Origin of the sequence: Cohnella hashimotonis (assembly GCF_030014955.1) — a bacterium.
Lineage (GTDB): Bacteria > Bacillota > Bacilli > Paenibacillales > Paenibacillaceae > Cohnella > Cohnella hashimotonis.
On record NZ_JAGRPV010000001.1, the window covers coordinates 8529560 to 8587230 of the forward strand.

The window sequence follows — 57671 nt, forward strand, 5'->3', positions numbered from 1 at the left end:
CTCAATAGATAAGGGTACAGCCGAAGCAGCAGGAGACCGCCGCCAAGGATGAACAAGGCCGGCACGATGAACTGGAGCGGATCGATGCGCAGATCGTCCGCGCCCAATCCCAGGCGCTGAAGGTCCTGCAGCCTTGAACGGAAGGTATACAATCCGTAGATGGCCAGCGCCAGCGCGACCAAGTCCAGGCACAGCTTGTGCCAGAGCGGCGTCTTGCCTTGGCGGGCCAATTGCTGCTTGTGGCCCACGATGTTCGCCCGCGTCGCAAGTCCCACGGATATCATCAGCATGAGGAAGGAGACGGCGGCCGCGCACGCGCCGTACCGGTATGCTTCGGCCGTCAGGCGGACGGGCAGGCTGGCGCGCTGCACGAAGGATAGAAATCCGCCGGAGGCGCCGAGCAGCTTCGTGAGCAGCAGGCCGATCGGCGGTCCGGCGGCGAGCGCCAGTCCGCTCAGCAGCAAGCTTTCGACGGCGAAGGAGAGCAGGATCTGCCAGCGGGACGCGCCCCGGCTGCGGAGCACCGCGATCTCGTTTTTCTGCCGTCCGGCGATCAGATTGGACACCATGAACATATAGAAGCCGAGCATGATCAACACGGGCATGTTCAGCGACCATACCAGCTTCTGAACCTGCTTCGCGCGCGCCTTGTAACGCTCGATCGTCTTCTCCGCGGGGAAGCTGAACTCGTTGCGGAATAACGCCACCCTGCTGTTGGCCGTCGACTGAATCTGCTTGGCTGCGGCTTGGAACCGCCCGATGCCGGACACCTCCAGCTTGGCGTAGTCCAGCGCGACGTACCAGCCGGCCGTAAATACCGGGACGACGCCCGCCTTCACGAATTCACGATCGAACAGCCGCTCGTCGACGATAAAGGACTGGGAGAGCGATTCGAACGAAGGATCGCGATAGTACGGATCGTCCTCGCGCAGCGGTTCGATGATGCCGACGGGCTTGATCAGAATTTTGCGGTTCAGCTTGGCGTCGCCGACTTCGAGCACGACGCCGAGCACGCTTCTGAAGTTGTTCAACGCCGCCTCGGTCACGAGCGCTTCATAGACGCCGTCTTTAACCTCCGGGGAAGGGAGGACGCCGTCTTTTAAGCGAATATGCTGCCCAAGCCCTTCCAGACTCGTGAATCGGCCGCTTCGGCTTGCGTTCTTGCGTTCTTTTTCAGGCAGTCCTTGCCGGTAGACGTTAAATCTCTCCGTATTCGATTCCCTGACGATATCGACGACCGGCAGGCCGAATGCGGGGGCGCCTTCCTTTTTTACGAAGGTGTCGAGCTCGGCTATGATCTGGCCGCGCTGCGCGGTCGTCTGCGCGTCGAACGATACGCGCGACCAGACGGCCCCCTGATAGACGCCGGACTTCTGCTGCGCGGTCTGCAGATCCTTGACCAACATCCGCGAGAGCGTCGCTTCCTTGTAGATCGGCATGCTGCCGACCAGCGCCACGGAGATGAGAATGCCGAGGAAAAGGCTGATCACCAGCCATAGGTTCTGCGCCATCTTGCGTAATATCATGACCAACAAAGCCATGGTGCGGTCCTCCCGGTGCCCGATTTCTACTGCAATACGACGCTGTCGCCTTCGGACAGACCGGTGACGATCTCGACTTCCGTCGGAGCGGAGATGCCGGGCTCGACGTCGACCTCCCGAAGCTTGCCGTCCTGCAGCACGCGCACGTAGTTGCGGCCCATTGTGGTACGCAGCCCGCTGCGGGGGATTTTGATGACGTCATCTTTGTGCTGGAGGATGATTCGGATGCTGACGCTTTGGCCGAGCTCGGCGCCTTCGGGCATTTTGGGAACGGTAAAATACAAGGTCGACGCATATTTCTCGGCCAGCTGCTTGTTCAGCGTTTGCGGCGCGCTCGCGGGGGTCTGCGACACCTTCGCCTCGAACTTGATCTCCTTGTTGTCCGCACCATTAAAAGTAACTTCGGCTTTGAAGCCGATCTCGGCTTTGCCGGCTTGTTCGGCGCTGGCCCCCGTCGTCACGAGCTGCATTTTCGTCAGATTCGCGACCTTCACGATCGTTTGGTAGGCATCTACGTAATCGCCGGGCTGCAGATCCTCCACGAAGACGACCTGGCCGTCGATCTTCGCATAAAGCAGCTTGCTGTCGAGCTGTTTGCGCAGGCGGTCGTATTTCATTTGCTCGATATCTCTTTGCAGCGTCGCCACGCGCAGCGCGGACTGGCTGTCCTCGTCCTGTTTATCCCCATACTGCTTGTCGGCCGACTTCAGTTCCGCTTTTGCCCGCAAGAGCGCGATTTCCTGCTCCTTCACGCGCAGATCGAGGTCGTCCAGCACGAGCTCGGCGAGCGGGTCGCCCTTTTTGACCATTTGTCCGGACGTGACGTCGATCTTGGAGATACGCCCGCCCGTACCGGTAAATTGGGCGACGTCGGAGATCAGGGACTCGAACGTCCCGCCCAGCTGAAGCGCGTTATCGATCGGCCCCTTGACCGCTTTGACCGTTTGGTAGTTTTCGGCGGCAGGCTTGACCAGCGGCGGCGCGAGCGCCGCCTCCTCGCGGGGGAGCAGCGAGCAGCCCGCCAGCGCGCCGCCGAGCACCAGGACCATGCCCGCAGCGGCCATGCGTCTATACCTGTGAGACAATTTGACCATCCTCCAGTTCGTAAATGTGGTCGACGATCTCCATGATGGCCGGGTCGTGCGTCGTCATCACGATCGACAAGCCGTGCTGCTCGACGAGGTCCCTGAACAGCTTGATGATATGGAGGCCGGTCTTCGAGTCCAGCTCGGCCGTCGGCTCGTCCGCGAGCAGCAATCGCGGCTTGTGCGCGATCGCCCTCGCGATCGCCGTACGCTGCTGCTCCCCGCCGGAGAGCTCGAAGGGCCGGTGATGCATTCTCGGCTTCAAGCCTACCTGTTCGAGCGCCTGGATCGCCGCAGCTTTCCGGTCCTCCTTGGCGCTCGCGCTGATCCGGAGCACGAACTCTACGTTCTCGTAGGCGGACATGAGCGGGAACAAGGCAAACGATTGGAAAACGAGTCCGATCTCTTGACGCCGCAGCTTGTCCCGCTCGCCGTCGCTCATCGCCGTGACATCCCGGCCCGCGAACGCGATCTTGCCCTCGGTAGGCCGGTCGAGCGCGCCCAGCAGGTTGATCAGCGTCGTCTTGCCCGAGCCCGAACGGCCTTTGAGCACGACAAGCTTGCCGGCGGGGATCGAGAGATCGATTCCCTTCAATACCTCGACGGTCCCCTGACCGCTGTTGAAGGCGCGTTTCAGACCGGAAACGCTTACAATGCTTGCATCTGTTGGCTGCAAGGAACGCTCCACACCTTTCGCAAAAAGCCGTCGCGCCGGACGAATAGAGGAAGGGATTCGATTCGACAAGTGTCGGCATCGCCGCCATCTAGTGTTGATGATGGCAATATTATACAATGGCGGATCGTCGTGCACTATAACCAATCTTCCTATCCTCAGGCGTTTTTTTATGGTTTATAGGCGGAGGGAGCGTTTTTCGCAAAATAAGCAGTGCGAAACCTAACGTTTTTTGACTATGGTCTGTTGTTTTTGGTCTAGGAAGCGTCCTGCGATTTTTTTAAAATTACAACTATCGGGAAATGAAAGCGCTTCAGAACGAGGAACCGTTAAAGGCAAGCCATCAGAACCTGCTCCTCCGCCTTTACAACAGGAAGGGAATGATGTCCATGGACGCAAGGGTCGACCGCAAGGGAAAGCGAACGCGCTGGCGCAAGCACGATACCGAGCTGACGCTGCTCGCGCTCCCCACCGCCATCTGGTACGTTCTGTTTTGTTTTTTGCCGATGTTCGGCGTCATTATCGCTTTCAAGGACTTCAGGATCCACGGTAATTTTGTCCACAATGTCTTTAACAGCGCGTGGGTAGGCTTCAAGAACTTCGAATTTCTTTTCAAATCGAACGACGCCTGGATCGTCATTCGCAACACGATCGGCTACAACATCATCTTTATTATTCTGGGCATCGCGGTCCCCGTCACGCTCGCGCTCATGGTCGGACAGCTGCATAGCCGCAAGGCGGCCAAGGTTTATCAGACGATGATGTTCCTGCCTTACTTCCTCTCCTGGGTCGTCGTATCCGCCGTCGTCTGGGCGTTCCTGAGCTACGACAAGGGCATCTTCAACCAATTTTTGTCCGACTTCGGCCGAAGTCCCAAGAACTGGTACATGGAAGCGTCCTACTGGCCCTATTTTCTCGTGTTCATGAATATGTGGAAAGGTCTCGGATACGGGATGGTCATCTATCTGGCGACGATCACGAGCATGGATTCGACCTATTACGAGGCGGCCGTCATCGACGGCGCGACCAAGTGGCAGCAGACCCGATATATTACGCTCCCCTTGATGAAGTTCGTCATCGTGCTGATGTTCATCCTCGCGGTCGGCCACATTTTTTCCACGGACTTCGGCCTCTTTTTCCAGGTGCCGCGAGATTCCAACTCTCTGTATAACGTGACGACGACGGTAGACGTGCTCGTATTCAAGCAGCTCAAGACCGCGACGGTCGGCATGGCTTCCGCCTCTTCCTTCCTGCAGTCGGTGCTGGGCTGCGCGATGATACTGACCGCGAACTGGGTCGTTCGCAGAGTCGATCCCGATAGCGCGATGATCTAGAGAGGAGGCAACCACATGTCCACGCAAACGAGCTACGATTCCGGTCTTGATAAATTCAATCGAATCGGCAGAGGAACGAACGTCATCTTTCACCTGATCTTTATTCTGTTGGCGCTGCTGTGCCTCATCCCCGTCGTGGTGGTGCTGTCCATCTCGCTGTCCGACGAGTCTTCCATTCGCGAGAGCGGTTACCATATCCTGCCGACGGTCCTGTCCGGGGATGCCTACAACTATATCGTGAAGCAGGGCTCGATGATGACGCGGGCGCTCGGCGTCTCCGTGCTCGTCACGGCAGCGGGCACGCTGATCGGCGTGCTGCTCACCACGTCGATGGGCTACGTGCTGTCGCGTCCGAACTACAAGCTGAACGGGCTGCTGACGTGGATCGTGTTTATCCCGATGATTTTTAACGGCGGCCTGGTGTCCAGCTATTACATCAATTCGTCGCTGCTGGGGCTTAAGAACACGATCTGGGCGCTCATTCTGCCGCTCGCGGTGTCTTCCTTTAATGTCATCATCTGCAGAACCTTTTTCAAATCGACGATTCCGGACGGCTTGATCGAATCGGCCGAGATCGACGGCGCCGGACAGTTCCGCATCTACTTCACGATCGTGCTGCCGATCTCTCTGCCCGTCCTGGCGACGATCGGACTATTCCTCTGCTTCTCGTACTGGAACGACTGGTTCCAGTCACTGCTCTATATCGACGACCAGAACCTGTATTCGCTGCAGGCGCTGCTGAACAGCCTGATGAGCAACGTCGACGCGTTGGCGAGGAACGCTTCGACGATGGGCGTCAGCTATGCGCAGCTCGTCGCCACGATGCCCAAGGAATCGGCGCGCATGGCGGTCGCGATCATCATCGTCCTGCCGGTCGCGCTGGCCTATCCGTTCTTTCAGAAATACTTCATATCCGGCCTGACGGTAGGCGCCGTCAAGGGATAAGCGCGAAATAAGCCCGGACGTCTCGGGTTTATCATATCAGCCATACAGGTACACGCTTAAATGACACGAGGGAGGAAATACGATGAAATCATTCATGAAATCCCCGCTCTTAATCGGCGCAGCCGCGCTGGCAATGACCGGCCTGGCCGGGTGCTCCAAATCGGACAACAACAATGGCGCGAACGGCGCGGCAGCCAGCTCGTCGGCGGCGTCCACGGCGTCTGCCTCATCCGCGGCGTCTAGCGCGCCCGCCACGAAGTCCGGCGATATCCCCACGCTCGTATGGTGGACGATCGGCGGGCAAATACCGGCCAACTACGACAAGGCCATCGAGAAGATCAACGATTATACGGCCGAGAAGATCGGCGTCAAGATCGATCTCCGCGTCGCCGGGTGGGGCGAATGGGATACCAAGATCAACACGATCGTCAACGCCGGCGAACCTTTTGACATCATGTTCACGAATAACGGCAAATACAACCAGCAGGTCAACATGGGCGCGTTCGCCGACATTACCGATCTCGTGCAGAGCGCGACCCCGGAATTGAACAGCCTGGTGCCGAAGATGGTGTGGGACGGAACCAGGATCGGCGGCAAAATCTATGCGGTGCCGACTTACAAGGATTCGTCCGCGACCCAGTACTGGGTATTCGACGATGCGCTCGTGAAGAAGTACAACATCGATCTCGCCGGAATCAAGACGATGCAGGACCTGGATAAACCGTTCCGCGACATTAAGGCCGGCGAAGGCAAGAGCTACTACCCGCTGTCCTTGACGCAAGGCGAGGGGTTCAACGGTTTCTTTAACGCCTACGACGATATGACGCTCGGGTTCGCGCCGATCGGCGTCAAGACCGACGATGCCTCGCGCAAGGTCGTCTCCGTGCTGGAGCAGCCGGATACGATGGCCAACCTGAAGCTGATGCACCAATGGTACCAGGACGGCATCATCAATCCGGACGCGCCGACCAAGATCGAAGCGGATCCGTACCGTCCGTTCTTCAGCGCGCAGGCATTCCCCGGCGCCGAAGTGAACTGGCAGATCAACGCGGGCATCGAGAAATACGACATGGTGCAAATAGCGGGCCCGATCTATACGACCAGCACGATCCAGGGCTCGATGAACGCGATCTCCGCCAACTCGAAGTACAAGGAAGAGGCGCTGAAGTATTTGCAGTTGGTCAACACCGACTCCAAGCTGCGCAACATGCTGGCCTTTGGCGAAGAGGGCGTCGACTTCGATTATGTCAGTGACAAGGTCGTCGAGCGGAAAACCGATACTTGGCCGCTGGCTGCGTATACGCAAGGCACGTTCTTCAACCTGGCCGTCACCAAGGGCGCGCCGGAAGATCAGTGGGATCAGGTGCGCAAGCTGAACGAAGCCGCGACCTCTTCCACGATTCTCGGATTTGCGCTTGACCTCACCGATCTGGCCACAGAAGTCGCCAACGTGAAGTCCGTCTGGAGCAAATACAGCTATGAGCTGGTGACCGGCGCTTCCGATCCGGAGAAGCAAGTGCCGAAAATCGCGGATGAGCTGCGGAAGGCCGGCATGGATAAGATCATTCAGTCCGCGCAGGCGCAAATCGACGCCTACTTCAAAGCCTAAGTCTAAAAACGGATAAAATGAGCCCGAACGCGCCTCTTTGGACGTTCGGGTTTTCCGGTCTTGCATCCGGCGGGCACGAGGATTGATTTATCCGAAGCATACGGTATATGGTTAGACTATGACTTCGTCAAAAGTCCGACAGCAAGGGAGCGCCGCATGTTTTCCTTTTTTCAAATCCAAATCTATCGCGGCAAGTTCATTGCGTTTGCGGTTTTTGCGTTTCTTATGGGGCTGGGCTTAAGCGCGCTGGCCACCTACGTGTTGTTGGAGCAATGGCTCGAGAATGCGAAAAGTCAGTCCGAAGACTCCTTTTACAGGGTGGAGAGCGCCCTTCAGAACGATTCCGAGCGGATCGACGCCTACCTGCAGCGGGTTTACTCCAACAGCGGCCTCGTGGCCGACGTTCGCTATTTTCTGGGCAACAGCGCGGAAGGCTATCTGACGGTCAGGCTCCAGAACAGCCGCTACGATCAGACGCTCGTCTCGTTTCCGGAGGATATGAAGGCTTTTCTGGGCAACGGCGGACAGAACCGCATCGTGCAGGTGAGCCTGCATACCGGGGAACAAGGCAACGTCGTGCGCTTCGGCAGCAGCGGCGGCACGAGCTTCAAGTTCAACGTGCCGAACACGGACGATCTGTTCCGGGAGACGATCCAACGCGGATTCGTCATTCGCAAGCAGCTGCTCGATCCGAACCAAATCTCGCGCCAGCTCGGCGAATTCCGGTTTCTCGTCAGCAGCGACGCGTTGTTCGCGGACGTGCAGAACAATCGGCGGGTCGCATCCGCCGCCGTCAGCAGTGCAGGCGACGTGTATCTCGCCGACGGCGGGGACCGCGCCGACGCGGATTTGTTCCGCAAGGCCGCGGCGAACCCAAGCAGCCATGGCTTCATTCGTCTGGGCGAATGGGGCCGCGCGTTTTACGTGACCTATCCGTCCAAGGCGTTCAACTATCAATTCGTCAGCATCGTAGACTTGTCCGCGCTCTTTCGGCAGAAGGCCGGCATCCTGCTCATCGTATTCCTGGTGGTGTGGGCGGCCATGGGCAGCATCCTCCTGCTCGCCGCGTACAATCTGCGCGAAGCCGCTGGCTTCCTGCGGCGGATCATCCATTCTATCGAACGGGTCAAATCCGCCAACTTCACGCCCGTCAGCCCCGCGCGCTACCGGAAAAACGAGTACGGCATGATCGCTGCGGAGCTCGACGATATGACACTGCAGCTCAACAAGCATATTCAGACGGAATACCTGCTCAAGCTGAAGCAGCAGCAAACGGAAATGAAGGCGCTTCAAAATCAGATTAATCCGCATTTTTTGTACAATACGCTGGAAATTATCCGCTCCTCCGCGCTGTCGGGCCGTTCGGACGATACGGCAGAAGCGATCGCGACGCTGGGCGCGCTGTACCGCGAGATCGTCAAAAACGAAAATATCATACCGCTGGGCGGCGAGCTGGCCTTGCTGCAAAAATATTTGAAGATCATGGAATTCAAATATCCCGACCGTTTTTTCTACCAGCTTAACGTGGACGAATCGCTGCTGTCCCTGCCCACCGTGAAGTTTTGGATGCAGCCGCTCGCGGAGAACTTTTTCGTCCACGGCTTCGATCCGGACCACGAGTTCAACCTGCTCGTCCTGAACGGCAACGAACGCGCGGACGCGTACGTGCTGGAGATGGTGGACAACGGCGCCTCGATCTCCAAGGAACGACTGGCCGAGATCCGCCGGCATCTGTCCCTGAACGAGGATTCGGCCACGGAGAGCATCGGCCTGCGAAACGTGTATACGCGGCTTCACTTTTTCCACGGCAAAGGCTTTGCGATGCAAATCGATAATAACGAGGAAGCCGGCGTCAAGATCACCTTGACCTTTGCGAAGGAGGCGTAAACCATGTATAAGCTTCTGCTCGTGGACGACGAGCCGCAGATTCTGGAGGGCGTCAAGCGAACGCTGGATTGGGAGAAGCTCGGCTTCGCGAGGATCGAGACCAGCGAGACGTACGAGGGCGCGATCGCCAAAGCCGTCGACTTCGGGCCGGACCTGGCCATCTTCGACGTCTGCATCGGCAAGGAGCGCGGATATAACGCCATCCGCAAGCTGAAAGAAATACGGCTTCCGGCTACCTATATTATGATGAGCGGCTACGAGGAATTCGAATACGCCATGCAGGCGATTCATTGCGGGGCCAAGGACTATCTGCTCAAGCCGATCGAGCGGGCCAAGCTGCAAGCGCTGGTACAGCGGATTATCGTCGAAGATCTGAACGGTACGCTGGCGGGGGCGGAACCGGACGAACGCGACGAGGACCCCATACTCGGCGTGCGATACGACAGCCTGTCCAAGCTGACGAACCGCATTCTGCAGATGGTCAAGGCGGAATACGGCCAAAATCTCAACCTCAAAACGGTGGCCGAACGCTTTCGCATGAACGGAACCTATCTCGGACAACTCTTTTTGAAAGAGACGCAGATGAAATTTTCGGAGTACCTCATGGCTTACCGGATGTTCCGGGCGCGCGAACGCATCCAGACGACGGACGAGAAAATAGCGACGATCGCCCAGTCCGTCGGCTACGCCAACCTGAACTACTTTTATACGCATTTTAGCGCGTACTTTCACAAATCGCCTTCGGACCTGCGGAGAAAGGATTAGTGCGGCTATGCGACATCGGCGAATCGGGGGACCGTTCTTCAAGACGGCCATGCTGGCCGCGCTGCTGGCGCTGCCGCTGTCGGGCTGCATGACCCGATCGGCCGGGGGCGATCAGCCGACGCGCGACAGCCGTGCCGTGAATTTGATCTACTATACGATCGGCAATCCCGATCCCGACCTGAAGCGGGTCAACGAGAAGATCAATGAAGTGACGTCCAAAAAAATCGGGGTCACGATTACTTATATCAAAGTAGGCTGGCAGGAATACAATGACCGGCTCCATACGCTGATCTCGACGGGCTCGCCGTTCGATATCGCGTTCGCCACCGATTATGCGGGCTTCGTGCAGCGGGGCGCCTGGCTCAAGCTGGATGAAGCGCTGGCCGGGCCCGGCCGGGAAATGTACGAAGCGATCGACCCCGTGCTGTGGGAGGGCGTCCGCATGGAGGACGGCGGGATCTACGGCGTGCCGACGAACAAGGAGCTCGCGGTCCGGATGCAGTGGATGTACCCGGAGTCGCTCGTGCGAAAGTACGGCATCGATATCGCCAAGTACGGTACGCTCGAGTCGCTGGCGCCGCTGCTCGAGATGATTAGCGACAAGGAGCCCGACTATCAGCCGATGGAGCTGGATAAGGATTCGCAAAATTTTTTCGCGCTGGACGGCTACGAGTACGTGACCGACAAGCCGCTGCCGCTCATGGTCCGATCGCTCGATCCGAAGGCGCCGGTGGTAGGCATATTCGAGACGGAGGAAGCCAGGCGCGTGCTGGACACGCTCCGTGCCTATTATCTCAAAGGCTACATTAACGAGGATGCGGCCTTGCGGGAGGGGCAGAACCTGAAGCGGGGAGAACGGGTATTCTGGAAGCCCGCGGGGGGGGCGGTCCGCTGGCTGAGAACAGCTGGAGCAAGGATCGCGGCTACGAGGTTGTCGCCCATCCCGTGTCGCCGCCCCTGATCACGACCGAATCTGTACGCGGCGGGATCATGGCGATCAACGCCAACGCCGCGCATCCAGCGGAGAGCGTCAAGTTCCTGAATCTGCTCAACACGGACCCCGAGCTGCGCAATCTGTTCAATTACGGCATCGAGGGCGTGCACTACACGCTGGACGCCAACGGGCAGGTGCTGCCGAAATCATCGGGGGATGGCGGCGAGCAGGGCGGGACGGTCGGCTACGAGGGGGTGCAGTACACCCAGGGCAACTGGTTTATCCTCAAGACGCTTGGCGGGGAGTATCCGGATCCCTTGGACAAATGGGACCAATTCCGGGCGGCCAACGCCGGCTACGTCAAATCCAGGCTTTTCGGCTTCACGCCGGATCTGGCCGGCATGTCCGTCCAGCTCGACAATATCAGAACGGTGTGGGAAAAGTACTACCCGGGCCTGATGACCGGCAGCGTGGACGTGGATGCCGTGCTGCCCAAGTTCAACGCGGAGCTGAGACAGGCAGGGCTGGACGCGGTGCGGGCGGAAGTGCAAAGGCAGCTGGATGCCTGGCGCGCACGACATTCGTAGCTTAACGACAAGGACCTATTCGTATGCCCGAATCGACCCGATCTCCGCGAGCAGCGGCCACAGCCGCTCCTCCCAAATCGCGCGCGGACTGTAGCGCTGCCTGGCGGCAGCCTTGGCGCGCAGCACGGGGTTGTCGGCGAGATGTCCGGCGATTCTCCGCGCATGCTCGAACAGGTACGCTTCCTCGGAAGGATTATAGGCTTCCGCCGTGTCGAAGCCGAAGTTGCGCGCGTCCCAACGCATCATATACGCGCCAAGCTGCCCTCCCAGCTCTGCGAGCGCAGGAACCGCTTCGTTCAGCACGAGCAGATTGCCGCGGCTGGCCGCTTCGAGCACGACAAGGCCGAACGATTCGGAGTAGGATGGACAGACGAATAGATTGGCAAGTCCGAACAAATCCATGACGCTGCGATGGGGATAGCCGTCGGGCCAGCCGAGATCCGACGTGAACGCCACTTCGGCACCTGCTGCCGGCGTCGTCTTGCCTGCAGGCGGACCGGATGTCATCCCGGAGGCGGACGCGTCGTTCTCTGGGGAGCAGTCGCTGTCGCCTGCCTCGCCGTCCGCCCCACGCTCCGTGCGCGACTCCTCGCGAAGAGCTGCGAAGACACGGTCCGCCGCCAAGCGAATTGTCTGCTTGTAGGCGGATGGTTCGGCGTCCATCGCCGGAAAGTCGCAGCAGACGAGCTTGACGCGCAGACCCGAGATCGCAGATAGCGCGCCGGCGAGCGCGGCCGCCTTGTCGAAGCGCTTGGCCGGCGTCAGCCTGCCCGGACAGACCATCAGCACGTCGGGGCTCAGCAGATCGGTGGCGGCGGCGAGCCGTTTCGTATCCGGCGATGCGTAGGCGAGCGGATCGAGCCCGTTGGGCATGACCCTGCAGTCCGATTCGGAGACGCCGTACTGACGGGCGAGCGCGGGGATGCCGGATGCCGTCGGATAGAGATGGAGGGTACGCGGCATCGGCTTGTAACGTGCGGAGAATGGCCAAGTCGCGCGGAGCGGCCGGGGAGCGGGAGCGGAGTGGACCATCGACAGAAACCGGACGTCCGGCAGCGCCAGCTGGGCTTTGCGAATGGCCACGTTGTGTACGAGATGCCATCCTTGATACAGGATGTCGTGCATGATGCAGACGTCCGCGCCTTCCAGCTTGCGGACGAAGTCGGCGGCGATCGTCTCCGTCTCGGCATCGAAGCGATCGTGCGTACGCCCGGTCGCCTGCGTATAATCCCGCCAGTGAATGACCGCGCCGTCATGCCGGTTCACGACCGGAACCCAGGCAAGTCGCTCGTCCAGATAGGCGCCGTACCGCTCGGAGCGGGGACAATCTTCGGAGACGAGCAGCCGCACGTCGATGCCCGCGTCCAGCAGCATACGAAGCTGAAGCTCCGCGACCTGGACGAGCGAGTAGGTCGGGGACAGGCCGTTGAACATCGTGAGCACGGCAACCTTCATCTTTCCGCCCTCCCCTTCTTCCGTATGTTTTTTCTTCTCTTATGTCAGCGACTCGCCGCGTATGCATACGGACAGGCGGAGCCGTCGTACAGATGGGAAGAGCGAAGGAGTGGAGGGATGAGATGGCTTGCGGCAATCTGGGAATCGCGAACGACTTTAACTTGTTTATTTTCGGCGATCACACGCAATCCAACGTCGACGCGGAGGGAAGAGTCGCCGTCGGCGGCAATGCGACGTACGTCAACTACGGCGTCGGCGATACGTTGCCGGTATCGACGACGAGGCCCGACCTGATCATACAGGGCAACGTAAATATTACGAACGGCACGAACTTTGCGGGGAACACGGTCATCTATCCTGACAGCACGGTATTGACGTATACGATGACCAACAACAACGGCGTGCCGGACCAGCCGCTGCGCGGGACGCCGATCGACTTCGCGTCGGCGGAGCGGGCGCTGACCGAGCTGTCGCTGAATCTGTCGGCGCTGACGCCGAACGGCACGGCGAGCAACAACTTCGGACAGATCGTCCTCGCGGGTACGGACCGGGCGCTGAACGTCTTCACGTTCGGCGGCAACAACGTAGACGGCAACGGCCTGCGCCTCGACACGGCGAACGGCATCAATCTGGCGATTCCGGCGGGAGCCACGGCCGTAATCAACGTCGGGGACAACGATGTGGGATTCGGCAGCTACCAGATTTTTATCAACGGCGTGGCTGCCAATCGGGGCAACGTCTGTCCCATCCTCTGGAATTTTTTTCAGGCATCTGTCGCCTTCAATCAAAATATCGCGATCGCGGGCTCCGTGCTGGCGCCGAACGCGAACTGGCAGGCGAGGGGGTTCGGCAACATCGACGGCACCATGGTGGCGGCCTCGCTTGCCAATGTCGGCGGCTCGATCGAAGCGCACAACGTTCCGTTCTGCGGCTGCCTGCCGGTCCTGCCGTCTGCGACGACGACCACCACGACGACAACGACAACGACGACCACCGCATCGACCGAGTCGCCTACCACAACGACGACCGCATCCACGACGGGGCTGCCGACGACAACCACGACGACGGCGGCTCCGCCGACTACGACGACCACGACCACGACCACGCCGGTTCCGCCGACCACGACGACATCCGTGCCGCCGACCACGACGACGATCGTGCCGCCGACGACGGCGAGCACCTCGACGAGTGCGGGCGGAGGCTCCGCGATCGCGCCGCCGGCGACGGGACCGATCCTCAAGGCCGTCAAGACGGCAAATGTCCAAACCGCGTCGCTGGGCGATATCATTCGCTTCACGCTTGCCGTGAGCAATGTGGGAACGGCGCCGGGCGAGGCGGTGCTGAACGACGATCTGCCGCAAGGATTGCTGTTCATCCCGGCCAGCGTCGTCATCAACGGCGTACCCGCAAGGGCGCAGGATCTGACGGAGTCGACGCTGCTCGGCGTTATTTTGCCCGGAGAGACGGTCATCGTCGAATTCGAAGCCATCGTGGCCACCTATCCGGCAAGCGGAAATATCGTGAACAGGGGCTCCGTCATCGCTTTGACGCCGGGAACCGCACCGCCGCGTTGCAGCCTGGGCGAGGCGGCGATCGACGCGCCGTCCGGGGTGCCGCCGATTCCGAATCAGATGCTCCCGGTCGTCCTCGTATTCAAGCCGGGGATTACGCCGCTGCCCGGTCAAGCGGGAATCGCGGGTCCGTTCGTAATGCCGAACGGGACGGTCGAATTCGCCGAGTCCGTGACCGCGCCGGGCATTACGCTGGCCCCCATTCGCGGCGTCACACTGGGAGACCCGCTGGGCGTGGCGTCGCCCATCGAGCAGGCGGCGCCGATCCCGGTCGCCTTGCCCGCCCTGAAGCCCGGTTCGAGCCTGATCGTGTTCCAGCGCGCGTTCAACAATGCCTTTTTCGTCGGTCAACGTATCACCTACAGCATCTTCGTAATCAACGACGGGAGTTTGCCGGTCGTCTCGGCCATATTGCGGGATACGCTGCCGCCCGAATCGCAATTTATCGACGGGACGGTACGCGTGAACGACCGGCTTATGATCCAGGAGGATCCGGGCAGGGGCATCCAGATCGGTCCGCTGTCGCCCGCCCAAGGCGCGGTCGTGCGCTACGACCTGCTGATTACGGGCAAACCGGGCAGCGCGTCGGTCGTTAATTCAAGCCAAGTGTCCGCGACCTTCCTTCGGGCGGACAACGGGATCGAATCAGGCCGGTTCGCTTCGCAGCCGATCTCCAATCCGTTGCTGCCGATCAGCCTGGAACCGTTCTTCAGCTTCGTGAAGCAGGCGTCCAAGGCCAACGTTACGGTCTGGGAAACTTATCGTTACGATTTTGTCATTCGCAATACGTCGAGGACCCTGGTCGCGGAGAACGTCACGTTGTTCGATACGTTGGCTTCGCCGCTCCAGTTCGTCTCGGGCAGCCTCAGGCTGGACGGCATCGCCCAGCTCGATCCGCAGGTAGGCTTCGACCTCGGCGGGCTGGCGCCCGGCGCGACGCGTCGCGTCTCGTTCGAAGTGCGCGTCATGTTCCACCCGAACGACAACAAAATCGTGAACCAGGCGGGTATGTTCTTCGAGTTCCGCTTCGAGGGAGTCTGCTATCGCGGGGGCATTCTGTCCAACGAATCCATCGTTTTCGTAGCGGAGGATGAGGAGGAGTAGGTGTAGGAGTAGGGAATACGATGTGAACGAATCAAAACCGCATGCAAAAGCCCGCCGGCAGCCGCCGACGGGCTTCAAATCGTTTAACCCTTCACCGCCCCGGCGACGACGCCCTTGACGATGTACTTTTGCAGGAACATGAACACGACGATCGACGGCAGGACGGCCATCACCATGGCGGTCATCGCGTACTGCCAGTCCGACGTGTACTGGCCGACGAACGTGTAGGCCGCGAGCGTCAGCGTCTTGGTCGTCGGCGAGCCGTTGACCATGAGGAGCGGGAGCAGGAAGTCGTTCCAGATCCACATGACGTCGATGATGACGATCGTCGCCGTGACGGACTTGAGCAGCGGGAAGATGATCCGGAAGAACAGCCCGAAGCCGGAAGCCCCGTCGATCATCGCGCTCTCGTCGAGCTCCTTCGGTATGCCTTTGACGAACCCGTGGTAGATGAAGACGGCCAGCGGAGCGCCGAAGCCCCAGTACAGCAGGCCGAGCCCCCAGGTGCTGTCGGACAGATGCAGGAACCGCGCGGTCTTGAGCACGGTGAGCATGATCGACTGGAACGGGATAAGCATCGGCATGATGCAGATGAAGTAGACGATGCCGCTCAGTCTCGACTTTGTGCGCGCCAGCTTGTAGGCGGCGATCGAAGAGACGAGGACGATGCCCGCAAGCCCCAGCACGGTGATGATCGTGTTGTTCAGGAACAAGCGCGGGTAGTTGATGAAGTTCCACACGTAAGTGTAGTTGTCGAACGTCCAGTGCTTCGGCAGCGCGATGACGTCGGACATGACCTCCTGGAAGCTCTTGAACGAGTTGAAGATCGCCAGGAAGAGCGGGTACAGGAACACGAGGGAAAGCAGCACCATGACGACCTCGCCGACCCAGCGTGCGGCTTTGTTCGTAGAGGACATTAGGCTTCAACCTCCCTGCGCTTGAAGATGGTGAGCTGGATGACGGTGATGATCAGGACGGCGACGAACAGAATGAGCGCCTTGGCGGTGCCGTAGCCGTACAGATTGTTCGTAAAGGTATCGCGGTAGATGTCGTAGGCGACGCTGTACGTCGTGCCGCCCGGTCCGCCCCCGGTAAGGGAAAGGATGACGTCGAACACCTTGATCGAGTTGGTCAGCGCCATGAAGACGGCGATCGTGATCGACGGCGCGAGCAGCGGCAGCGTGACGCTGAAGAAGCGGCGGACGGGTCCGGCGCCGTCCACGACGGCGGCTTCCTTCAGATCGCCCGGCACGGACTGCAAGCCGGCGATGTAGATGACTAAATAAAAGCCGATCGACTGCCAGATCGAGACGAACAGGACGGAGATGAAGGCGAGTCCCGGCTCCCCGAGCCAGCTCATTTTGAAAATATGCCAGCCCGTGCTGTTGCCGAGCGACTCGAAGCCTTGCATGAAGATGAACTTCCAGATGAAGCCGACGATGACGAGGCTGAGAATGTACGGGATGAAAAAGGCTGCCCGCAGCCAGGTCTTCGACTTGAGCTTCGCATCGAGGACGAGCGCCAGCAGGATGGCCAGCACGTTGATGAGCACGATATAGAGCACGGCGTATTTGACCGTGAACCAGGCCGCGTTCGTAAAGTTGGCGTCGCCGGTGAAGATCTGCTTGAAGTTGTCCAATCCGATGAACTTCGGATGCTTGGAAATGCCGTTCCACTTGGTCAGCGAGTAGCGGACGGTCATGACGAACGGAATGTAAAAGGCGACGGCCACGCAGATCAGAACGGGCAGCGTGAAGAGGCCGAATTCCATCTTGGAGCGCCATTTGCGGTAAAACGAGGCCATAGCGGCACCTCTTTTCTCTTGTGGTGTGACGGGTTTAGGCTATAATGCATTATAAAACGGCGCCGAATACGTCCTAAATGGATTTAAGTAATCACTTAAGGGTAATAAGGTGAACTGGAATTGGAGGCATGTATGCAGATCTTCGCGCAATGGCTGCGGCGGACGGGGCGCCGGCTGCGAGAGGCCCCTTCCCGCAGGCTGGTGAACAAGCTGATCCTGCTGTTCACCTCCATCATCATTCTGATCGTCTCGAGTCTCACGTTCATCGCGTACAAGATCATCGAGCGGGAATCCGTGGCGAACAGCATCGCGAGCAACCGGAGCAATCTGAAGCTGGTGAACCAGAACTACGCCAAGTACATGAGCGAGCTTGAGCAGCTGTCGCTGCCTCAGATCGACTACGATCCGCTCATGCGCGCCATCGAGCGCGAGGGCGAGGACTACGCCTCTCGGCTGTACCTGGAGGACTACTTGCGTTCGCTGTTCTACGCGAGGTCCGATCTGCAGAGCATCTACCTGTACCTGGTGGACGAACGCAAGTATCTGTACGTCACTCGCGAGCGATATAACGTGACAGTGCGCGCCGCGCTGGACGACGGCATCCCCAAGCAGGCGTGGTACAAGCGGGCGATGGCGGATCCGCACAACCGCAGCGCGCAGTCGCTCGTTCTCTCGCGCGAGACGGGATACGGCACGGCGCCGGAGGGCGTGTACATGGCTTATCACCGGGTGCTGCGTTCGCTCAAGGACCGGCAGGCGCGCGCCGTCCTCAGCTTTTACGTGAACGATTCGGCCAAAAACGCGATCATGGCGGACATACCCAAGACCGAGGGAGAGCACGCCATTTTGCTGGACGCGGACGACACGCCGTTTCACGTCGACGATCCCGAATTTTATTCGGCGGCAGCAGGCGACGAAGACTTCGTCCGCTCGCTCCATGCGGAGGAGGCGAAGGAGAGATTCAACTGGCAGGGACCGGACGGACGTTACTTGGTCGTCGAAAACGTCGACGCGCAGGACGGCTGGCGGCTCGTCAAGCCGATCCCGTTCAGCGAGATCTACCGGACGGCGGTGGAGGCGCGGCGCATCAGCCTCTGGATCGGCCTGGGGTTCCTCGCCGCGGCGGTGGGGCTCGTCATCTTAACCTCGAACGCGATCACCCGTCCGCTCAAGCGGCTGTCCAAGGAGATGAGCCGGTTCGGCGCGGGCGACTTCGAGACGGTGACCGAGGTGCGCGGGCGCGACGAGATCGCGTATTTGTCCAAGCACTTCAACCTCATGGCGCGGCGGACGAACGAGCTGATCAACGAGCGGTACAAGATGAAGCTCACGGAGCAGAACGCGATTCTGAAGGCGCTGGAGGCCGAGATCAATCCGCATTTTCTGTACAACGCGCTGCAGGCGATCTCGACGAAGGCGCTCAAAAGCGGCAACGATGACGTGGCGGACATGGTCGACGCGCTCGCCGGGACGCTTCGCTACTGCATCAGCGGCAAGGACATCGTCTATTTGAATGAGGAGCTGAAGCACGTGGAAAGGTACATGATGCTGCAAAAGGCGAGATTCGGCAGCCGCGTCGCCATGTCGTACGACATCGGGGACGAGCTTCTCCAGCTCTCGATCCCGAAGCTGTCGATCCAGTCGCTCGTGGAGAACGCGATCAAGCACGGGGTCGAAAAGGTGCAGCGTCCGGTAACGATCGCGGTATCCGTCTATATGCAGGAAGACCGGGCGGTCATCGCCGTGCGGGACGACGGACCCGGCATTCCGCCGGACCGGCTGCGGGAGGTGCTGGCCTCCTTTGAAGAAGCATGGGGGGACCGCAGCGACAGCGGCGAGCGAATCGGCCTGCGCAATCTGGACGCACGGCTCAAGCTGCTGTTCGGCGGGGAGGCGGGCCTCGAGATCGAAGCGCTCCAAAGCGGCGGTACGGAGCTTCGGATGAAGATCCCGGCGGGAGGAGGCGGACGGCTTGTATAAAGCGTTGATCATCGACGACGAGGAGCCGACGCGCGAGGCGATCCGAATCTTGGGCGATTGGCCGCGCCACGGCATCGGCGAGGTGCTGGAGGCCGCGGACGGCCAGGAAGGGCTGGCGCTGCTGGAGCGGGAGCGGCCGGACCTGGTGCTGGTCGACATGAAGATGCCGGTCATGGACGGGCTGGCGTTCCTGCAGGCCGTGGAGCAGGATTATCCCGACCTGTTCACGATCGTCATCAGCGGCTACAACGACTTCGACTATACGCGCCAGGCGATCCGCTCGCGGGTCGTCGACTACCTGCTGAAGCCGGTCAACCGCGGCGACCTCAACCAGGCGCTGGCGAAGGCGGCGGGCGTGCTGGAGGCGCGGCGAAGCAGCAAGCAGGGCCACATCGACAGAGATATCGCGCTGAATATGTCGCTTCCGAAGCTGAAGGAGAACATTTATCTGTCGCTGCTGACCCGCTCGTTCCGGGCCGGCAGCAGCGAAGCCTATCTGAGGCTCATCGGCGCCGACGATCCCGCGATGCGGTTCGGGGTGTCCGTGCTGCGCGTGTTGAACCTGGACGAGGTGGCGGCGGGTCGCTTTAAGGGCGAGACCGCATTGCTTCATTTCGCCGCGGCGAACGTGATCGGCGAGTTCGCCGAAGAAGGGTTCCACAGCTTCGGCTTGGCGAATCCGAAGCGGGAGCGGGAGCTGATCGTTATTCACGCCATGACGGGAGGCTATCCAGAGGACCTCGCGTTTCGGGCTGCGCACTTCTTGCGCAAGATCGCCCAGGGGCTGGCCGACCTGTTCGGCATCCGCACGTCGGCAGGGCTCAGCGGCCCCGGCGTGGTTGTCGGCGGGCTGGCGGACGCATACGACGCGGCGGTTGCGGCCGCCGACGGCGCGGATCTGTTCCGACCGGACGAGCTGCAGCCGGGGGAGCGCAGGGAAGCGGGCGCGATCTCGATCGCATCTCGCATGCCGCAGCTGCGCAACGCCATCGAAGCCGGGAGCGCCGCGCAGGCGCGCACGATCGCACAGCATTTCATGGCGGGCGTGCGCGAGCAGGGGCACATCAGCTTCAGGCAGGCGGATCGGCTGCTCGCGGAGCTGCTCTTCGTGCTGGGCGAGATCGCGCAGGATTTGGGACTGCCGGCTGCCGGGGACGAAGAGGGCGAAGGAGAAGGCGGCGGAACCGCCGGCGGCGAAGGGTCGCAGCCAGCGGCGGGCACGCGGGGCGGCGGAGCCCGGGGAGCTGCCGGCGTCCAAAGCAGGGGGGCGTTGGAGGCGCTTGGGCTATCCGCCGATTTCGGCGGCATCGACGAATTCGAGGCGCTCGTCTGCCGGATCTGCGAGCGCTATGCCGAACTGGCACGCGCCGCGCTCTCGCCCGAACGCGCCTTCGACGTCGCGGAGATCAAACGTTATATCGAGCAGCATTACTTCGAGGATATCAAGATCTCGATGTTCACCGAGCGGTACTTCCTGAGCAGGGAGTACCTGATGAAGCTGTTCAAACAGCACTACGGCTTCGGCATCCACGAGTACGTGCAGAAGGTACGGATGGACAGGGCCAAGGCGCTGCTGGACCGCCCGGAGCTGAAGATTCAGGAGATATCCGAGATGCTCGGCTTCAAAGACAAAAACTACTTTTCCAAAGCATTCCGAAACTACGTCGGCCTGTCGCCGTCGGAGTACCGGGCGCAGGGGGCGGACGAGTCGTAAATCGAGCCGCGCCCGGCCGGCGCAGCCCGCCTAAACGCATGCCGGTCTGAGGTATGCGATACGAATAAAGGCGACCTGCAGGCGGCATGCGTGCGCATGCCCGGCGGGTCGCCTGTTTTATTTCTGCTGCGTGCGAAGGCTGCGCTTCGTCCCCTTATCAGCCTACGTCTACGCGGTCGATGTTGCGGAAGCTCATATAGGTGCCGAGGATTCCGAGCAGCCCGAGCGCCACCGGGACGGCGACGACATTGCTCAGACTGAAGCCCCCGTTATTGGAGCACACGATCATGACGATCAGGATGGAGGAGGCGACTGTCGTCGCTACGGACTTTTTGCGCAGGCCGAGGACGAGAGGCAGCAGGCAGGTGCCGGCTGCGCCGAACGCTTGCATCAGCACGAAGATGCCGTGCTCGTACAGAATTCGGGCCGTCAGCGGATCGGACAGGTGGCCGAGGCGGGCGTCGATCGCGATGAGGAGGCCGCCGACGACCGCGTTCGCCAGGACGACATTCGCGAAGGTCCAGCAGAATACCATCGACAGCTTGGCCAGAATGATTTTCTTGCGGCTCACGGGATAGGCGAACAGCAGCGAGATCGTCTTGTTCTTGAACTCATTGACGACCAGCTTGGCGAGAAGCACCGCTGCATAGACGACGAAGGTCGCGCACACGATCGTAGCGATGCCGCGCAGCATCTCCGCATAGTTCCGGAAGGCCGGCTCCTCGGATGCCGTGCCTTCGGTAAAGTAGATCGCCATCATGAAGGCGGCGATGAGCGCGTATGCGAGCAATGCTCCCCATACGTAGGCCGAGAAGCGTCCTTTCTTAAGCTCCAGCTTGATGAGATGCAGCATGGCCCTCGCCTCCCTTGATCATGTCGAAAAAATAATCCTCCAGCGTATGGTGGCGGCGGTTGATCGAATGGATCGGCACTTCGTTCATGATGAGCGCCTTCGACAGCTGCTCCTGGGTAAGCTTTGAATCGTAGATCCGGATGGTTCGTTCGCCCACCTGCTTGAAGTTGGCGATGCCCAGCCGTTCGGACAAGACGAAGGCTGCATGGACCGAGTCGGTCGTGACGACTTCTACGTACGCCGCCGTCGATTCGCGAACCGCATCCATGGATACTTCGCGGATCAGCCGGCCGCCCTGGATGACGCCGATCGTATCGGCGACCTGTTCGATCTCCGCGAGCAGATGGCTGGAGATCAACAGCGCGACGCCCCATTCGTCCCGCAGCCTGCGGAACAGATTGCGCATGACCTGGATGCCTTCGGGATCCAAGCCGTTGATCGGCTCGTCCAGCAGGAGCAGCTCCGGCCGGGTGGAGATCGCCCGCGCGATGCCGAGCCGCTGCTTCATGCCCAGCGAGAACTGCTTGACGGGCTTGCCCTCCACGCCCAGAAGCTGCACCAGGTCCAGCGCCTCCCGAATCGACCGCTTGTTGTAGTAGCCCATGTATTCGGCATGAAGCTCCAGGTTCTGCTCGGCGGTCAGCTTTTCGTAGAAGACAGGCGTCTCGATCATATGGCCGATCCGCTTGAGATGCTCGATCGCACCGTCGCGCAGACGCTCGCCGAACAGCTCGATCTCGCCGCCCGTCGGCTTGACCAGCCCGAGCAGCATCTTCATTACCGTCGATTTGCCGGCACCGTTCGGCCCGAGAAATCCGTAAATCTCGCCTCTTTTGACGCTCATATTGACGCCCGACACCGTATCCGCCGCGCCATAGCTCTTGCTTAACAGCCGCGTCCGAATAATATCCGTCATGATTGTTCACTCCCCGTCTGTATTCCGTCTGTACTTAGATTAACAGGGGACTCTCTCATTTTCCGGTCTTAATACTTACTTATTTCTTAAGATTGGAAGCTTGCAGCTGTTGATGCGGTCGGCTCGGGATCTATAGGAGCCAAACTGGAGCGATATTAAGATTGCGGCGGCGGCTTGTATTCGGACGCAGGCAAGGTTAACGAGAAGCAGGTGCGGACGTTCGGTACGCTGTCCAGCTCGATGCGGCCGCCCAAGCGCTCGGCCAGCCGCTTCGCGATGGCGAGGCCCAGCCCGCTTCCTTGCATGTGACGGTTGCGAGAGTCCTCCATGGTATACATCCGCTCGAATACCCGGGCCTGATCGATGCCGGCGATGCCGCGTCCGCGGTCCTTCACCTCGATCCGGACGCAGCCGTCGCCGCGCGAGAGCGACAGTCCGAGGTAGCGCCCGGCCGCGCCGTACCGTACGGCGTTGGACAGAAGATTGTCGAGGATTCGGGACAGGGCTTCTTCGTTCGCGTATACCCACGCCGGCTCATCGGGCAGGCGAATGTCGACTTGATAGTCCTGCTCGGCGAGCAGGTCGAAGTAATCGAGCACCCGGCGGCGGCATACCTCGCAGGCGTCCACGACGGCGAGCGGGATGTCGTAATCGTCGGCTTCGAGCCGGGACAGGTCGAAGAAAGCATTGATCAGTTCATGCACCTCGGCCGTCTTTTTGTGTACTTGGCCGAGCATTCTCCGCAGCTCGTCCTCGGCGAGGCCTTCTTGCCGGGACAGCATCTCGGCATAGCCCATGATCACGGTGAGCGGCGTCTTCAGATCGTGGGATACGTTCGAGAGCATCAGGTGCATGGCCCGCTCGGTTCGTTTGTGGCCGGCGGCCGATTGCATCGCGCGGTCGAGCAGCGCATTGATGCCGCGCAGCAGCTCCCGCAGCTCCGGATCGCGGGTCATGACGAGCAGGCGCTGCCGGGTCAGGGGCTGGGCGGGGTCGGTGAATTCGCCCAGCTTCGCGTTGATATAAGCAAGGGCGGCGCGGTCCGAACGTTGCTTCATGCGCTCGCGGACATACAGCGCGAGGAGGACGGCGGCCGGGATCAGGCAGAGCCATCCGAGCGCGGCCATTTACAGCTCCCCCAGACGGTAGCCGATGCCCCACAGGGTGCGGATATAGCGCGGGGCGGACGGATCGTCCTCGATCTTCTCCCGCAGGCGCCTCATATGGACGTTGATGACATTGTCGTCCTGGCAATATTCCTCGTCCCAGACGAGCCGATAGAGCATCGCCTTCGTATAGACCCGCGTCGGATGCTGGATGAACAGCTTCAGGATCTGAAATTCCTTGGCCGTCAGCTTGATCTCCTGCCCCCGCTTGGACAGCTGAAAGTTGTCCGGATCCATGACGAGATCGCCGGCGGACAGCAGCGCGGGCGCCTCATCGGGCTCGGCCTCCGCATGGGAATATTGCGTCGCTCTGCGGATCGAAGCCTCGACGCGCGCCGCCAGCTCCATCAGCGAGAACGGCTTGGCAATATAATCGTCGGCGCCGAACCGCAGGCCCAGCGCCTTGTCCACCTCGCCGTCCTTGGCCGACAGGATCAGAATAGGCACGCGGCTGCGCTCCCGGAGCAGCCTCAGCACCTCCAGCCCGTTCAGTTTGGGCAGCATCAGATCCAGCAGCACAAGGTCGTAGCGCTCGGAGCGGAATCGCTCGAGCGCCAGCTCGCCGTCATGCGCGACGGTCGACGTATAGCCCTCCTTGGCCAGATAGTCCGCCACCATAGCGCTGATCTCCGGATCGTCTTCAATGATCAGCAGGTTGCCCTCCACGGCGATTCCTCCTTCTATCTCAATGCTTCATCTCTATATGCTTCATCTCTATCGACGCGATCGGGACCGGCTTCTCGAGGACGCAGCAACGCTTGCAGCGCTACGCTTGGGCCATTGCGAAACTTCCATTTTTAGAAAAGAGCGGAATCATTATAACATAGAATAGAGGGGCTGCCCGGGGAACGCCATCTGGAGTGGCGACGGGGAGCGGTAAGACGGGACGGTGGAGGATTAAAAAGGAAGGCTGTCGGGAGATACTAAGGCTGCTGAGCAGGGTAAAAAAGCGAACCGTCCGACGAGTCCGCTTTTTTACCCTCAAGAGGCTACTTAAATGCATTGGGTTGCCGGCCGCGGTTCTTTAATATAGGCATCGTAGCGCAAAATCACAAACGAATCGGGGGCAACATACATGCTCAAAAAGATTGCGGGCGTATCCGTAAGCGCAGTTATGATGGCCGGTCTGCTGGCTGCATGCGGCGGCAACAACGACAACAATAACGCGGCATCGAGCGGGGCGGCATCGGCAAGCGCTTCGGCAGGCTCGTCGGCGAGCGCCTCGGCGGGCACCTCGGACAAGCCGGTTACCATCAATATGTTCACGGCTTCGCCGGAGTACACGGACGCATTTAACGCCTACATCGCCGAATACAAGAAGGTCAAGCCGAACGTCACGATCAACCTCGAGATCATGCAGGCCGACTACAACACGGTGCTGAAATCGCGGATCGCATCCGGCAACACGCCGGACGTGTTCCAAACGACGGCAGGCGGGGACATCGACACGTTCGCCGAATATAGCGCGGACCTGACGGGCGAGCCGCTGGCCGCGGCTATGACGGACGCCGTGCGCAGCAACATGACGTCCAGCGACGGCAAGGTGCTGGGTCTGCCGGTTAAGGGCAACCTTTTCACATTGATTTATAACAAGAAGCTGTTTGAAGAAGCAGGCATCACCGAAGTGCCGAAGACGACCGCTCAGCTCGACGACGCGATCGCGAAGCTCGAGGCCAAGGGCATCACGCCGTTCGCCAACGCCTACAAGGAATGGTGGACGTGGAAGCACGTGTTCCAACACTTCGTGGACGCCGCCGCGCTGGACGCCGGCACGGACGCCAAATCGCTGGTCGCCGACTTTATTGCCGGCAAGACGACGTTCAAGGATCACCCGGTGCTGGCCGACAACTTCTTCAAGTTCGTCGACACGACGATCGCGCACGGTACCGACAAGCCGCTTGAGCGCGACAGCAACGCCGAAGTCGGCGATTTTGCCGCCGGCAAGGCTGCGATCATGACCGGCAAGGGCGCGTGGGACGAAGAAGCGATCGAGAAGATCGCGCCGGACATCCAGATCGGCATCATGGGCTACCCGGTGAGCGACAAGCCGGAGCAAGCGGTCATCATCACGGGCGCCGACCAAGCGCTGCGCATCAACAAGGATTCGAAGGTCGCCCGCGAGACGGTCGATTTCTTCAACTGGCTGTATACGTCCGACTACGGCAAGAGCTGGTTCTCCAACGTCGCAAAGGTTATTCCGCCGATCAAGGACGCGCCGCTGCCGGATCTGCAAATGCCGAAGGCAATGGACGAGCTTCTCAAGACCGAGAAGTCCGGCGACCTGTCCGTCAACTACTCGCTCGACACGTTCCACCAGAAGTTCGGCGAGATCATGCAGGCATATGTCGGCAAGAGCAAGACGAAGGATCAGGCGATAACCGAGATCCAGCAAGCTTGGACGCAGCTGGGTTCCGCTCAGTAATGAACGCAACGGCATAGCGCACTGCGCAAACCGGATGCGCCGGTTTCGAATAGAAAAGCACGCAAGACTCAGCCCTCCGGGGACTGGGTTTTGCGCGTTTTAGGACCTTATTCATCCCAAAGTTGAATCGTAGGAGCGTGTGCGACAATGAGCAAAGCGATCGAAATTGCCGAAAACGGCCTGCATCTCTATATTGAAGTCACGGCTGAGGGAGATGCGCGGCTGATGCATTTCGGGACCGAGCCGTACCGTGCGGGCACGGTATCGGACGATCAAGCGCCGGGCTTTCGCCTGCTGGAGCTGCAGCTGACCGGGGAAGACCGCGCCGAATATCACGGCCGCACGCATCGTGCGACTTATCCGGGTTTGCGCATGCAGTACCGGTCGCATAGCGACGCGCGCAGCGGACCGGGCCGCAAGCTCGAAGTGACGCTCGCCGATCCCGAGACGGGGCTCGAGGCCGTGTCGCACTTCCAGTTTTACGACGGCATCGCGGTCGCCCGCTGCTGGACGGCGCTGCGCAACGGGGGGGCGGCGCCGCTGGGCGTCGAGTACGTATCCACGTTTGCCTTGACGGGACTCGACAAAGAAGGCGCGCTGGACCGCGACGACAAGATGTCCGTCTCCATTCCGCATTCCGGCTGGCAAAGCGAGCTGCAGTGGCGCACATACTCGCTGCCGGAGCTGGGACTGTCCCATGTGACGGACCGCAGCTCGAAGCGCATCTCTTGCAGCAATACGGGGTCCTGGGCCGCCGCGGAGCATATCCCGATGGCCGTGTTGGATAATTTTGAAACGAATACGCAGCTGTTCTGGCAGATCGAGCACAACGGCTCCTGGCATTGGGAGATCATCGACCAGTACGATTATTTGACGCTGCTCGTGAGCGGGCCGACCGAGCACGACAATCAGTGGTGGCTCGAGCTCGCGCCGGGCGAGTCGTTCGTCTCTGTGCCGGCGGCGGTCGGCGCGACGCGCGGCGGGTTCGATGCGGCGATCGGCGAGCTGACCCGGTACCGGCGCGCGATCCGGCGTCAGAACGACGACAACCGGCTGCTGCGCGTCATTTTTAACGACTACATGAACTGCCTCTGGGGCCAGCCGACGACCGAAAAGCTGCTCCCGCTCATTGACGCCGCCGCCGATATCGGCAGCGAATATTTCTGCATCGACGCGGGCTGGTACGCGGACGGCGACTGGTGGGACGGGGTCGGCGAGTGGCTGCCGTCCAAGGCGCGGTTCCCCGAAGGCATCAAGTATGTGCTCGACTACATTCGCGGCAAAGGCATGATCCCGGGTCTCTGGCTGGAGCTCGAGGTCATGGGCATCAACAGCCCGAAGCTCGCGGACGCAGATGACAGCTGGTTTTTCATGCGTCACGGGAAAAGGGTCAAGGACCGTTCGCGCTACCAGCTCGACTATCGGAATCCGGCCGTCGTCGCGCACGCGGACGAAGTCATCCGTCGTCTCGTCGAAGACTACGGTGTCGGCTATATCAAGATGGACTACAACATCAATGCGGGCATCGGCACCGAGACGGACGCGGACAGCTTCGGCGACGGCCTGCTGCAGCACAACCGGGCGTATCTTGCCTGGCTCGACGGCATTTTCGCGCGGTATCCGGACCTCGTCATCGAAAACTGCTCCAGCGGCGGCATGCGCATGGACTACGCCATGTTGAGCCGGCACAGCATTCAGTCCACCAGCGACCAGGAGGACTACGTGAAATACGCGGCCATCGCCGCAGCCTCTCCGTCTGCACTGACGCCGGAGCAATCGGCCATCTGGTCTTATCCGCTCCGCGAGGGCGACGACGAGGAAGTCGTGTTCAACATGGTCAACGCGATGCTGCTGCGCGTTCACCAGAGCGGTCATGTCGCCGAGCTCAGCCCGCGTCGCCGCGCGCTCGTCAAGGAGGCGCTCGACTACTACAAAACGATGCGCGCCGACATCGCTTCGGGCTTGCCGTTCTGGCCGCTCGGCCTGCCGACGCAGCAGGACGACTGGATCTGCTTCGGCATCCGCGCGGAGGGCCGCGCCTATGTCGCGGTCTGGCGCATCGGCGGCGAGGACGCCGAGATCGCGCTGCCGCTGCCGTGGCTGGCGGCGGAGGCTGAGAGAGGCGCCGGCGATGCCGGCAGTGCTGGCAAAGCGGATGCGGTTGGCGGCGCAGGCCCGGTGCGGGCGCGCATCGCGTACCCGGCCGCGCACGAGGGCAGCGCCGTCGCCTGGGACGCCGAGGCCGGCTCGCTGCGCGTGACGCTGCCGCGGGAGCGGACGGCTCGGTTGGTGGAGCTGCGGTTGAATCGATAATCGGCACCCGAAAAGGGTCGTCGCCCTACGGGGCGACGGCCTTTTCGTGTCAGCCGCCGTTCTTAGCCGCAACTTTAGGCTTGCGAACATACAACGCGCGGCGTACGGAATAAAGTAATGAATACCTGCCGTTCCGGTTGATCGGAACCGTGCGGGAAGTCGAGGCGACGGATCCTTTTTCCGTGAAAGCGCAACCAAATCATAAACGCGTAAATTTGAGTGAAAAGGGGGCGGCCGACGATGAGTACGCGACTGTTGTCCGAATCGCTCGTCCGGGAGCGATTTCCTCAACTGCGGTACGTGAGGATCCATACCAGCGGCAAGCAGACAGCGACGATCTATGCCTGGGACGATCAGCTGGAGCTGCGGGAGGAGGATCGGGCGAACCTGTTGAAATTTGCGGCGGCTTATCTGGCGCCGTTCGTCTGCTTTAAGGTGAAGCCGTACGGATTGACGAGGGAGGATCGGGTACCGTCCGCACCGGAGGTGCCCGATGACGTCAGGGAAGCCGCAATGAGTCGCGGATCGGACCTGCACGACATCATCGACGTCGTGGACCGCATGCTGGCCGGCGGGCGAATCTCGTTCGAGCGCTACGACCGGGCAAGCGCGATCGTATATCTGACGATCCGTTCGACGCTGCCGATCTCCCCGATCGAGCGGGAGCTAATAGGCGTGTACCTTTACGAGCTGTTGCCTCTCGGGACGCAGTCCTCTATTCAGTATATATAGCGGTGCGGGGAGACGAAGCAGATGATCTCCGGCCGCATGCAGCGCGGGCCCATGCGAATTGTCGCATGGGTCTTTTTTTGGAGTAGCGGCGCTGTTGGGATGTTTTGCGGACTGAAATAACTGCATTTCTGCATGTATTTTCTGCCGACCAACGATAGTTAATGAAATACCTGCAAATATGCAGTTAAATGCCGAGCTCAAGCCGAAAATCCGGCTCATAGAGTGAAATAGATGCACATTTGCAGGTATCTTGTCCAAAAGGGGCGAGAGCGGGGTAATTAAATGTATATTTGCAGGCATTGGGGAGAAGGATCGACGCGTGCGGCGATAGGACATCCAATCGAAACGAGCCAACCAATCGAAACGAGCCAACCAATCGAAACGAGCCAACCAATCGAAACGGACATCCAATGGAAACGAACATCCAATCGAAACGCCATCCAATCGAAACGGCCAACCAATCGGAACGGCTGTCCGATGAGCGCTAGCGAAGCTGCCTCGGAGGAGAATGGCACGAATTCGTGCTGCAAGCGATAAAAAACGCGGTTACAGTGTCAAACGGAGCGCGAATGGGTGCCGCAAGCGATAAAAAGCGACGTTTCAGCGCATAAATGTAAAATCCTTGTTATTGATCCTTTACATATCTTTTACAAATTAAGTGACAATCTAGTGATATCTTTTATTATACTTAGAAAGAATGCGAACCGAAGGGAGAGCGAGCATGTTGAAAAGGAAGACTGGTTGGAGCAAGAGATCGTCGACCGTGACGGCCGCGGCGGTATTGGTCTCTCAGGTGTTCGGGGGATTCGGTCTGTTGGAAGCCGGCAAGGCGGCTGCGGCAGAGCCATCCGTTGCGCCGCTGCATGTGCGGATCATGGAGACGACGGATTTGCATACCAACGTACGAGGCTACGATTATTTTAAAAACGCCGAGACGGTGGCGGTCGGTCTGGACCGCACCGCAACGCTGATCAAGCAGGCACGCACGGAGCAGCCTAACGCGCTGTTGTTCGACAACGGCGACTTGATCCAGGGTACGCCGCTCGGCACCTATATGGCCAAAGTGGACAAGCTGTCCGAAGCAGGCAGCGTCCATCCGATGTATCAAGCGATGAATCTGCTCGGTTACGACGCAGCGACTTTCGGCAATCATGAATTCAATTACGGTCTCGATTATCTGGACAAAGCGATTGCGGGCGGCAAGGACGGTTCAGGCGAGAAGCTTCCTTACGTCAATGCCAACATCTATGTGGACGATAATCACGACGGCATTGCCCAAGATACGGAGACGACCAATAAGTACGAGCCTTACGAAATTCTTACCCGTACGTTCAAGGACGAAAACGGCGTAGATCAGACCGTCAAGATCGGCGTCATCGGTCTCGTCACGCCGCAAATTATGGAATGGGACAAGGCGAACTTGTCCGGCAAGGTCGTGACGCGCGATATCGCGGAGACCGCCCGTCATTTCGTGCCGTTGATGAAGGCGGACGGCGCGGATATTATCGTGGCGCTCGCGCACACGGGCTTCGACGCGAACGCGGTGGAGGGCGACCTCTCTGAAAACGACGTCAATGCGCTGAGCAAGGTGCCGGGCATCGACGCGATTACGTTTTCCCACACGCACAAGATCTTCCCGACGGCGAGCGACGCCTCGCTCGACGCTCTGTTCAAGGACCCGGCGACCAATCTGCCGTACAACTCGTCCGCCAGCGTCGTTAACAATGTCTACGGACTCGGCGGCGGCACGATCAACGGCGTGTTCGCGGTTCAATCGGGGTTCGGCGGCGCCAGCCTCGGCCTGATCGACCTGAAGCTCGTCAAGGACGGCGACGGCAAGTGGACGGTCGACAAAGCGAATTCGCAGTCGTCCACGCGTTCGATCTTCCGGACGGAGAACAAGGTCAACATCGCGAACGTGGAGCCTGACGCGGGCGTTGTCGCCGCGGTCAAGAAAGCGCACGAAGCGACGATCGCCTATACCGGGCAGGAGCTGGGGCAGACGGATGCGCCGATCAACAGCTACTTCGCCATGGTGCAGGACGATCCGTCGATCCAGATCGTGACGGACGCGCAGAAGTGGTACGTAAAGAAGTCGGTCGCGGGTACGGTTTATGAAAACCTGCCTATCTTGAGCGCCGGCGCGCCGTTCAAGGCGGGACGCAACGGGCCGTCCGAGTACACGGACATCGACAAGGGTCCGCTCACGATCCGCAGCGCCAGCGATCTGTATTTGTACGACAATACGCTGAAGGCGGTTGTCATCAAGGGTTCGACGGTTAAGGAATGGCTGGAGATGTCCGCCGGCGCCTTCAACCGGATCGATCCGGCGAGCACGGCGGAACAGCAGCTGCTGAATTCGTCCTTCGCGGTTTACAACTATGATGTCATCGACGGCGTCACCTATCAGATCGACGTCACCAAGCCGGCCAAATACAAGCCGGACGGTACCGTCAACGACGCTGCTTCGAGCCGGATCGTGAACCTGAAGTACGCGGGCAAGCCGATCGATCCGAACCAGAAATTCATCGTGGTTACGAACAATTACCGCGCGAGCGGCGGCGGCAACTTCCCGGGTCTCAAGGGTTCGCCGCTGGCCGTCGATTCCCAGGACGAGAACCGTCAGGTGCTGATGGACTACATTTCGGAAAAGAAAACGGTTAGCCCGAGCGCAGACGGCAACTGGTCGTTCGCTCCCATCAAGAGCAACGTCGACCTTACCTTTACAAGTTCTCCTTCGGCCGCTAAGTACGCAGAAGCGACGAACGGCATTATCGCGGATACAGGTAAGCGGAACGACAGCCAGTTCGAAATCTACAAGCTGAAAATTCCCGTCGAAGTGCATCTGCTTGGCATCAACGACCTGCACGGCCAGCTCGATACGACTTCGATCGTAAACGGCAAGGCGGCGGGTACGGCCGCGACGCTGGCGGCTTACCTCAAGACGGCGCGCGCTAAGTATACGAACAGTTTCCTCGTTCACAACGGGGATTCCGTCGGCGCTACCGCCCCGGTCTCTTCGCTGGAGCGGGACGAGCCTACGCTGGAATGGATGAACATGATGGGCTTCGATGTCGGCACGCTGGGCAACCACGAGTTCGACCAAGGCGTAGCGGCGCTGAAGGCGCAGCTCGAAGGCGGCGTCGACCCTGTCGGCGGCGAAATCGTGCACAAGGGCGTGAACTTCGACTATGTGAACGCCAACGTCGTGGACGAGAAGACGGGCGAGCCGATCATCGCTCCTTATGTCGTGAAGGAAGTCGACGGCGTGAAAATCGGCTTTATCGGCGTCGTCACGATGGCGACGGTGACCAAGGTGTCCCCGGAAGGCCTGAAGGGCGTCAAGCTCGTCGACCAGGCGCCGGTCGTGAACAAGGCGGTTGAAGAGCTGAAGCAGCAAGGCGTCAAAACCATCATCGTCCTCGCGCATGACCCTGCGACCACCAATGCGACGACCGGGCTGACGACGGGCGAAGCCGCGGACCTGGCGAACAGCGTCGACGACGAAGTCGACGTCATCATGGCCGGCGACAACCACGCTTTGGCCAACGGCCTCGTAGACGGCAAGCTGGTTGTGCAAGCTTACTCCTACGGTACGGCGTTCGAGGACGTCAAGTTGACGATCGATCCGGTGACGGGCGACGTCACGAGCAAGTCGGCGACGGTCACGACGACCTTCCAGGACGGCGTGACGCCGGACGCTGACACCGAAGAACTGGTGAACAAATATCTCGACATGCACCCTGAGCTTAAAAATCCGGTCGGCACGACGGACGGCTCTGTCGTACGGACCGACGCTTACAACAATGAAGCGCCGCTGGGCAACCTGATCGCGGACGCGATGCGCAGCGCCTTTCCGGGTTCGGACTTCGCGTTCATGAATCCGGGCGGCATCCGCGCGGACCTGCCGAACGGCGAGGTGAAGTTCGGCGATCTGGCCAAGGTGCAGCCGTTCGGCAACACCCTCGTGAAGCTGACGCTGACGGGAGCCCAGATCCGCACGCTGCTCCAGCAGCAATGGGGCGTCAAGACGGACGGCAGCGCGGACACGAAGACGCTGCAGATCTCGGGTCTGAAGTATTCGGCCAATCTGGCGCTCCCCGTCGCGCAGCGCGTCACGAGCCTAACCAAGACGGACGGCACGCCGATCGAGGACAACAAGGAGTACACGGCAGTCGTCAATAACTTCATGGCTGCGGGCGGAGACAACTACAAAGTGCTCACCCAAGCGAAGGAATCCGTGGTGGGACCGACGGACCTGGATATTTTCTACAAGTATATCGTAGATACGTTCAAGGGCGGGCAGATCACGGCCAAGATCGAAGGGCGCATCAACAATTCCAATGTCCCCGTGACGCCTCCGGTCAATCCGGGCAATCCCACACCTACGCCAACCCCGACGCCTACGCCTGGAGCGCCGGTGAAAGTGAGCGTCGAGGCCAAGGACGTGCCGAAGGCGGACAATGGCGTCGTGAGCTTGCCGGTGACGATCCCGGCCGGCGCGACCGACGTCAGCATCTCGCTCCCGCTGAATATCGCGGAGCTGGCCGGTTCCGGCACGCAGGTGAAGCTTGAGCTGGACGGCGTGACGCTGTCGCTTCCGGCCAAGGTGCTGGAGGACGCGTCGAAGCTTGTCACGGGCGATGCGGCGAAGGATGCGACCTTGTCGCTGAATTACAGCCGTTTGACGTCCGAAGCTTCGACCTCGCTGCTGGCCGGCGTGCAGAATGCCAACCTGAGCGTCAAGGCGGCGGGCGCCGTTACCAAGCTCGGCCTCTCGGCCGTAGCGAAGGACGGGACGACGGCCGGTACGCTGAGCGGCTTCGCGCAGCCGATCTCGATCGCGATCAAAGTTGACGGCAGCTCGAACGCCAATCTGACGAACCTGTACCGCATCGACGGCGGCAAGCCGGTTTATGTAAAAGCCAAGCTGCAAGGCGGCGCGCTGACGGCTGAGGTGACGCAGCCGGGCACGTACGCGGCGCTGGAATACAACCGTAACTTTGCAGACGTACCCGCATCCTATTGGGCCAAGGACGTCATCGCGGAACTGGCGGCCAAGCAACTGATCGACGGTACGGATACGGCGAACTTCGCGCCGCAAAGACCAATCACGCGCGCCGAATTCGCCAAGCTGCTGGTGCAGGAGTTCGGGCTGGGCGCCAAGGGCGGAGGCGCTTCTTTCTCCGACGTGCAGAGCGGCAGCTGGTATGCTGAATTAGTGAACATCGCGTCCTCCAACGGCTTGATCACGGGCAAAGGCGACGGCAGCTTCGTGCCGAATGCGCCGATCACCCGCGAGGAGATGGCGGTCATGCTCGCGCGCATTCCGGCGCTGAAGTCGGGCGGCACGGCAGGCACCGCCGGCTTCAAGGACGGCGGCAACATCAGCGGCTGGGCGCAGCAAGCGGTCGGCCGGATGCTGGACGAAGGTCTGATGCAGGGCCGCGGCAACGGCGTCTTCGCGCCGAAGGGCTCCACGACGCGCGCGGAAGCGGCGAAGGTCGTTCATGGCCTGCTGGCAACGGCGGAAACGGGCGGCGGTTTCTAACGCCGATCGCTAACGCCGCGCTCAAGCCGAACTGAATACGGATGAGTCATCAAGCTCCCGGGCGCTTCGGCCCCGGGGGCTTGGCGTCTTTGCGGGAACTATTATAAGCTGTAACGTAGAGGTGAACGATATGCAGCCATTTACGGCCCAAGTGGTCGAAGTCATAAAGGCGATACCTGCCGGCAAGGTAATGACGTACGGGCAAGTGGCGGCAGCGGCAGGCAGCTCGCGGGCCGCGCGGCGCGTTGTCTGGGTGCTGCATTCGCTGAGCGAAGCGCACGGTCTTCCATGGCATAGAGTCGTGAACGCCAAAGGCGAGATCGCGCTGCCGGGCGACGAGGCCCGGTTTACGCAGCGCGCGCTGCTGGAGGAAGAGGGCGTGCTTTTCGATGGAGATTATCGGGTGGACCTCGTACAGTGCAGGTGGGACGGGGGGGACCGGGAGAAGGATGGTTAAACGGATGCCGGCGAAAATACTGGTCAGTGCCTGCTTGCTTGGTCAGCAGGTGCGTTACGACGGCGGCGGCAAGCTATGCGATGAGGCCCGATTCTTGCGGTGGCAGGCGGAAGGCCGATTCGTGCCGGTGTGTCCCGAAGTCGCGGGCGGGCTGCCGACGCCGCGGCCGCCGGCGCAGATCCGGGGCGACAGGGTCGTAACGGAGCAGGGGGATGACCTGACGGAGGCGTTCGACCGCGGCGCGGAGCTTGCGCTGCAGGCTGCGCTGGCGCATGGCGTGGCGCTGGCCATTCTCAAGCAGAGCAGCCCCTCCTGCGGCAGTCTGTTCGTCTATGACGGCACCTTCAGCGGCGTAAAGCGTCCCGGAGAAGGCAGGACGGCGGCGCTGCTGCGCAAGCACGGCTTCAAGGTTTTCGGAGAGGATCAGCTGGAGGAGGCGGAGCGCGAGCTGGCGCGCCTGGAGCGGGAGAGGACGGAGCCGGGACGATGAGGATCGAATACAGGAAGATGGAAATCGCCGATTACGACCGGCTGATTGCGCTATGGCGGCGAATCGAAGGTCTGGCGCTGAGCGAGGCGGACGAGAGGGAAGAGATCGCGGCCTACTTACGCCGCAACGAAGGCATGAGTTTCGTGTGCGAAGCGGAGGGAGAGCTGGCCGGCACGATTCTGTGCGGCCATGACGGACGGCGCGGCTACGTGTACCATGCCGCAGTAGATCCTGCTTATCGGGGCCGGGGGATCGCCCGTCAGCTGGCCTCCCTGAGTCTGGACAAGCTGCGGGAGGCCGGCATCGGGAAGTGCCACCTTTTCGTGCTCGAGGACAATGACGCGGGCGCCGGTTTTTGGGCAGCGACCGGGTGGCAGCGCCGAAGCGGATTTTACGTCTATTCCCGTGATGTGTAATCCCGGAGAAGATCAGGACGCCGCAGGCTTGGCGCCGAAGAAGACGGCGAAGTCGAGATATTTGTACATGCAATCCGCGTCCTGGAATCCCGCCTCCGTCATCCAGGCGAGCTGGTCGTCCAGCTTGGCGTTGATATCCACGCTTCGCCGCTCCACGGAGGCATCGATGGCGGATTGGGACAGGCCGCTGGCGGCGATCTCGGCGAGCCATCTTCGGCGATAGTACGCATCCGAGGCCGGCGTATGGCCCGCGACCTGGTCCGCGTTGACGAACACGCCGCCCGGTGAGAGGGCGCGATAAAGCTTTTTGAACAATTCTTGTTTGGACGCATGGGTCAAATGGTGGATCGAGAGAGACGAAACGATGATATCGAAGCTTTCGGGCGCGAACGCGTAGTCCGAGTAGTCGGCTACGATAATTTCAACATGCGGGTCCCCGGAAAATCGCTCTCGGGCGACGTCCAGCATACTTTCGCTCATATCGATCAAGGTCATCCGCGCTGCGGGCAGCTTGCTTCGCACCATCGCGGCCATCAGGCCGGTGCCTGCGCCCAAGTCCAGCACGCGAGGCGAACGCTCCCCGCTCTCGGCCAACGACAAAGCCATGCCGTAAAAGTCGTCAAAGCACGGAATCAAGCCTCTCCGCTGTTCCTCGTACTGCGTCGCGACGGCGTCGAATTGCTTTTTCACGTTCGGGTTCATCGTATGGCCTCCTCGAATATTGGATGTCTTAATCATAGTGTCGCCGCTTCTCGTTAGGAAATATATAAAATATATACTGTTTATAGTTCGCAGCTATCGGGTATATATAAACGCTCAGTTTTGTCGACACTGCAAAATTTGGCGAATCCTGACTGCCAATCGGGACGAGGATCGCCTATAATCGGAAAAGAACGAAATCGGTTATTACGGTACACCCGTTCGAGGAGTGATCGCCAATGGATCGCGCATGGACGCAAAATGCCAAAATCCTCATCGTTGACGACCAACCTACAAACATCATGCTGCTGGAGCACGTGCTGAGAAGGGCGGGCTTCACTAACCTGCACAGTACGACGGATCCGGCCTCGGCGATGCGGCTCTTTTGCGAGCTCGCGCCGGATATTGTGCTGCTCGATCTTCATATGCCGGTCGTCGACGGGTTCGAAGTGCTCCGGCAGCTGTGTCCGCTGATCGGAGAGAGCAGCTTCCTGCCTGTCGTGGTGCTCACGGCCGACGACTCTCCGAGCGCGCGCAAAGAGGCGCTTCATCTGGGTGCCAGCGACTTTATCACCAAGCCGCTCGACGCTTCCGAGGTAGTGCTGCGCATCGGCAATTTGCTGAAATCGCGTTATTTTTACCTGCAGCTGCAGGAGCAGAATCATACGCTCGAACGGCGGGTCCAGGAGCGTACGTCGGAGCTGGAGCAGGCCAAGCTCGAGATTCTGCATCTGCTCGCGCGCACGGCGGAGTATCGCGACGACGAGACGGGCCAGCATACGCAACGCGTGGGGCGGATGGCGCGCGATGTCGCCGTCGCGCTCGGATTGCCGCAGCAGGAGGTCGAGCTGATCGAGCAGGCGACGCCGCTGCACGATATCGGCAAGATCGGCATTTCGGACGAGATTCTGCTGAAGCCTGGCCGCTTTACGGCGGAGGAATTCGAGCAGATGAAGCGGCATACGCTCATCGGCGCATGGATTTTGGAGACGAGCTTGTTCCCGGTGCTGCAGGTAGCGGGCGAGATCGCGCTCACGCATCACGAAAAGTGGAACGGCGCCGGTTATCCTCGGGGTCTCAGCGGAACGGACATTCCGTTGTCGGGACGTATTGTGTCGATCGCCGACTTCTACGATGCGCTCACGCATGAGCGGCCTTATAAGAAGGCCTGGTCCCACGAGGAGGCGATCGCCGAGATTCGAGCGCAGCGCGGCGTACATTTCGACCCCGTGGTCGTGGACGCATTTCTCGACGTTTTGCATGTGCCTGTCTCCTGTTGAGAGCGGGAGAGACGATAAATATAGCCAAGCTCTGCCGATGCGGCGGGGCTTTTTTGGCATTTTGGGTATATTACCTTGATTAGGTTGCGGCGGCGAATCGGGCATAGGCATAGCGGCCCTATCGTTTGAGTCTTAGAGAATTCGGAGGACGGGGGAGGATGTGGAACTTGTTCGATATCGCAATCATAGGTGGCGGTCCGGCGGGTCTTAGCGCCGCGCTCGTGCTGGGCAGGGCGAGACGATTTGTCGCGCTGTTCGACGAAGCTAAACCGCGCAACCGGGTGTCGTTGGCCTCGCACGGCTTTTTGACGCGGGACGGCACGCCGCCGGCGGCCATGCGGAAAATGGCGCATGACGAGCTGGCCGCTTATCCGAGCGTGCGTATTCGCGGGAGCCGGGTGGAGGAAGTGGCGCGCGAGCCGGACGGCGGCTTCCGGTTGACGGACGCGGCGGGAGAAAGCTGGCGCGCTGCGAGGCTGCTGCTGGCCGCAGGTCTGAAGGAGCTGCTGCCGGAAATTCCGGGGCTGTACGATTTTTATGGGAGGAGCCTGTTCTGCTGCGCCTACTGCGACGGCTGGGAGCTGCGCGATCGGCCGCTCGTGCTTATTGCTGGCAATGACCATACCTTCCACCTGGCCAAGACGGTCTATAATTGGAGCAAGGATCTGCTCGTCTGCACCAACGGCTACGATTCGCTCGAGCCGGAAGAGGAACGTGCGCTGCGGGAGCGCGGCATCCGGGTCGACCGTCGCGAGATCGGGGGCTTCGTCGGCGAGGACGGGCAGTTGTCGGCCGTGCGGTTTGCGGACGGCGGGGAGGCCGCGTGCGCCGGGGGCTTCGTCGCCGAGCGGCTGCGGCAGGCGGCTCCCTTCGCGGAGCGGCTCGGCTGCGCGATGACGCCTTACGGCGGCATCGAGACGGACGGCGCGGGACGGACAAGCGTTCCCGGCGTCTACGCGGCGGGCGACGCGACGTGCATCATGCCGGCCCAGCTTATCGTAGCTGCGGCCGACGGCACTCGCGCCGCAATCGGCATCAACGAGGATATGACGGACGAGGCGTTCGCTTGAAGTGAGGGGCGGTCCTTAGCGAGCTTATGGCGAAGCCGGTTGGGGCTGGAAGCGAGGAAAGCGCGCTGTGTGGAGCGGCGGGCGCGTTATGCGAGAATGAAATGCCGATGCCGGTTGCGATGGCGGCGTCGTAAGCGCAATTATTGCTGTTAGAGAACGAACTGAAAGCAAAGGCGTGCTGTAAGCGCACAATTTGCGCCTGCGGCACGCCCCTCACTAAATATTGCTTGTGCAAGCGCAAAAATTGCGGTTGGAAGATCCACCTCGCTTGATAGGCGGACTGTAACCGCCATTTTTGCGTTTAGAGCGTCTCACTCGGTTCGCGATGCTCGTTCTAAATTCCATAACGCGTCCGGAGCGAAGCCGCCATCGCCTCGACCTCTTCCGGCGTCGGCAGGCGTAGCGCAGCCTCGGCGCCGGCGAGACCGGACGGCGTCTGATACGCGCGGATGACGTCTTTCACCGCGGCGGCGAACCGAAGGGATATCCCGCCGCCCATACCGCCATCTGCAACGCCGCCCGCATCATCTCCCCCACGCGCACCGTTCTCGCCATCCGCACCGCCCCGAATACGTGCAAGGCCCGCGGCCCCCGCCCCCGTCAGCTCGGCGAGGCTTGCCATCCGGTCCGTGCCGACGTCCGGGTACGCGGACGGATCGGCGCCGTCGGCCGCCAGCCCGTAAAACTCGCGCACGACCCTCGCGCGCTCGTCGCCTTCGCCTTCGGCGATAACAAAGGCCTGCACGCTGTAGGACTTCACCTGCCTGCGCTGGGCGATGCCGCAGAACTTGCGGCCTGCGATCGACAGGTCGAAGTCGCCGGGGCAGTAGGAGCCAACGACCTCGCCCTTGGCAGCTTCGCCGCCGAGCTGACGGACGGCCAGCCGGATCAGATCGTACATCCGCTCGAAATCGCCATGGAACGCCATGTCCTCGGCCCGATCCTTCGGCAGGATCAGCGACAGGTTGACGACGCCCGGATCGAGCGGTACGGCCGCGCCGCCCGAGTTGCGGACGGCGACGCCGTAGCCCTGATCGGCCAGCCGGTCGGCCGCTTCCCGCGCGCGCGGGAGGCGGCTGTCCCGCAAGCCCATGACGAAGGCCCGCGGATGCCGCCACAGATGGCAGACCGCGGGTCCGCCGGCGCCGGCCGCACGGCAAAGCAGCTCGTCCAGCGCGAACGCGTACAGCGGGTCTGTCGCCTCCAACTGGTCGGTCCGGTCGAGAATCAACAGCCCTGCCATCCATGCGCGATCGTAAGACGAGCCGCCAACTGTCGAATCCGAGGTATCCGCGCGCTCTATGCGCTCGCCGGACTCAGTAGCTGCTCGTGCCCCGCGCCTGCCGGACTCGCCATCCGCCCGCGCCCCGCGCCCGCCGAACCCGGAATCCGCACGCTCCTTTTGCCCGCCGATCCCGTTATTCACGCGCTCGCTGCTCATAGCGCTGGACGATGTCGACGATCACCTTGACGGCCTGCACCATGTTGTCGACGGAGGCAAACTCGTATTTCCCGTGGTAATTCTCCCCGCCGGTGAAGATGTTCGGCGTCGGCAGCCCCATGTAGGACAGCTGCGAGCCGTCCGTACCGCCGCGGATCGGCTTGATGATCGGCTCGATGCCGAGGCTCTCCATCGCTTCGCGGGCGATGTCGACGATATGGATGACGGGCTCGATTTTCTCCCGCATGTTGTAGTACGAATCCTTCATCGCGAGCTCGATGCTGTGCTCGCCGTAAGTCTGGCGGAACTCTTCCGCGATGTTCTCGAGCACGTGCTTGCGCCGCTCGAACAGGTTCCGGTCATGGTCGCGCACCAGATAGCGCAGCGTCGTCCGCTCCACGTCGCCTTCGATCGACTGCAGGTGGTAGAATCCTTCGTAGCCTTCCGTGAACTCGGGCGCCTCCGCTTCCGGCAGCCTGGCATGGAAAGCCATTGCGATCTTGGCGGAATTCACCATCTTGCCCTTAGCGGTGCCCGGATGCACGTTGATACCCTTAACGGTTACGACCGCACCAGCGGCGTTAAAGCTCTCGTATTCCAGCTCGCCCAGCGGCCCGCCGTCCATCGTGTAGGCATACTTCGCGCCGAATGCGGCGACGTCGAACTTGTGCGGGCCCCGGCCGATCTCCTCGTCAGGGGTAAACGCGATGCGAATGCGGCCATGCTTGATCTCCGGATGGCGGATCAGGTAAGCCATGGCGGTCATAATCTCGGCGATGCCCGCCTTGTCGTCCGCGCCGAGCAGCGTCGTGCCGTCGGTCGTGACGAGCGTATGGCCGACATACCTGGCGAGATCGGGGAACATCTCGGGAGACAATGCGATCTTAAGCGCGGAGTTCAGCACGATGTCTCCGCCGGCATAGTTGTAGACAAGCTGAGGCTTGACGTTCGCACCCGTGAAGTCGGTGGCGGTATCGACATGCGCTAAAAACCCGATCGTCGGGACGTCAGCATCCGTATTAGAGGGGAGCGTCGCCATCAGGTAGCCATTGTCGTCGACCGACACCTCCTGCATGCCGATGCTCTTCAATTCCTCCTCCAGCATGCGGAGCAAGGTCCATTGACCCGGCGTCGACGGGTACGACGGGCTGTTGTCGTTCGACTGGGTATCCACTTGCACGTATTTGACGAACCGATCGATTAATTCCTGCTTCATGGCAGGCACCTCCTCAAGTTGGAGCTCGTTCTGGCGTTAAGCTGCGTATGCTGCGTATGATCACATCATAACCCAAATAGCGGGCATGGGAAAACAAAGCGGGTACCCGGCGCGGAAGAAGCGGCCGGTCTCGCCGCACGCCGCGAAGAGGCGCAAGTTAGGCCTTTACGCATGCACGGGCCTCCCTCATAGTGAGAGAGACAGATAGAGGAGGCATCCCGGGCATGGAGCAGTCGCCGTACAGCGCTTTAGTGATCCGTCTCGTCCGAAACTATATCATCGGCTCGGTCGTCGCCGTGCTCGGAGTGGGCGGTGCCATTCTATCGGGCAGCTTGAGCCTGCCGCGGAGCGAGCTGTTGCACTTGCAGGCGATCCTGCTCGTTTCCCTCCTGACGATGTTCATCGCCGAATACTTCGCCTTTCGCAGGCATATCGCGCCGATCCGCGAGCTTTTCCGGTCGGAACGGCCGGCGTTGGCACAGATCGAAGCGGCGTACCTGAGGGCGCATCGGCTGCCCTCGCTCGCCGTCGCACGCACGCTCGGTCCGCATCTGCTGGGCTTGTCGCTGCCCGCGAGCGCGCTGGCGGTGCTGGCCATCCGGCTCGGATGGGCGAATCTGCCCTACTACTACATCGGATTGGCGGCAGCCGGCGCGGTGCTCGTCGCTTGCATGCATGCCTTAATCGAGTTTTTCCTCACGGCCCAATCCATCCGTCCGCTGCTCGCGCACTTGAGAGCGGCCGGGCGTCGCATGTACGGCGCCGACATCTCCCTGAACGGGCGCGTTCTCGTCTCGATCCAGCGCAAGTTTCAGCTGAGCGCTTTTTTGATCGGGACGTTCCCGGTGATCCTGTTCAGCCTGGCGACGCAGATTCGTTTGAACGGCTGGTCGCAAGATCTCGGTTACGACTATTGGCGGTGGGCGGGCCTTATCCTCGTGACGGGCGTCGGTTTTTCCTCGCTGGGCGCCTGGCTGCTCGGGAGGGACGTCCAGCAGCCGATCCGGGAGCTGTACGAGGCGATGTCCGAGGTGCAGGCCGGCAGGCTGCAGACTTCCGCGTCCGACCTGTACTCGGACGAGTTCGCCAGGTTGACGGCAGGCTTCAACGGCATGGTCGAAGGACTGCGGTCGCGGGAGCGGATGAACGCGCAGCTGCTGCAGAGCTATTACGCCACGCTGGCTGCGGCGCTGGATGCCCGCGATGCGTATACGGCTGGCCATTCGCAGCGCGTAGCCGAGTACAGCTCGGTCATCGGACGGGCGGCGGGCCTCTCCGCCGACGAGCTCGACGTGCTTCGCAAGTCGGCGCTGCTCCACGACATCGGCAAGATCGGCGTTCGCGACAGCGTGCTGCTCAAGGAGGGCAAGCTGACGGACGAGGAGTTCGAGCAGATCAAGCAGCACCCCGTGCTGGGAGAAAACATTCTGCTGCAGGTCGAGCCCCGCGAAGCGATGGCGCCGCTGCTGCCCGGCGTGCGCTCGCATCACGAGCGCTACGACGGCCGCGGCTATCCGGACGGTCTGAGCGGCGAAGGGATTCCGGCGGCCGGCCGCATCATCGCGGTGGCGGACGCATTCGACGCCATGACGTCGGACAGGCCTTATCGCAAGGGGATGCCGTTCGGAAAAGCCTTCGCCATCTTGGAAGAGGGCGGAGGCGAGCAGTGGGATCCTAAGTACGTCGAGCTTTTCGTCTCCCGGATGCGGGGGAGCTGAGCGGGACTGCCGTAAACGCGACAAAGAACGCCCGGGCGCTTGCCACGGGCGTTCTTTGTCGTATCCTGCTTGGAGGAGGTACGCTGCCGGTTATCTCCCCGGCATTTTCTCCGTATCCATATAAAGTGCGTTCCACCGGTGCCCGTCCGGATCGGCGAAGCCGCAGCCGTACATCCAGCCCTGGCTTTCCCCGGGCTTGCTGTACAGCTGGCCGCCGGCTGCAGATGCCTTTGCGGCCAGCTCGTCCACTTCCTCGCGGCTGTCCGCACCGATCGAAAGCAGCACCTCCGCCGCCGCGCGACCATCCGAGGCGCCGCTTGCGGCAAAGCCCGCGAACACTTCCTCGGGGAACAGCATGACGACGACCGCAGGGTTGCCGACCAGCAGGCTGACGGCAGAATCGCCACCCGGGAAATTAGGGTTAAACGTGAAGCCGATATCGCGATAGAACTGCTTGGTGCGTTCCAGATCCTTGCTGGGCAGGTTGATCCACAATTCCTTGGTCATAGCGGTCTCCTCCATGGCTCGCGGCCGATTCGCTCGAAGCTTGTCCGCTTCCCCCCAAGCCTCTCGTCGATCCTCATTGTAACATGCTCCCGCCGCCGGGATTTCTCGTCGATTGCTCAAATCCCAACGTTTTTTTCCACAAATACACACTCGCCCGCTTGACGCTGTTGCCAGGATGTTATATGGTTAGTTACATAAGTAATTAACAAATGTGGTGGTGGGGTTAACGATGAGCTTCCTGATCGACGACAGCCGTCCGATATTCGTGCAAATCGCCGAACGCATCGAGAACGACATTATCGAGGGCGCGCTGCCCGAGGAATCCCAGGTGCCGTCGACCAATCAGTTCGCGGCGTTTTACCAGATCAATCCGGCCACGGCGGCCAAAGGCGTCAACCTGTTGACGGATCAAGGCATCCTTTACAAGAAGAGAGGGATCGGCATGTTCGTGGCGGCAGGGGCGAAGGCGAGCCTGGTCGAGAAACGCAGGGAGCAGTTCTACGAGCAATATGTCGTGGCCATGATGCGGGAAGCGGAGAAGCTCGGCATTACGCAGGATCAGCTCGCGGACATGGTCCGCAAGGGAGGGAACAAGTCATGAACGCGGTCGTAAAGGTAACGAACCTGACCAAATCCTACGGGGATACGGCGGCGGTGAGCGGCGTAAGCTTCGAGCTGGAGGAGAACAAAATCTACGGTCTGCTCGGCCGCAACGGCGCCGGCAAGACGACGATCATGCACATGCTGACGGCGCAGCAGTTCGCGTCGGGCGGGAATATCGAGGTGTTCGGCGAAGAGCCGTACGAGAATGAGTCCGTCCTCCGCCGGGTCTGCTTCATCAAGGAGAGCCAGAAGTACCCGCAGATGTTCACCGTGAAGGACGTGCTGGACGTATCCGCCTTGCTGCATCCGAACTGGGACGCGGCGTATGCTGCGGGGCTGGCCGAGGCGTTCGGGCTGCCGACGAAGCGCAAGGTGCATAAGCTGTCGCGCGGCATGCTGTCCGCCGTCGGCGTCGTCGTCGGGCTGGCGAGCCGGGCGCCGCTCACGATCTTCGATGAGCCGTATCTCGGGCTGGATGCGGTCGCGCGTGCCTTGTTCTACGACCGGCTGCTGGAGGACTATGCCGAACATCCGCGCACCGTCATCCTGTCGACGCACCTGATCGATGAAGTGAGCCGTTTGCTGGAGCACGTGCTGCTGATCGATCAAGGCAGGCTGCTGCTCGATCAGGACGTGGAGCGTCTGTCCGGGATGGCCTATACCGTCGTGGGTTCGGCCGCCAGGATCGATTCGTTCGTGTCTGGGAAAAAAGTGCTGTCGCGGGACGCCATGGGGGCGATCGCTTCGGCGACGGTCATGGGCGAGGCGAGTCCGCAGGAGCGCAGAGAGGCCGCAGAACGCGGCTTGGAGTTCTCTCCGGTATCGCTGCAGCAGCTGATTGTGCATCTGACCGGCAGGCAAAAAGAGGAGAGGGAGGCGGTCTCGTCATGAATGTCGCCCAACGCGGTAGAACGAAAGCGGTCACGTCTACAATTCTGAAGGATAAATTCAGCTGGTACCTGCTGCCCTGGATCATCGCAGGCTCAAGCTTCGCCGTCAACCTGATCGTAAGCATCTTTGCCAAGGATGTCATTACGACAGGCGGCGTAGCGTCGCTATACATCTATATACTCACGGCCGGCATCATGTCGGTATCTAACACGCTGCCCTTCATGATCGGCTTCAGTGTCCGCAGGTCAGACTACTTCTGGGGCACGGGAGGCGCGATCGGCTTGGTGGGCGCGATCTGCGCGGCCGGCCTGACCTTCCTGTCGTACGTCGAGAGCGAGTGGATCGACGGGTGGGGAGTCGGACTCTACTTCTTCCATCTGCCCTATTATAGCGAAGGCGCCGCGCCTGTTCAGTTCCTGAACTACTTCCTGGTCATCGTGTTCCTGTTCTATCTCGGCTTCGCGATCGCCTGTCTCGCGAAGCGCTTCGGCAAGAACGGCATGTTCCTCTTCTCCATCGCCGTGCTCGCGGTCGGCACCGTCTTGAGCTACGTCATGACCGAACGCGGGTGGTGGATCGACTTCGGCCATTGGCTGGCGGGCCGCACGATGCTCGAGCTCGCCGGCGGCACCGCGCCGCTGACGCTTCTGTTCATGGCGATCTCCTACGCTCTGCTGCGCCGCACATCCGTCTGAGGCTGTCAGGCGGGAGGCAGCTCCCGCAGACTGGGCGACAAATGAATATGCGTCACACCTTCCCGGCACAGCCCATACGGCTCCCATCTGCAATCGCTGCAGAGGGAGCCGATGTCGTTCGGCCGCACCCGTTCGGCGACGGCAGCCACGACATCCGCCCATGCGCGCCGCTCCCCTACGGATATACCGAGCTGCCGCGCGATCTCCTCGTCCTTGCGGTACACGCTCGCATTCTCGCAATGCGGCTCCTGGTCCTCGGGAAACGCGGCGCAGATGTCGTCGGGCCCGAGGATCAGCTCGATTTCCGTTCCGGGCTCCGTCCGGAGCCGTTCGTATACGCGCGTCATATTCGTGCAGAACCCCTCCGAGTACCCTTTTCCCCGGTAACCCAGCAGGCAGAGCAGATGATGCCCGCGCAGCTTGATCGTCATCCGTCACCATTCCTTACGGTTTATTTGTTAACCTAAATTATATCATGTGGTTAACAATTGTGCATTTAAGCCGAGAGGGAGACGGCCGAGCGCTTTCCCTCGACAGTAGATTGAGCCGCCGAAGGTCCGCAGTCCGCCAAGTGCTTTCCCTCGACAGTAGATTGAGCCGCCGAAGGTCCGCAGTCCGCCAAGTGCTTTCCCTCGACAGTAGATTGAGCCGCAACAGGTCGGGGGTTCGCCATGTGCTTTTCCTCGACAGTAGATTGAGCCGCCGAAGATCCGCAGTCCGCCCAGTGCTTTCCCTCGACAGTAGATTGAGCCGCCGAAGGTCTGCTGTCCGCCAGGTGCTTTCCCTCGACAGTAGATTGAGCCGCCGAAGGTCCGCAGTCCGCCCAGTGCTTTCCCTCGACAGTAGATTGAGCCGCTGATGGTCTGCTGTCCGCCAGGTGCTTTCCCTCGACAGTAGATTGAGCCGCTGAAGGCCTGCTGTCCGCCAAGTGCTTTCCCTCGACAGTAGATTGAGCCGCCGAAGGTCTGCTGTCCGCCAGGTGCTTTCCCTCGACAGTAAGTCAACAGCCCCTGACCATAATTAACTAGTCAATTTACTTTACTAATACACCCTTCGTGTGCTATTCTGAATTAGTCAATTAAATTGACTAAATGTGAAGGGAGAGCAATATTATGAAGCATCAACCTCAATCTTCAAATTTTTCAGGCGAAGGTGCAGTCCCCCAAAAAGTCCCGACAACCGCGGAGGTGGCGCTAGACTTCATCGAGCGATTCTGGAACGGCGGAGATTCAGACTGCGTCGCACTGCTTCTTGCGGATGATTACGTCGATCACGCCTACGAGCCGGGTAATGCGGACGGGCTGCTCGCGATGGCGGAAAGGCTGCGAACGGCGTTTCCCGATCAGCGGTCGACGGTGGAGTGCGCAACGACGGAGGGGGATCGCGTGGTCGTCCGCCTTCGGATGAGAGGGACCCATCTGGGCACGTTTAGAGGAAAAGTGGCCACAGGATTGCCCATCGACGCCCGGCTGTATCGGGAATACCGCGTCGCAAACGGCCGGATCGCCGAGCATTGGGCGCTGTTCGACACCGCCTCGCTGCTGCGCCAGATCGGCGCGGAGCTTAACGAGCAGCCTGCCTGCCGCGTGAATGGAGCGCGTGAACTCGAATAGCAAGGGTAGCGCAAAGAGCGGGAAGCTGGTTACTTGGTAAAAGGAGCGCCGATCGTGCAGAGGGGAGGACGGAGGACGGAGGATGGAGGTTGGAGGATGGAGGGGGCCGGCTTCCGGACACAGCGTCCGTTATTTGCTCTGCAGCGCCGGGCGAGCCACTGTTGGCGGACAGGAGATTCGTTATCGGTTGACGAATAGGGCGATAGACCGTCCAAACGCGGTCATAACGGATCTGTGGTCCGAAAGAGCCCCCAAAATCGCACATTCTCGCCGAATAACAAATCGAGTGTCCGCAATACCGCCATGAACGCGCCATGTCACGCCGTTCTGCGCCGCACTACGCCAAATTACGCCGCACCGCTCAACTGCACGCACTACGCCGTACAACTCGCGACGCAACTCTGCCTTTTACATCCATGCCATGCGCTATGACTTCAACCCCTCCGCGTATCGAACGCGCCCGCCGCTTGCCGCCACTTGTGATACAATGAACAGCGACAAGCAGGACAAGAGACGGGGAGGGAAACGCCATGGCCGAAGCGGGCGCCTGGGGTTACGAATTGACATTTTTGTTTGCGACCGCCTTCCGCGCGGCTGTAGACGAGCTTCACCGCGAGCTCGCTGCGCAGGGCTTCGACGACGTGCGTCCGTCGCACGGCTACGCGTTTCAGAAGCTCTCGTTCGGCGGAGCGACGGGCATCGAGCTGGCCGAGCACCTGGACATTACGAAGCAGGCCGCCACGCAGATGATCGATTACCTCGAAGGGCGCGGCTATGTCGAGCGCCGTCCGCATCCGAGCGACGGCCGCGGCAAGCTTGTCGTGCTCGCCGAGCGAGGATGGGCCTGCATCCGGGCGACCGAAGCGCAGTTCGGCGCCATGGAGAAACGATGGCGCGAGCGGTTAGGGGAGCGAGAGGCCGAGCAGTTGACGAAGAGCATGCGCGACATTGTTGGATCCTTTGGAGAAGGGACCGCCAAGCTCAGGCCGGTCTGGTGATTTTGTCCGCATCCGTTCTGATCATTCCGCCTCGAATGCCGTTCGGGCAACTCCGTCCGCATATGAAGTCTCCGCGCATTCCGGCCATTTGCAGGATTGGAGGAAATTACCGTCCGTTTGTAGAATGGTGTAGATGAACGGCGTGACGCGCCGAAGTCGCCGACCGGCGTCTTCCCGCGGGCAGGCCGCGAATCTACATGCGACGGGAGAATGCCCATGAGCAGGAAGTTCCTGAACTCTCCGACGGCTTATGCGCTCGGGATGTTCGCGATGATGGTGCCCAGCCAGGCTTTCAGTTCGTTTTACACGTATTTTTACGTCGAAAAGCTGGGGCTGGCCGTCGGGCTCGCGACGCTCGCGCGGACGATCTACCTCATCTGGGACGCCGTCAACCAGCCGATGGCGGGCTATTTGTCCGATCGTACGCGCTCGCGGCACGGTCGCCGCAGGCCGTGGATTTTCGCAGCGATCCCGCTGTTCATGCTGGCCTTCGTCATGGTGTTCGCCGTCCCGCCGCATCTTCATGATAGCGCTTTATTTACCTGGTTCTTAATCGCGCTCATCCTCTTTGAGGCGGTAGCGACGATCCTGTGGGTGAACTACGGCGCGCTGTTCCCCGAACTTTTCACAGGCAACAGCCTGCGGGCCAAGGCTTCTGCCGTCCAGCAGGCTTATCAAATCATTGCCGTTCTCATCGGCACGGCGCTGACGCCGGTCCTCTACAAGGCGCTCGGCTTCGGCACGATGTCCGTCGTATACGCAGCCATATTCGGCATCTTCATGACGCTCTTCGTCCTGAATGTCCGGGAGAACGAGACGTTCGCCAAGGAAGAGCCGCTGCCGCTCGTCCAGGCGTTCCGCGAGACCTTGAAGAACAAGGAGCTCTGGTTGTTTTACGTGGCCTGCTCTTTCGCCCAGACGGTGAACGGCCTCGTCAGCTCGATGATTCCGTTTTACGCCAAGTACGCCCTCGGCGTCGAGGAAGGCGATGTCACGCTGCTGATGGCATCCGTCTTCGTGTCGGTTATTCCGCTCGTCGCGGTTTGGTTTTATATCGTGAAAAAGCTCGGCGGCTACCGCAGCTGGCGCTTTTCCTTTATCGTCTACGGGTTGTCCGTTATCCCGCTCTGGTTCGCCGACAATCTCGGGACCGGCATTGCGGCGGGCATCTGCTTCGGCTTCGGACTGGCCGGATTTCTCGTCTCCCCGGCGCTCCTAAGCAGCGAGATCATCGACAGGGACGCTTTGCGGACCGGCCGCCGCAGGGAAGGGATGTACACGGCGGTCGGCGGCTTTCTCACGCGTTCCAGCGGCCTGATCTCGGCGCTCGCCTTTTTCGTCGTCGGACAGGCATTCGGCTACGTGAGCGGCGACGAGCCGGGACCGCATCCGGCGCAGACGTTCCGTTATTTGATCTGTATCGTACCGCTCTCCCTGCTCGTTGTCTCTTTCGTCATCTCCCTGTTCCTGAAGCCGCAGCCCGTTCGCTCGACCCCGCATGTGCAAGGAGGAATCGACGTCTGATGGCTAAACTGCTTATTCTGAATTGCGACGATTTTGGCCAGAGCGCGCCCGCCAACGAAGCGATCATGCATTTGCTCGAGGAACGCCGAGTTTCCTCCGCCACGATCATGGCGCCCGCTCAGGGCTTCGACCAGGCCGCGGACTGGTGCAGGCGCCACCCCGAAGCGCACATCGGCCTGCACCTGACCTTTACGAGCGAATACGACGCCGTTCGCTTCGGGAGCCTAACGGGCCGTTCGTCGCTGCACGATGCCGACGGTTATATGTATAAGACCGTCGAGGCGTTTGAACGGGGATCCGCCAAGGCCGACGTCATCGCCGAGATGAAGGCGCAGTTCGACGCTGTCGCGCGGGCCGGCATCGCCGTGACGCACGCCGACAATCATATGGGCAGCTTGTATGGCGTCGCCACCGGTCGCAGCTACCTGCCGCAAGTCTTCTGGCAGTGCTCGCGCAGGGGGATGCCATTTCGGCTGTTTCGGCATATCGACCCTGCCGAAGCGATAACGGCGAACGCGCCGGGCGTAGAGGCGACCCTGGCCAAAGCCGTGGCATTGTGCGACACGCTCGGCGTGGCGGTGCCGGACTACCTGCTGAGTCATCCCTACGAGATCGAGCCGGGGGAAACGTACGAAGCGTTTAAGGAGATGCTGATCGCCAAGCTGTTTACGCTGCCGGAAGGTGTCGTCGAGACGTTTATCCACCCCGCGGTCCCGGATGCGGATCTTGGCGCGCGGATTCCCCATTGGGAGAAAAGGGTGTGGGAGTACAGGCTCATGCTGGATCCAGACTTCACGGCGGCGATGAAGGATGCCGGCGTGCAGCTGACGGACTACAGGTATGTGGGGGAAAAGCTGCGGCGGCCTCGGCTTCGCTCGGGGCTAAGATTGGCCAAGCTGCTGTTCTGATCGAACATAAGGCGCCGCCGAACGGAATTCGTTCGCGGCGCATCTTTATTTCACTTATTCGTGCTGTGCTGTCTCGAGGACACCTTCTGCCCCTGGGTGCCTTGACCTTGATGCGCCTTGTTGCGCTTATCTTTGCGCTGGCGATCCTGGACTTGCTCTACGAATTCATGCGTGTCGCTCAATGTAAGGCTCCTTTCTCTTTTTGGTTATCTGCGCTTCCTCGCGCGAGCTGCCGGCCTTCCAGCTCCAAAACTTCAGTGGTCGTTATCGCGGCTGTCGCCTTCGTCGCTCGTCAGGCAGTTCTGATCGGCGGCCTGACGAAATTCTTCGTCGTTGCGGGAGCCGAGCTTGTCCCCGAATTGATCCAGTCTGCCGGGATGCCCCGCAGGCCCATCGTTGTCGGGCTTGTTGTTGCGTCCGGTCATCCTGTCCACCTCCTTTGACGCCGAGTGTCTGACGTGGATAGCTTCCCGATGTCCTGGCGAGAATATGCGATCGGGAGCGCGATATCGGCAAAAAAACCGGTCCTGCGGGCAGGACCGGTCTGCGAAAAAAATCGATTATTCAAGAAGCTTCAAGATCAACGCGACCGCTTCCGCGCGCGTCACGTCATCATTGGGCGCGAACCGGTTGCCGCCGCGTCCGGCCACGAGGCCGGCTTTCGCGCAGGCGGCGATATACGGACGCGCCCATGCCGGCGCCTCGTCGGCATCCGCGAATGCGAGCGGCTCGGACGGATCTGCGGCGAGCCCTTTGGAGCGAACGACGATGGCGGCAATCTGGGCGCGGGTTATGCGTCCTTGCGCCCTGATTGTGCCGTCTTCGAACCCGCCGAACAAGCCGGCCTTCACCGCAGCGGCCATCGGACCTTGCGCCCATCCGGGGACGGCATTCGCATCGGCGAATGTAAGGCCGGCGCCGTCCGGCAGCTTGAGCGCGCGGGCCAGCATCGCCGCCAATTCGCCGCGGGTGACGGCAGCGTTCGGCCGGAACGTGCCGTCCTGATAGCCGTTCACGAAGCCGAGCTGCAAGGCGCTGTCGATGGCAGCGCTCGCCCAGTGGCCGGCCGTATCCTTAAGCGGCGCGCGAGGCACGCCGTTGTTGCCGCCCGGACTTTCTGGACTTCCTGGATTGCTTGGATTCGCAGGATTATTTGGATTTCCCTGATTTCCCGAATTTCCCGGATTGCCTGGATTGCCTGGGTTGCCCGGATTCGGATTGCCCTCCGGCGGGAGCGCCTTGACGATCACTTCAAATTCGCGGCTCCTTGTGAAGCCCTGCTTGGAAAGCGTCGCCGTCAGCGTCAGCTTCGCATCCCCCTCCGAGGCGGTGGGGCGGCGAAGCAGGACGCCTTCATCGTCGATATAGCGCTTGTCGGAGCTCGACCAAGCGATCGCAGTCCCATGCAGGCCTTCCCGCGGCAGCTGCAGATTGGCCGTGACGGCGTCAAGGCCTTCCAGCTTCAAAGCATCCGCTGCCGCAGCGACCTCTTGCTCCGCCGGGTTCGGCACGTTCGAATGCGTCAGCTCCGGCAGCGCCAGATCGGCCATGGCATAGCGTCCGCCGTCGCCCGCGTACAGCAGTGCGCCGGCCTCGGTATCGCCGGACCAGGAGAGCGTCACTTGCGAGGCGGCCTTCGTGTTGCCGATAGGCAGCCATTTGCCGCCGCGCTCGACGTAGGCCGTGAACACATCCTTGTCGCGCTCCAGCCGGATGGCGGCAGGCTTGACCGTGTACTTGCCCGTGACGATCTGATCCGGTCCGGCCGACAGTGTGAGGCGTCCGGTCGGATCGAGCGTGAGCGCGACCGAGCCGGTTTGTCCCTCGCCGGCCGCGGCCAGGTACAGGCCGACCCGGCTGTCCAGACCGGCGGCCGTATCGGGAACGATATGCGAGCCTACGGTCGCCGTCAGCGTCTGATCCGCGGTATTGCCGGCGTCACGGGCGACCTGGACGGCATCCTCGATGCCGGCGGCCTTCGCTTCCAGATGAAGCGTTCCCTCCACGAACCTCGCGATGCCGGTGCCTGAGCCGCTCAGCTTCAGGCGCCAGGGCTCGGGCAGCGCGCGCACGACGACCTCGACGGATTTCTCGTCGATGCTGGACTCGCGCCGAACCTTGACGGTGACGACGGCGGTGCCGGGTCCGACGCCGTGGACGAGGCCCGTCTCGTCGACCGTAGCGACGCGCTCGTCGGAGCTGGCGAATTCAGCCGATGCCACGGGAGCCAGCTCCGATTCGCTTAGCCACTCGCGTACCGACAGGCGGCCGCTCCCCCCGACGGACAGCGCCTTCGGCGTAAGCGACAGCTCCAGCAGCGATGCGGGCGGATCGGCAAAGATCTCGACCTCGGCCAGCTGGACCAGGTAAACACCTTCTTTTCGCAGCTGGGTGAATTCAATCTTGACGTATCGCGCCGGGACGCTGTCGATATCGATGTCGAGCGGGGCGCCGTCCGTCGGCTTCGGCGCCGCCGTCCGAGCCGCTACCTCCGTCCAGTTCGCGTTGTCCGTCGACACGAGCACGCGGAAGTCGAGCGGGAACGCTTCGCCGACATGCGTGTTCTGATCGTTGCGCGGCCACAGCGTCACCCGATTGACCTGGTGTTCTCCGGCCAGATCGATGCGGATCCATTCCGGCGCGGCAGGAGGCGTATTAGCAGGAACGCTGGTCCAGCCCTTATCGCCGTTGTCGGAGTTGATGCCGATCTTGATGCCGTCCACGAGCAGGTTTTTATTCCACCCGTAGGCGAGATAGTCCGAGGATGCCTGCACGGATTTCTTGAAGGCGATATTGCCGATCGGGCTCAGCGGAGGCGAGTCGGCGGGCGTCGTCACGGGCTGCTGGGGGCCGACATATTCGTAGCCGTCGTCCTCGAGCGCGTACAGCTTGCCTTCGCCCGGCGCGAACTCGCCGCTCAGCAGGCCGGTTGCGGCGTCGTAGTCGGCGGATACGGGCTCGCCGGTCTCCGCGGACACCTCGGACACGCCCGATATGCCGTCCAGCTTGAAGCTCAGCGTTTTGGCGGACGCGTCTTTATACGCTTTGTTGACGATCATCAGATAGTGCTTGCCCGTCTCGCGATGCGTGAAATAAGTGACGATCGCATCGTCGCTTGCGTTCGCGGGCTGCGCGATAAAGTCGGAAGGCACGGGCGCCGTCCCGGCGGGAAGCGAGGCGCCGGTATGATACACCATCGTCGCATCCAGATGAATCAACGTCTTGCCCAGCTGCGCCATGCGGGCGTTCATCGCCTTGAACGGTTCGTACAGGTCCGTCTTGTTGCCTTGGGGGTCGATGACCGCATTCGTGAAGGGCTCGCCGCGATTGGTCGGCGTCCAGTAGGTGAACCAGACGACGTTCTTGATGCCGTATGCCAGATTCGCGTACGCAACGTAGTCCATTTCCGCCTCGTTAGGCCGCCGAAGCCCGCCGGGGATGCCGACCGATTGGAGGTAGGAGGAGGTCTTCACGTCCGCCTCCAATCCCGCGCGGCGGATAATGTTCAGATTGTTGAAGTATCCCGCGCTGAAGCCGCCGGTCGCGAGCAGCGGATAGTGATCGAAGCTGAGATACTTGAGCTTGCCGGCGCCGGCTTGCTTGATCCAGCTCTGCACGTAATCCTGTTCGTAGTTGGCAACCGCCTGCTCGGGGAGCAGATTCACGTACGGCACCTTGTCGGGATCGACGGCCAAAATCTTGGCATAGCGCGCGGCCGCGTCAGGCAGACCGCCGATGCCCGGCTCGTCCTTGATGTAGTAGCCGCCGGTTGCGGGATGATCCATATACGTCTGCACCATCGTCTCGATATCCAGGTCCGAGCCGTTGACGCGCGGATCCGCGACGTACACCTTAAGCCCGTGAGCAGCCGCCAGATCGAGCATCTTCAAGTTCTGCGGCTCCGAATCCAGCTCCGAGCCCAGCACGTTCTGCACATAATCGATATTCGCTTCCTTCATCGCCGCGTACTGCTCGTCGTTGGTGAACGACCAGACCGGCGGCCAGAACACGCCGATCAGGAAGCGGTCCTGCTCCGCGCTCGAGGGAACCCGGGGCTTCACCGACGCGGGAAATACTCGCTCCTTGGAGGCGCTCCCCTTGCTCACGGTTGCGGTCAGCGTCAGCGCCGCCGCAGGCTCTCCGGGCGCCGGCCGCTTCACGATGCGGCCGGCATCGGTCACATAGGACGAATCGGAGCTGGTCCAGGCGATCGCAGTGCCCTCCAGGCCGACGCGCGGCAACGACAGATTGCGGTACAAGGCCGACAGATCGCCGGGATTGAGGGCCGCGGCGGCGGTATCGACGGACGCTTGATCTGTCAGTCCGCTGATCGTCTGGTACACCTCCAGCTCGCGGAGCTGGAACACCTTCGTATTGTTCGGGTCCGTGGACAGCTTGGTCGCCTCGATCCGGACATGCCTCGCTCGGACGGAGTCGAACGCGAAGCGCTGGGCTGCGCTCGCGGTCGGCTTGGGATAGTCCGTCTTGGACGCGACGGTCGTCCAGTCCGAGCCGTCCGCCGATACCTTGATCGTGAAGTCGATCGGGAAGCCCAAGCCGATATTCGCGGTGCCGTTGTCGCTGCGCGGCCACAAGACCACCTCGTCGATATCGTAAGCGGCGCCCAGATCGACGGCCAGCCATGCGGGAGAGCCCGTGGCCGGCTGCGACGGGGAAGGCATCGTCGTCCAGCCGTTTTCGGTCTTGCCTGGTTCGCGAGGGCCCGTCTTGTACCCGTCGACGAGGTTGCTGCGCGCCCAGCCTTCCGCCGCATTCTCGTAGCTGCTCGACGAGGTGACGGTACGGCCGAGCGCCAGATTCACGGGCGACGCGTCGGCCCGGGCTGCCGGCATGCCTGCGGGCAGCAGGGATAGGAGCAGGCTGGCGACCAGCGCCAGAAGCATATGGGTTTTGCCGATCGGTCTTTTCATCGGTTGACCTCCACTCGGGACTCGTTAAGGTGAGCGGCGGACTGCCGCCGCCGTCGAATCTATTGACCTGCCGCCTGCTTCCAGGATTTATCCATGTTCTCCAGCATTGCCTGAGGCGCGATCGCCTTCAGGTAGACCCCTTGCGCGGAAGTCATCAGCTCCGCATTCGCCGCATCCCCGTATACCCAGCCCTGATCGAGGAAGGGATAGCTCCGGCCTGCCGCCACGACGGCCGCGATCTCATCGAACGCAGGGTCCAGGTCGCCCGTCTCGCCCTTGATCGTCATGAACGCCTGCTGGCTGGCGGCCCATACCTTTTGGTTTTCGGCCCGGCTCCAGAATTCGAGATACTTCTTGGCTGCGTCCAGCACCTTCGTATCCTTGTTGATCGCGAACGTCGTGCCGACGGCCGCCGAAGCGACGACATCCTGTCCCGCGGCGTTGGACGGCATCGCGAACATGCCTACGTCGAGATCCGGATTGGTCTTCTTGATGCCTGAGAGGGACCAGCTGCCGTCGATGTACATCGCGGCTTCTCCCTTGGCAAACGCTTGCTGGGCCTGATCGAGGCTGACGCCCGTGCTTTTCGCGGTCAGATAGCCCTTGTCGTTCAGCGAATACCATTTATCGGCCATGTCCTTCCAGCCCTCGGCGAATGTGACCTTGCCTTCGTTAAGCTGCGCGTCGAACGCCGGATTCGCGCCATAGACAAGCGCGGGCGCCATCGTGTACATCGCGGCCAGCGTCATCCAGCCATCATTGTTGCCGATCGAGATCGGCAGCTTGCCCGACGCCTTGATCTTCTCGGCGGCCGCCGTGAATTCGTCCCAGCTCTTCGGCGTGGAGATGGACAGGTCGGCGAACATTTTTTTGTTATAAAAGACGCCGAGGACGTTCATGTCGTTCGGAATTCCGTATACCTTGCCCTCGTCCGAGCTGGCCTTGAGCGAAGCCTCCGTGAAATTCCCGATCCAGGACTCGCCGGACAAGTCGTAGAGATAACCGGCTTTGCCGTAAGCGATGACGTTCGACAGTCCGGGATGCAGCATGATGACGTCCGAAGCGTCGGATGCCGCGAACCGGGTTTTGATGAATTCCTTGAACTGTCCGCCCGGCATGCCCTCGTAGACGACTTTGACGTCCGGATTTTCCTGCATGAACTTGTCGTTGAGCTCGGGAATCGCGCCCAGCTCAGCGCCGGATTTGAACCCGGTCACCTTCAGCTCCGTCTGCTCGCCCTTGCCTCCGGGCGCGGCGGTGCCCGCGGATTCGG

At 61.1% G+C, this 57671-nt stretch carries 46 protein-coding genes (2 of these 46 running past the window's edge); 27 read left to right on the forward strand and 19 right to left on the reverse strand.

The window, feature by feature from the left end:
* The 3 genes in view from KB449_RS34055 to KB449_RS34065 are tightly spaced (at most 26 nt apart) and all read right to left on the reverse strand, a layout consistent with a single transcriptional unit that may run on beyond the window.
* Positions 1–1541: the 5' portion of an ABC transporter permease gene (locus tag KB449_RS34055; RefSeq protein ID WP_282912603.1), read on the reverse strand. Its footprint begins 1363 nt before the window's first position; the window shows 1541 of its 2904 coding nt (coding positions 1–1541); it begins with the start codon at positions 1539–1541; its stop codon lies beyond the left edge, outside the window.
* A gap of 26 nt (positions 1542–1567) precedes the next feature.
* The gene (locus tag KB449_RS34060; protein WP_282912604.1) at positions 1568–2626 is read right to left on the reverse strand and encodes an efflux RND transporter periplasmic adaptor subunit; all 1059 of its coding nucleotides are present in this window, start codon (positions 2624–2626) and stop codon (positions 1568–1570) included.
* The gene (locus tag KB449_RS34065; RefSeq protein ID WP_434082574.1) at positions 2610–3314 is read right to left on the reverse strand and encodes an ABC transporter ATP-binding protein; all 705 of its coding nucleotides are present in this window, start codon (positions 3312–3314) and stop codon (positions 2610–2612) included. Before KB449_RS34065 ends, KB449_RS34060 begins: the two co-directional genes overlap by 17 nt.
* 374 nt (positions 3315–3688) lie before the next feature.
* Between KB449_RS34065 and KB449_RS34070 the strand changes: the two genes are divergently transcribed.
* The 7 genes from KB449_RS34070 to KB449_RS34100 all read left to right on the forward strand — a co-directional run bounded on the left by KB449_RS34070 (position 3689) and on the right by KB449_RS34100 (position 11360).
* The gene (locus KB449_RS34070) at positions 3689–4633 is read left to right on the forward strand and encodes an ABC transporter permease (RefSeq protein ID WP_282912606.1); all 945 of its coding nucleotides are present in this window, start codon (positions 3689–3691) and stop codon (positions 4631–4633) included.
* 15 nt (positions 4634–4648) lie between these two features.
* A complete protein-coding gene (locus KB449_RS34075; protein ID WP_282912607.1) occupies positions 4649–5578 on the forward strand; it encodes a carbohydrate ABC transporter permease in 930 nt (309 codons plus the stop codon).
* A gap of 82 nt (positions 5579–5660) precedes the next feature.
* On the forward strand, positions 5661–7187 hold the full coding sequence (locus tag KB449_RS34080) for an ABC transporter substrate-binding protein (RefSeq protein WP_282912608.1): 1527 nt from the start codon (positions 5661–5663) through the stop codon (positions 7185–7187).
* A gap of 156 nt (positions 7188–7343) precedes the next feature.
* Positions 7344–9074: a sensor histidine kinase gene (locus KB449_RS34085; protein ID WP_282912609.1), complete on the forward strand. Its 1731-nt coding sequence runs from the start codon at positions 7344–7346 to the stop codon at positions 9072–9074.
* Between the two features lie 3 nt (positions 9075–9077).
* Positions 9078–9839 carry a response regulator transcription factor gene (locus tag KB449_RS34090; protein WP_282912610.1) on the forward strand — a complete coding sequence of 254 codons (762 nt, stop codon included), beginning with the start codon at positions 9078–9080 and terminating at the stop codon, positions 9837–9839.
* Between the two features lie 7 nt (positions 9840–9846).
* Positions 9847–10800, forward strand: a complete 954-nt coding sequence (locus KB449_RS34095) for an ABC transporter substrate-binding protein (RefSeq protein WP_282912611.1) — start codon at positions 9847–9849, stop codon at positions 10798–10800.
* A gap of 29 nt (positions 10801–10829) precedes the next feature.
* Positions 10830–11360 (forward strand): DUF3502 domain-containing protein, encoded by a 531-nt coding sequence (locus tag KB449_RS34100; protein ID WP_282912612.1) that lies wholly within the window; start codon positions 10830–10832, stop codon positions 11358–11360.
* 15 nt (positions 11361–11375) lie between these two features.
* Here KB449_RS34100 and KB449_RS34105 read toward each other — a convergent pair whose 3' ends face one another.
* On the reverse strand, positions 11376–12815 hold the full coding sequence (locus tag KB449_RS34105) for a glycosyltransferase (RefSeq protein WP_282912613.1): 1440 nt from the start codon (positions 12813–12815) through the stop codon (positions 11376–11378).
* 92 nt (positions 12816–12907) lie between these two features.
* On the opposite strand from KB449_RS34105, the gene KB449_RS34110 reads away from it, so the two are divergent.
* A complete protein-coding gene (locus KB449_RS34110) occupies positions 12908–15490 on the forward strand; it encodes a choice-of-anchor A family protein (RefSeq protein WP_282912614.1) in 2583 nt (860 codons plus the stop codon).
* An 83-nt stretch (positions 15491–15573) separates the two neighbouring features.
* Here KB449_RS34110 and KB449_RS34115 read toward each other — a convergent pair whose 3' ends face one another.
* Positions 15574–16407, reverse strand: a complete 834-nt coding sequence (locus KB449_RS34115) for a carbohydrate ABC transporter permease (RefSeq protein ID WP_282912615.1) — start codon at positions 16405–16407, stop codon at positions 15574–15576.
* A complete protein-coding gene (locus KB449_RS34120; RefSeq protein WP_282912616.1) occupies positions 16407–17294 on the reverse strand; it encodes a carbohydrate ABC transporter permease in 888 nt (295 codons plus the stop codon). The genes KB449_RS34115 and KB449_RS34120 overlap by 1 nt, the downstream gene beginning before the upstream one ends.
* 132 nt (positions 17295–17426) lie before the next feature.
* On the opposite strand from KB449_RS34120, the gene KB449_RS34125 reads away from it, so the two are divergent.
* Positions 17427–19274 (forward strand): sensor histidine kinase, encoded by a 1848-nt coding sequence (locus KB449_RS34125; protein WP_282912617.1) that lies wholly within the window; start codon positions 17427–17429, stop codon positions 19272–19274.
* On the forward strand, positions 19267–20988 hold the full coding sequence (locus tag KB449_RS34130) for a response regulator (RefSeq protein ID WP_282912618.1): 1722 nt from the start codon (positions 19267–19269) through the stop codon (positions 20986–20988). The genes KB449_RS34125 and KB449_RS34130 overlap by 8 nt, the downstream gene beginning before the upstream one ends.
* 157 nt (positions 20989–21145) lie before the next feature.
* On the opposite strand, the gene KB449_RS34135 is transcribed toward KB449_RS34130, so the two are convergent.
* The 4 genes from KB449_RS34135 to KB449_RS34150 all read right to left on the reverse strand — a co-directional run bounded on the left by KB449_RS34135 (position 21146) and on the right by KB449_RS34150 (position 24589).
* Positions 21146–21841 carry an ABC transporter permease gene (locus KB449_RS34135; RefSeq protein WP_282912619.1) on the reverse strand — a complete coding sequence of 232 codons (696 nt, stop codon included), beginning with the start codon at positions 21839–21841 and terminating at the stop codon, positions 21146–21148.
* On the reverse strand, positions 21813–22757 hold the full coding sequence (locus tag KB449_RS34140) for an ABC transporter ATP-binding protein (RefSeq protein ID WP_282912620.1): 945 nt from the start codon (positions 22755–22757) through the stop codon (positions 21813–21815). Before KB449_RS34140 ends, KB449_RS34135 begins: the two co-directional genes overlap by 29 nt.
* 155 nt (positions 22758–22912) lie before the next feature.
* Positions 22913–23884, reverse strand: a complete 972-nt coding sequence (locus KB449_RS34145; RefSeq protein WP_282912621.1) for a sensor histidine kinase — start codon at positions 23882–23884, stop codon at positions 22913–22915.
* A complete protein-coding gene (locus KB449_RS34150) occupies positions 23885–24589 on the reverse strand; it encodes a response regulator transcription factor (RefSeq protein WP_282912622.1) in 705 nt (234 codons plus the stop codon).
* A 409-nt stretch (positions 24590–24998) separates the two neighbouring features.
* On the opposite strand from KB449_RS34150, the gene KB449_RS34155 reads away from it, so the two are divergent.
* The 7 genes from KB449_RS34155 to KB449_RS34185 all read left to right on the forward strand — a co-directional run bounded on the left by KB449_RS34155 (position 24999) and on the right by KB449_RS34185 (position 36304).
* Positions 24999–26345: an extracellular solute-binding protein gene (locus tag KB449_RS34155; protein ID WP_282912623.1), complete on the forward strand. Its 1347-nt coding sequence runs from the start codon at positions 24999–25001 to the stop codon at positions 26343–26345.
* 147 nt (positions 26346–26492) lie between these two features.
* Complete coding sequence (locus tag KB449_RS34160) at positions 26493–28658, forward strand: glycoside hydrolase family 36 protein (RefSeq protein ID WP_282912624.1); 2166 nt, start codon at positions 26493–26495, stop codon at positions 28656–28658.
* Positions 28659–28898: 240 nt separating this feature from the next.
* Positions 28899–29390, forward strand: coding sequence for a hypothetical protein (locus KB449_RS34165; protein WP_282912625.1), 492 nt, complete (start codon positions 28899–28901; stop codon positions 29388–29390).
* 721 nt (positions 29391–30111) lie between these two features.
* Positions 30112–34941: a bifunctional 2',3'-cyclic-nucleotide 2'-phosphodiesterase/3'-nucleotidase gene (locus KB449_RS34170; protein WP_282912626.1), complete on the forward strand. Its 4830-nt coding sequence runs from the start codon at positions 30112–30114 to the stop codon at positions 34939–34941.
* 130 nt (positions 34942–35071) lie between these two features.
* The gene (locus KB449_RS34175; RefSeq protein WP_282912627.1) at positions 35072–35398 is read left to right on the forward strand and encodes an MGMT family protein; all 327 of its coding nucleotides are present in this window, start codon (positions 35072–35074) and stop codon (positions 35396–35398) included.
* Positions 35391–35888 carry a 2-thiouracil desulfurase family protein gene (locus KB449_RS34180; protein WP_282912628.1) on the forward strand — a complete coding sequence of 166 codons (498 nt, stop codon included), beginning with the start codon at positions 35391–35393 and terminating at the stop codon, positions 35886–35888. Before KB449_RS34175 ends, KB449_RS34180 begins: the two co-directional genes overlap by 8 nt.
* Entirely contained in the window at positions 35885–36304 is a 420-nt protein-coding gene (locus KB449_RS34185; RefSeq protein WP_282912629.1) for a GNAT family N-acetyltransferase, read from the forward strand. Before KB449_RS34180 ends, KB449_RS34185 begins: the two co-directional genes overlap by 4 nt.
* Positions 36305–36316: 12 nt before the next feature.
* On the opposite strand, the gene KB449_RS34190 is transcribed toward KB449_RS34185, so the two are convergent.
* Positions 36317–37006: a class I SAM-dependent methyltransferase gene (locus KB449_RS34190; protein ID WP_282912630.1), complete on the reverse strand. Its 690-nt coding sequence runs from the start codon at positions 37004–37006 to the stop codon at positions 36317–36319.
* A gap of 236 nt (positions 37007–37242) precedes the next feature.
* On the opposite strand from KB449_RS34190, the gene KB449_RS34195 reads away from it, so the two are divergent.
* Positions 37243–38283, forward strand: coding sequence for an HD domain-containing phosphohydrolase (locus KB449_RS34195; protein WP_282912631.1), 1041 nt, complete (start codon positions 37243–37245; stop codon positions 38281–38283).
* Positions 38284–38441: 158 nt separating this feature from the next.
* Positions 38442–39353, forward strand: coding sequence for an NAD(P)/FAD-dependent oxidoreductase (locus tag KB449_RS34200; protein WP_282912632.1), 912 nt, complete (start codon positions 38442–38444; stop codon positions 39351–39353).
* A gap of 334 nt (positions 39354–39687) precedes the next feature.
* On the opposite strand, the gene KB449_RS34205 is transcribed toward KB449_RS34200, so the two are convergent.
* Both KB449_RS34205 and pepT read right to left on the reverse strand, forming a co-directional pair.
* Entirely contained in the window at positions 39688–40596 is a 909-nt protein-coding gene (locus KB449_RS34205; RefSeq protein ID WP_282912973.1) for a lipoate--protein ligase family protein, read from the reverse strand.
* A gap of 175 nt (positions 40597–40771) precedes the next feature.
* On the reverse strand, positions 40772–42010 hold the full coding sequence (pepT, locus tag KB449_RS34210) for a peptidase T (RefSeq protein WP_282912633.1): 1239 nt from the start codon (positions 42008–42010) through the stop codon (positions 40772–40774).
* A gap of 224 nt (positions 42011–42234) precedes the next feature.
* Here pepT and KB449_RS34215 point away from each other — a divergent pair, with 224 nt between their 5' ends.
* Complete coding sequence (locus KB449_RS34215; protein WP_282912634.1) at positions 42235–43728, forward strand: HD domain-containing phosphohydrolase; 1494 nt, start codon at positions 42235–42237, stop codon at positions 43726–43728.
* A gap of 90 nt (positions 43729–43818) precedes the next feature.
* Here the strand turns inward: KB449_RS34215 and KB449_RS34220 are convergent, their stop codons facing one another.
* Complete coding sequence (locus KB449_RS34220; RefSeq protein ID WP_282912635.1) at positions 43819–44235, reverse strand: VOC family protein; 417 nt, start codon at positions 44233–44235, stop codon at positions 43819–43821.
* 229 nt (positions 44236–44464) lie between these two features.
* Here KB449_RS34220 and KB449_RS34225 point away from each other — a divergent pair, with 229 nt between their 5' ends.
* From KB449_RS34225 to KB449_RS34235, 3 genes are read left to right on the forward strand one after another with little or no spacing between them, the layout of a single operon-like run.
* Positions 44465–44836 carry a GntR family transcriptional regulator gene (locus tag KB449_RS34225; protein ID WP_282912636.1) on the forward strand — a complete coding sequence of 124 codons (372 nt, stop codon included), beginning with the start codon at positions 44465–44467 and terminating at the stop codon, positions 44834–44836.
* On the forward strand, positions 44833–45729 hold the full coding sequence (locus KB449_RS34230; protein ID WP_282912637.1) for an ABC transporter ATP-binding protein: 897 nt from the start codon (positions 44833–44835) through the stop codon (positions 45727–45729). Before KB449_RS34225 ends, KB449_RS34230 begins: the two co-directional genes overlap by 4 nt.
* A complete protein-coding gene (locus tag KB449_RS34235) occupies positions 45726–46424 on the forward strand; it encodes a hypothetical protein (protein ID WP_282912638.1) in 699 nt (232 codons plus the stop codon). The genes KB449_RS34230 and KB449_RS34235 overlap by 4 nt, the downstream gene beginning before the upstream one ends.
* 5 nt (positions 46425–46429) lie before the next feature.
* Here KB449_RS34235 and KB449_RS34240 read toward each other — a convergent pair whose 3' ends face one another.
* Positions 46430–46855: a DUF1284 domain-containing protein gene (locus KB449_RS34240; RefSeq protein WP_282912639.1), complete on the reverse strand. Its 426-nt coding sequence runs from the start codon at positions 46853–46855 to the stop codon at positions 46430–46432.
* Positions 46856–47536: 681 nt separating this feature from the next.
* On the opposite strand from KB449_RS34240, the gene KB449_RS34245 reads away from it, so the two are divergent.
* From KB449_RS34245 to KB449_RS34260, 4 genes are all read left to right on the forward strand, one after another.
* Positions 47537–48037 carry an ester cyclase gene (locus KB449_RS34245; protein ID WP_282912640.1) on the forward strand — a complete coding sequence of 167 codons (501 nt, stop codon included), beginning with the start codon at positions 47537–47539 and terminating at the stop codon, positions 48035–48037.
* 530 nt (positions 48038–48567) lie between these two features.
* The gene (locus KB449_RS34250) at positions 48568–49035 is read left to right on the forward strand and encodes a MarR family winged helix-turn-helix transcriptional regulator (RefSeq protein WP_282912641.1); all 468 of its coding nucleotides are present in this window, start codon (positions 48568–48570) and stop codon (positions 49033–49035) included.
* A 216-nt stretch (positions 49036–49251) separates the two neighbouring features.
* Complete coding sequence (locus KB449_RS34255; RefSeq protein WP_282912642.1) at positions 49252–50559, forward strand: MFS transporter; 1308 nt, start codon at positions 49252–49254, stop codon at positions 50557–50559.
* Positions 50559–51467 (forward strand): polysaccharide deacetylase family protein, encoded by a 909-nt coding sequence (locus KB449_RS34260; RefSeq protein ID WP_282912643.1) that lies wholly within the window; start codon positions 50559–50561, stop codon positions 51465–51467. Before KB449_RS34255 ends, KB449_RS34260 begins: the two co-directional genes overlap by 1 nt.
* A 50-nt stretch (positions 51468–51517) precedes the next feature.
* On the opposite strand, the gene KB449_RS34265 is transcribed toward KB449_RS34260, so the two are convergent.
* From KB449_RS34265 to KB449_RS34280, 4 genes are all read right to left on the reverse strand, one after another.
* Positions 51518–51649: a DUF4023 family protein gene (locus KB449_RS34265; RefSeq protein ID WP_277534284.1), complete on the reverse strand. Its 132-nt coding sequence runs from the start codon at positions 51647–51649 to the stop codon at positions 51518–51520.
* Between the two features lie 72 nt (positions 51650–51721).
* Positions 51722–51892 carry a hypothetical protein gene (locus tag KB449_RS34270; protein ID WP_282912644.1) on the reverse strand — a complete coding sequence of 57 codons (171 nt, stop codon included), beginning with the start codon at positions 51890–51892 and terminating at the stop codon, positions 51722–51724.
* Between the two features lie 135 nt (positions 51893–52027).
* A complete protein-coding gene (locus KB449_RS34275) occupies positions 52028–56398 on the reverse strand; it encodes an immunoglobulin-like domain-containing protein (RefSeq protein WP_282912645.1) in 4371 nt (1456 codons plus the stop codon).
* Between the two features lie 59 nt (positions 56399–56457).
* A protein-coding gene (locus tag KB449_RS34280; protein WP_282912646.1) for an ABC transporter substrate-binding protein crosses the window boundary here: on the reverse strand, positions 56458–57671 show its 3' portion. Its footprint extends 133 nt past the window's final position; the window shows 1214 of its 1347 coding nt (coding positions 134–1347); its start codon lies beyond the right edge, outside the window; its stop codon occupies positions 56458–56460.

Coding starts and splice junctions, on each gene's coding strand:
- KB449_RS34070 (WP_282912606.1), top strand. CDS start 3,689: ATGGACGCAAGGGTCGACCGCAAGGGAAAGCGAACGCGCTGGCGCAAG.
- KB449_RS34075 (WP_282912607.1), top strand. CDS start 4,649: ATGTCCACGCAAACGAGCTACGATTCCGGTCTTGATAAATTCAATCGA.
- KB449_RS34080 (WP_282912608.1), top strand. CDS start 5,661: ATGAAATCATTCATGAAATCCCCGCTCTTAATCGGCGCAGCCGCGCTG.
- KB449_RS34085 (WP_282912609.1), top strand. CDS start 7,344: ATGTTTTCCTTTTTTCAAATCCAAATCTATCGCGGCAAGTTCATTGCG.
- KB449_RS34090 (WP_282912610.1), top strand. CDS start 9,078: ATGTATAAGCTTCTGCTCGTGGACGACGAGCCGCAGATTCTGGAGGGC.
- KB449_RS34095 (WP_282912611.1), top strand. CDS start 9,847: ATGCGACATCGGCGAATCGGGGGACCGTTCTTCAAGACGGCCATGCTG.
- KB449_RS34100 (WP_282912612.1), top strand. CDS start 10,830: ATGGCGATCAACGCCAACGCCGCGCATCCAGCGGAGAGCGTCAAGTTC.
- KB449_RS34105 (WP_282912613.1), bottom strand. CDS start 12,815: ATGAAGGTTGCCGTGCTCACGATGTTCAACGGCCTGTCCCCGACCTAC.
- KB449_RS34110 (WP_282912614.1), top strand. CDS start 12,908: ATGGGAAGAGCGAAGGAGTGGAGGGATGAGATGGCTTGCGGCAATCTG.
- KB449_RS34115 (WP_282912615.1), bottom strand. CDS start 16,407: ATGTCCTCTACGAACAAAGCCGCACGCTGGGTCGGCGAGGTCGTCATG.
- KB449_RS34120 (WP_282912616.1), bottom strand. CDS start 17,294: ATGGCCTCGTTTTACCGCAAATGGCGCTCCAAGATGGAATTCGGCCTC.
- KB449_RS34125 (WP_282912617.1), top strand. CDS start 17,427: ATGCAGATCTTCGCGCAATGGCTGCGGCGGACGGGGCGCCGGCTGCGA.
- KB449_RS34135 (WP_282912619.1), bottom strand. CDS start 21,841: ATGCTGCATCTCATCAAGCTGGAGCTTAAGAAAGGACGCTTCTCGGCC.
- KB449_RS34140 (WP_282912620.1), bottom strand. CDS start 22,757: ATGACGGATATTATTCGGACGCGGCTGTTAAGCAAGAGCTATGGCGCG.
- KB449_RS34145 (WP_282912621.1), bottom strand. CDS start 23,884: ATGGCCGCGCTCGGATGGCTCTGCCTGATCCCGGCCGCCGTCCTCCTC.
- KB449_RS34155 (WP_282912623.1), top strand. CDS start 24,999: ATGCTCAAAAAGATTGCGGGCGTATCCGTAAGCGCAGTTATGATGGCC.
- KB449_RS34160 (WP_282912624.1), top strand. CDS start 26,493: ATGAGCAAAGCGATCGAAATTGCCGAAAACGGCCTGCATCTCTATATT.
- KB449_RS34165 (WP_282912625.1), top strand. CDS start 28,899: ATGAGTACGCGACTGTTGTCCGAATCGCTCGTCCGGGAGCGATTTCCT.
- KB449_RS34170 (WP_282912626.1), top strand. CDS start 30,112: ATGTTGAAAAGGAAGACTGGTTGGAGCAAGAGATCGTCGACCGTGACG.
- KB449_RS34175 (WP_282912627.1), top strand. CDS start 35,072: ATGCAGCCATTTACGGCCCAAGTGGTCGAAGTCATAAAGGCGATACCT.
- KB449_RS34180 (WP_282912628.1), top strand. CDS start 35,391: ATGGTTAAACGGATGCCGGCGAAAATACTGGTCAGTGCCTGCTTGCTT.
- KB449_RS34185 (WP_282912629.1), top strand. CDS start 35,885: ATGAGGATCGAATACAGGAAGATGGAAATCGCCGATTACGACCGGCTG.
- KB449_RS34190 (WP_282912630.1), bottom strand. CDS start 37,006: ATGAACCCGAACGTGAAAAAGCAATTCGACGCCGTCGCGACGCAGTAC.
- KB449_RS34195 (WP_282912631.1), top strand. CDS start 37,243: ATGGATCGCGCATGGACGCAAAATGCCAAAATCCTCATCGTTGACGAC.
- KB449_RS34200 (WP_282912632.1), top strand. CDS start 38,442: ATGTGGAACTTGTTCGATATCGCAATCATAGGTGGCGGTCCGGCGGGT.
- KB449_RS34205 (WP_282912973.1), bottom strand. CDS start 40,596: ATGGCAGGGCTGTTGATTCTCGACCGGACCGACCAGTTGGAGGCGACA.
- pepT (WP_282912633.1), bottom strand. CDS start 42,010: ATGAAGCAGGAATTAATCGATCGGTTCGTCAAATACGTGCAAGTGGAT.
- KB449_RS34215 (WP_282912634.1), top strand. CDS start 42,235: ATGGAGCAGTCGCCGTACAGCGCTTTAGTGATCCGTCTCGTCCGAAAC.
- KB449_RS34220 (WP_282912635.1), bottom strand. CDS start 44,235: ATGACCAAGGAATTGTGGATCAACCTGCCCAGCAAGGATCTGGAACGC.
- KB449_RS34225 (WP_282912636.1), top strand. CDS start 44,465: ATGAGCTTCCTGATCGACGACAGCCGTCCGATATTCGTGCAAATCGCC.
- KB449_RS34230 (WP_282912637.1), top strand. CDS start 44,833: ATGAACGCGGTCGTAAAGGTAACGAACCTGACCAAATCCTACGGGGAT.
- KB449_RS34235 (WP_282912638.1), top strand. CDS start 45,726: ATGAATGTCGCCCAACGCGGTAGAACGAAAGCGGTCACGTCTACAATT.
- KB449_RS34240 (WP_282912639.1), bottom strand. CDS start 46,855: ATGACGATCAAGCTGCGCGGGCATCATCTGCTCTGCCTGCTGGGTTAC.
- KB449_RS34245 (WP_282912640.1), top strand. CDS start 47,537: ATGAAGCATCAACCTCAATCTTCAAATTTTTCAGGCGAAGGTGCAGTC.
- KB449_RS34250 (WP_282912641.1), top strand. CDS start 48,568: ATGGCCGAAGCGGGCGCCTGGGGTTACGAATTGACATTTTTGTTTGCG.
- KB449_RS34255 (WP_282912642.1), top strand. CDS start 49,252: ATGAGCAGGAAGTTCCTGAACTCTCCGACGGCTTATGCGCTCGGGATG.
- KB449_RS34260 (WP_282912643.1), top strand. CDS start 50,559: ATGGCTAAACTGCTTATTCTGAATTGCGACGATTTTGGCCAGAGCGCG.
- KB449_RS34270 (WP_282912644.1), bottom strand. CDS start 51,892: ATGACCGGACGCAACAACAAGCCCGACAACGATGGGCCTGCGGGGCAT.
- KB449_RS34275 (WP_282912645.1), bottom strand. CDS start 56,398: ATGAAAAGACCGATCGGCAAAACCCATATGCTTCTGGCGCTGGTCGCC.